The organism is Clostridium polyendosporum (assembly GCF_018332455.1).
GTDB classification, from domain to species: Bacteria; Bacillota; Clostridia; order Clostridiales; family Clostridiaceae; genus Clostridium_AY; species Clostridium_AY polyendosporum.
This window is the reverse complement of the sequence record NZ_BOPZ01000011.1, coordinates 1-57671: the sequence shown is the minus strand read 5'-3', so window position 1 is coordinate 57671 and position 57671 is coordinate 1. Positions and strand designations below refer to the sequence as shown.

Below are 57671 nucleotides of genomic sequence, written 5' to 3'. Positions count from 1 at the left end.
CATAAATAAAATTGATGATAATACCTTAGAAATTGATGCTAGTGACATAACAAGTGTGAATGCTTGTACTGAAGAAGTAAGACGAATGAGAGCTTCCTACTATTTTATTGGGGGACTTCTTGCAAGATTTAAAAGTGCTAGAGTTGAACTTCCAGGAGGGTGTCCTATAGGTGTAAGACCTATAGACCAACATATTAAGGGATTTGAAGCATTAGGTGCTGAAGTTACAATTGAACATGGGGCTGTTGCAGTTAAAGCAAATAAACTGATTGGCGCAAACATATTTTTTGATGTTGTAAGTGTTGGAGCTACTATAAATGTTATGCTTGCAGCTACTTTAGCTGAAGGAACAACAATTTTAGAAAATGTTGCAAAGGAACCTCATGTTGTTGATGTTGCTAACTTTTTAAACTCAATGGGAGCAGATATTAAGGGTGCAGGAACAGATATTATAAGAATTAAAGGTGTAAGTGCATTAAGGGGCTGTAATTATAGTGTAATTCCAGACCAAATAGAAGCTGGTACATTTATGATTGCAGCAGCGGCTACAAGAGGAGATGTCACTATAACTAATGTAATTCCAAAACATTTAGAATCTATTTCTGCAAAACTTATAGAGATGGGAGCTATTATTGAAGAGGGCGACGACTGTATAAGAGTTACTGTAGATAAGCCATTAAAAGGTGTGAATATAAAAACAGCTCCATATCCAGGATTTCCAACAGATATACAACAACCTATGTCTATATTATTAAGCAAAGTATCAGGAAGAAGCATTGTCACTGAAACTATATGGGAGAATAGACATAAGCATTTAGATGAGCTAAAGAAGATGGGAGCTTCAGTAAAAGTTGAGGGAAGAACTGCAATAATGGATGGTGTTGAAAAGCTTACTGGTGCCATAGTTAAAGCTACTGACCTAAGAGCTGGTGCAGCAATGGTAATAGCAGGACTGATAGCAGAGGGAAGAACTGAAATATGTGACATAGAACATATAGACAGAGGCTATCCTCATATTGAAAGAAAGTTTAGAGAACTCGGTGCAGATATTACAAGAATAAGAGTTGAATAGTATAATTGTTTAGCAGTAATAGGAGTATACTTTAACTCAAAAGTATATTCTTTGTTGATGTTAGCTACAAGCAATTACTTAAACTCAATGTATGGGGGAAATAATACATGATATTTTGCTCATTATACAGCGGAAGCAGTGGTAATAGTATATTTATAGCTTCGGAAGGAGCAAAAGTTTTAATAGATGCAGGATTACCAGGAAAAAAGATAGATGAAGCGCTTAAAGAAATAGGGCAAAATCCTTCAGAACTTGATGGAATATTTATTACTCATGAGCACTCTGATCATATTAAGGGGGTAGGCGTACTTTCTAGGAAGTACGATATCCCTATTTATGCGAATGAAGCTACCTGGAATGCTATGGATGTTTCTATAGGGAAGATAAAGGAATATAATATAAGAATTTTAGATAAGAGAAGTGTAATCACAGTAAATGATATGGAAGTAAAGTGTTTTAATATACCCCATGACGCTGTAGGGCCTATGGGATATACACTTAACTCAAATGGAAAAAGTGTAAGTGTAGCTACAGATATAGGAACTTTTACTCAAGAAATAAAAGATAGTATAAAGGATTCACAAGTAATACTTTTAGAATGTAATCATGATGTTCAAATGCTTAAGTTTGGACCTTATCCATATCCGTTAAAGAGAAGAATACTAAGTGAAATAGGACATTTATCTAATGAGGATTGTGGTAAGGCTGTAGTAGATATATTAAATAGTGGAGAACCAAAGCAAATAATTTTGGGCCATTTAAGTAATACTAATAATCATCCAGACTTAGCTTTTCAAACCGTTTTAAATGTGCTTAATGATAACAATGTAGTGTTAGGTAGAGATGTAACGGTGACTTTGGCAGATAGGCATAGACCTAGCAGTTATATTGAGTATTAAAGATTTATAACTAATAAGTACAATTATGAAGAATGTTTCTGTATTAAGACCTTTAGAAAGGGATGAGATAAGTGGCATTAGATAAAAATATGCTATGCTGTCAACAACATGTAGATGTGGCTATTGATGATTATATTAATGAGTATGAGACTTTTCCTAATATGGATAAGGTAGAAAGTGGAAAATGTGATTATTGTGAGAATAAGGCGGAATATGTTATAGGAAATTAGGTACAATGGTAAGTAAGTTATTTTTTATGAATTCAGAGAGTAATTTCAGGGTTGATAGTAAAATATCTACTAATCTATGTATTATGTTAATTTATAGGGCTATAACTTGAAAATACATAATGTAATTTAGTATAATTTTAATAGAATATTTAGAAAAGAGGAGAATGGATAATGAGTTTATATAGTCAATGGACAGATATGGTTGTCAATTATGTTAAAACAAAAGGAGAAGCGGCTTTCTGGGCAGAATATAGCAGCATCGAAGAGAGAATCTATACAAGCATATTAGCTGACCATGATACTGTTAGAAGAGCTTCAATAAATGATTTAGCTAAAGAGTTTGATACAACTGTAGAGTTTGTTATGGGATTTGTTGATGGTATTCATGACAGCTTAAAGAATTCATATGATTTAGAGAAAATAGAAGCTGATCAAGAATTAGTTTTTGATATAGACTTAGAGAATTTATACTTCAACATGTTAGATGCTAAAGCAGACTATTTATATGAACTTCCACAATGGGATGCTATATTCTCTGTAGAAAAGAGAAAGGAAATAGCAAAAGAATACAAAGAATCAAAGATAATTAGAAATGAAAACAAGGTTGGAAGAAATGATGCTTGCCCATGTGGTAGCGGCAAAAAATATAAAAAATGCTGTGGTAAGGATGCATAAAATTTTTCACATAGGTTCCTATGATATTACATAGGAACCTTTTTATTTTACTTATGTTATAATAAAATCAGGATTATTAAGGGAGGTAGAGGCTTGTGGACAAAAATTTAGAATTTGTTGTACAAAAAAAGATTGAAAGAGTAATTAATGCTTTATACAAAAATAACATGGACGGATATTTTGTAAAAAGCAGAGAAGAGCTTATAGAAAAGATAAAGGAACTTACTAATGAAGGAGAGACAGTAACTTGTGGAGGATCTATGACTTTATTTGAAACAGGAGTTATAGATTACTTAAGATGTGGAAGATATAATTTCCTAGATAGATATGTTGATGGACTTACACCAGAGCAACTTACAGAAATATATAGAAAAGCTTTCTTTGCAAATTCATACTTTGTAAGTACTAATGCTTTAACAGAAGATGGAGAGTTATATAATGTAGATGGTACCGGAAATAGAGTAGCTGCAATGCTTTATGGACCAGATAAGGTTATAGTAGTATGTGGAGTGAATAAAATAGTAAATAATGTGGAAGAAGCAATTGAAAGAAATAGAAGAGTAGCTGCACCTGTTAATGCAGTAAGAATAAATAGAAAAACTCCTTGCGCAAAGGTTGGATATTGTATGGATTGCAATAGCCCAGAAAGAATATGTAATGAATATGTATTAATAAGAAAGCAGAAGTCTAAAGGAAGAATACATGTTATAATATTAAATGAAGAATTAGGATATTAATAATAAAAGAGTTAGAAGGTAAATAAACTTCGATTATTTTAGAAGTAATAGTAATTAGTGAAATTCAGCTTAAGCTGAATTTCTTTCAGTTACAGGACGTACATATATTATGTAATATAAAAGGAGAATGTTATGAACATAACAATAATATCTGTAGGAAAGATAAAGGAAAAATATTTAAGAGATGCCATCGAGGAATACTCTAAAAGATTAAGAAGATATTGTAAATTAGATATAATAGAACTTTCAGATGAGAAGACACCAGATAATGCCTCTGAAAAGGAAGAAATTCAAATAAAAGAAAAGGAAGGGGAAGCAATATTAAAAGTAATTAAGGATAACATGTTTGTAGTAGCAATGGATTTAAAGGGAAAAATGTTATCTTCAGAAGAACTTTCTAGCTATATAAGTGATTTAGGGGTAAGGGGAGAGAGTAATATTGCTTTTGTAATAGGAGGTTCTTTAGGGATTTCTAATGAAGTTTTAAACAGGGCAAACTATAAGCTTTGTTTCTCAAAAATGACATTCCCGCATCAGCTTTTCAGAGTAATGCTATTAGAGCAGGTTTATAGGGCATATAGGATAATGAAAGGTGAACCGTATCATAAGTAAGATAGATTTTGAAAGATGAAGATTAGTGAGATGGAATATCTACAAAATATATTCCATCTTATTTGCTATTATTCTACGAAGCGAATTCTAAATTGATTGATGCCTACTCGGCTTTATTTTGTATTGAGAATGGCGTTAAGACAAGCATTGACATAAATTTAAAAGTAATGTTATGATTTACTTAAGGGGATAAGTGGTAAAAAGAACAGAAGAATAAAATTTGCACAAGCTCTTTATGAGAAATAGTGTAATAATTAATTTTAAATTAGTTATTTTTAACTTTTGTATAGATGCTATTAAAGAGTTATATACAAAGTAGAAACAGTTTTTAAATATACAAGTTTTTTAAAACGTTTACAAAGAGAGGCAGGTGAATACCCTGAAAATATATATCAGGGACATATGAAAAGTTTTATTGGTCTTAGAACCCTAAAAACTGCGGTAGGTGCTACAGTAGCTATTATTATTGCGCAGGTTTTAGGATTGGGGTATGCAGTATCAGCTGGTATTATAACTATTTTAAGTATCCAAAATACTAAAAAAACATCAATAATCATTGCATTACAAAGGTTTGGTTCAACGGTACTAGCCTTATTTGTTGCAGGAACTGTATTTACTTTAGTAGGTTACAATTCTATTGCTTTTGGATTATATTTAATTATTTTTATTCCATTAGCTATAAGATTTAAAGTAACTGATGGAATTGTGGTAAGTTCCGTTTTAGTTACGCATTTACTAGTGGAAAAATCTATTTCACCATATTGGATAAAGAATGAATTGTTTCTTATGATTATAGGTGCTGGTATAGGAATTTTATTAAATACATATATGCCTAAAATAGAAGGTAAAATAAAAGAAGATCAAAGAGACATTGAGGAAAAAATGAGAACAATTTTAATGCACATGGCTAAGGCTTTAAGAGAACAGTCAGTGTATATAGATGAAGAAAAAATTTTTCAGGACTTAGAAAATAATTTAAGGGAAGCTAGCGAGCGTGCATATAGAAATCTAAATAACTATATAATTTATGAAGCTAAGTATTATGTTCAGTACATGGAAATGAGAACTCTTCAACTTCAAATATTAAAATACATGAGGTCTTATTTTACAAGATTTTATATGACTTTTGATCAGACTGATTTAGTAGCAGCTTTTACTGAAAGGGTAGCTCTAGCTCTGCATGAATACAATAGTGCTGAAGGTTTATTAGAGGATTTAAAGGAAGTGTTTCAGGTTTGTAAAATTCAGAGCCTTCCAAAAACCAGAGAGGAATTCGAAAATAGAGCTATGCTGTTTCAGTTTTTGAAGGACTTAGAATATCTATTAGAGGTAAAAAGAACCTTTAAAAACAATTTAACAAGGGAGTTAAAAGAGAATTATGAAAGCTAGTAATTCTGAAATAAGATGATTTTTAAAGAATGTATTTACAATGAGTTGTAATTATGCATATGATGCATGGAAACAGATGGTAAATAAGGGATGCTATTCTTTATCTCCAGCTCCTCAAGCTGAAATTGATGTTATATCAACTATATATAATGAAGTCAATCAACCTAAAATTTAATAAAGACAAACAATTTCAATCCTTAATAAATTTAAAAAAGCTAAGGGTTAACAGACATTAGGACTGCTAACCTTTAACTACATTTAATTTTGTGAAATCAGAATAAATAACTTTAGCATTTAGTGCTTTTTGAAATTTTAATCTAGTCATGAAGTTATATGTCTATAAGAATGATTCATTATTTAATTGTATAGATTATACTTATGTATAGATTAAGGTTTCAGTACCACCTTTATACAGTTATCGGTTTTACCATCAAAAATATTATAAGCATGTTCTCCTTCATTAATAGGTAATCTGTGAGTAATTATATCTGTGGCATCAAATTTACCGTTTTTAATTAATTCTAAGATTGAATCAATGTAAGAGTGTGCAGGGCATTGACCCATTCTTAGTGTAACGTTTTTTGAGAAAAAATCACCTAGAGGAAATGCATTATATTTTGCTCCATAGACACCTACTAGTGCTACAGTACCACCTTTTCTAACCGCTTGAGTTGAAATTTCTATAGCAGATTTTGAACCACCTTGAATTTTTAACATGCTTTCAATTTTTTCTATGGTAGACATTTTTCCATCCATACCAACACAATCTATAACAGCATCTGCCCCACCGTTAGTGATTTCTTTTAAGTATTCTCCGGTATTATCATAATGTTGAAAGTTTACAGTTTCAACTTGATTGTAGGTTTTTGCATGATTTAATCTATAATCAATACAATCTACAGCTATAACTCGCTTTGCGCCTTTATATATAGCCCACTTTTGTGCTAATAGGCCTACAGGACCACATCCTAGAATTACAACAGTATCACCGGATTTTACACTGGCAATATCTACTCCCCAAAGAGAAGTAGGTAAGATATCAGTTAAAAATAGTACTTGTTCATCTGTCAATTCTTCTGGAATGACCTTTGGTCCTACATTACCATAGGGCACTCTTAAATATTGTGCTTGACCACCAGCATAACCACCGTAAGTATTACTATAACCAAATATGCCGCCTACCTCTCCATTGGGATTTGAATTATCACATTGACTCCATAGATCATGTTCACAATACCAGCAATGACCACACGAAACGGGAAAAGGAACAATAACTCTATCCCCTTTCTTTACATTAATTACTTGATTACCTCTTCCTCTACTATTCCCATGGTCTCATGGCCTAGTATAAAACCCTTTGGTAAGTTAGGGATAAAACCATGAATTAAATATAAATCAGATCCACAAATTGCAGTAGATGTTACCTTTACTATTATGTCATCATTATTTTCTATTTTAGGATCAGTAACATCTTTTACTTTTACATTTCTTATGCCTTCATAGACTATAGCTTTCATTATTTACCTCTTCTCATTCCATTTGTATAAATAGATTTATGGTTATATTATGTGATTTAGAAATACATTTATTAGGGGGTGGTATCAATGAAGTAAATAAACTGTATTAAAAAAAACAAACGATAAGGGGGCATAGAGGATAGCCTTAATTATATTCCCATGTAAGTCATAAGTTGCAAATAGGAAAAATAGTAATATAATGGTATATAAATAAATTATAGTAGGTGAATAATATGAAAAAGTTTGTAATTATAATTTTCTTTATGGTAATATTAATGTTCCCTAATACAGCACTTGCAGCAACATCTACAGCAAAAGACTACTTTCCAATGAAGCCTAATACTGTATTTGTTTATCAAGGATATGGTAATGAATTTTCAAGTTATATTAGATATACAGATTACACTAATTCTACAAGACAGCAACTTAGAATAAATAATGGTGGAACTGAAACTGTTAATGTGTATGAATATACATTTTATGGAGTTAGAATTAGGTATACAAACAATGAATGTTACTATCGTGAGAATTTCTTAAATAAAACAGCAAATAAAAGCGAATATTTAATTAAAAATCCAATAAAAAAGGGGACAACATGGACTTTAGCTGATGGAAGTAAAAGAAGTATAACCAATACAAATGCAACTATGAAAACTACTCTAAAGACTTATACAGGTGCTTTAGAAGTTACTACAACTAGAGGAACAAGTAAGACAAAGGATTATTATGTAAAGGGTGTAGGATTAGTTAAAAGTATTCATTATCTAGAAGGTGGCTATACAGTAATGTCATCTTTAAAGCAAATAAAGACTAATACACCATTAATTCAAATTATAAGATTTTACTATCCAGATAGTAATATTAATAAAGTATGGTATGTAGATAAGAAAATCAGTTTTTATACAAATGATATTACAAGGTCAAAGATAGTTAAAGAATTTAGAAATCCACCTAAGGGACTAGTTCCTTGTATTGGAGCAAATACCACAAGTAATTGGTTGTATTATAATACTATTAGTAAAATGGTCTATGTTGATTTTTCTGCTAACTTTGTTAAAGATTTAAATGCTGGCTCTACCTACGAAAGCCTTTGTTTAACTTCTATCGTAAATACTATAGGTGGATATTACAATATTAATAAAGTATATCTTACATTAGCAGGTAAACCATATGAATCTGGCCATATATTAAAGAAACCTGGAGAGCCATTTATAACCAACTTTAATGGAATAGGTAAGTGGCCTAATTAATAAATAAACATAGGTATAGTTTTATTAAAGGTATACCTATATAGATATACAACTTCATAATTTAAATTATAATTCCTGAAAAAGCATTGCATGTCGAGGCTATTTTCAGGAATTGTTTAAAGATTGAAGTTGTTTATCTTTAGAAGAGTTTTAATAGTTTGGTTTTATGTAAAATATTCAATAATAGAATTTTTAAAGTTAGTTTTTATAAGTTCAGAGATATACTCTTTAATCTCTGAACTTTTTTCTTTAGGATAAACATATTTAAATTTACCATATGGACCCCATTTTAATTGTCTAGCTTCTTCATTCATATCTAATTGTGTATCAGGAAATCTAGTAAGTATCAGTTCTTTAGCAGTAGATGTAAATCTATGCTGTATAAGTTCAAAGGAGATTTCATCATTATATCCTTCTAATTCTACTTTTAGTCTGTGAATTAGTTCCTTGTAGTCATCTTTCCAGCTATCATAAATCATAATAGGAGCAACAATAAATCCTATAGGGTATCCAGCAGTGGCAATTTTTTTAGCTGCAGATATTCTTTCCTCAAAGGTGGATGTATTATGTTCAAATTTATTAATTACATCCCTTGTGTTAATACTAAATCTAAACTTTGTATGTTTATTATGATTTATATTTAAAAAAGAGTCTACATTATCAAATTTAGTAATAACCCTAAGTCTGCCATTATTACTACTTCCAAAGAACTCTATACACTTTTTCAGGTTTCCTGTTAAATGTTCTAGAGCTACTGGATCGGTAATGCTTCCACATTCAAAGGAAGTAATATTGGGTAGGTTTATTTCTATATGCTGCTGAATAACACTAAGTATATCTTCAATATTTACAAATACCTTCATGAAGGGTTTTTCACCTTGAGTGGTTTGTAGATAACAATACTCACAGTGACCGGGGCATGAACTAGATAAAGAAAATTGGTAATCTGAAGATGGTTTACAACTCTTTAATTTTTTTTCTAGGTTAATAGTAATATAAACTGTTCTTTTAGCCTTAGCATAGTTTTGTTGAGGTGATTTACCTTCAATTACTACCTTTCTTGAATTTATTATAGGAATATTTAATTTATCTAAGTATTCTTTAACAGATTTACCTGCAGGGTATTTTAAGCTTCTAGGATCTATATAAGCGATATCTGGTATAAAAAGTTTCACTCTTAACCACCTCATTAATAGTATTTAAGCATAACGATATTAGATGTATGTACATATATCATAAATTTATAATTGAGTTTAGAGTTAAAAAAGACCAAAAAGGTCTTTCTTATCTATTTACAGTAATTGAAAGAAAACAAATATAAAAATACCTCTTAGATATTTTTATCCAGAGGTATTTTATATTATACTTTTAGTTTATTTAATTTAAACAAGCTACATGGTATTATGATTATGGCTGTAAGACAGTTAGAATATACATATCTAAAGTCCTGAGCAGGAATTGCTACTAATATGGAGAGGGTATTTAAAACTACTGGTGCTACCAGTATAAGTACTGAAGAACCATTTTTTAGTAGTGCCCCAAAACTAAAAATTAATATAAGAAAAAAAGATAAAGCTGGTCTCCAGAAGAACCATATATTACTTTTAGTCTCTGATATATCTAGTGCTTTGTTGCCTATGTAAGTTATATTATTATTAAATATTTTATTATTAACCCCCCAAGTATTTTTTACGACTTGTCTATTTACGGTAAAGGTATATCCTTTTTCATCTCTAGGTTCATTTATTTGCCATACAACAGAAGTTTGTTTAGCAAAAGCTTCTATAGCTGGGAGAGGGTTTTGTTTTATTACTTCCCACCAAAGCTTCAGAAAGATAGATGTATCTTTCTCTATATATTCTTTATGAAAGTTTTGATGAAACTTAAGTAGGTCTACGGAATATGGATGATAGTTAGCTTTTATTTCATCTAGGGTCATGATATTATTTATATATTTCTTCTGGCTTTCGGTAATTATCCCATTATTTTTTACTACTGCAGCTATTTGTTGTGTAGGTATTGCAAAGGCTTCATTTGATGACCCAGGCTCTACCTTCAGAAAGCTATATATAGGTCCTTTCACAAGAATGTATATAGCTAGAACAGGTATAATAATGGCTAATATTCTTAATATGTTTTTATAAAATATTATAAGGCATAGAATTGAAGCACATAAAAATACCAAGAATCCGTTATGTCTAAATAAAATAAAGGTACTACAAACTATTATAAAGCACGCTTTATTTATAGTAGGCATAAACCATTTACCATTAGTGATAAATATATTAGCTAAATATATAGTTATAAGCATAAGGGAAGAGTTATATATTAAGTCTTTGCTTATAAAAATGCTGCTAGCAGAGTTAGCTGGATTTAAGGCAAATAAAACTGAAATAATTAATAAAATTTTGCTGCTGAATCCAAATCTCTCTAATGCATAAAGTACATATCCAACGCTTAAAGCGAAAATTACTATTTGAGAAAGTGCTATTGCTTCAGGAACATCCCATAGTTTTGAAATAGCTTTCATAATTAGTGTATGGGGCACAGGGTGCCAATCAACATAATGGTTTGTATGAATTTGCTGCCACTGGTTAAAAAAATCATTTGTCATAAAACCGGGATAAAAAGCCACTAGGTAGAAAAGGCTACTTAAAGTTATTGGCGTTGAATAAAGTATAATTTTTAATGGAGAAATATCCTTATATTTAGGTATTATCTTAATATTAAATACAAAGGTAATAGTATAAATAATGACTAAAAATAGTGCTATAAATAAAATTAAGAATAGTGGTAAAGTCATAGTAAGTTTTCCTAGAATACTTGGTACTAATACAAGCGAAATTATGAGAGAAAAGAAAACAGAGATGAATTTTTCTGTTGAATTCATATTTGTAAGAAAAGAATTCATATGTAGCCTCCTTATTATAGTTGTGTTTAATTTTAATTTATGGTAATAATAACAAATGATGTATCTATATTGTAGATATGTATTTGGGTGTTACTCATAAGTTTTTGTATTTACATGTTATTATAAGTTAAATAGTATATATTGTAAATAAAGGCAATAATATAAGATTCTTATAAAAGTTATGTGGTATAATGTATATAGTAATTATTGCTATAAGGAAGGAGTAATGATATGAAGGTTGCAGTATTAATACCCTGCTACAATGAGGAAATAACTATTGGAAAAGTTATAGATGACTTTAAGAGAGTTATGCCAGAAGCAGACATTTATGTCTATGATAATAATTCAAAAGATAAAACGTCAGAAATAGCTTTAGAACATGGGGCTATAGTAAAAAAGGAATATCGTCAAGGTAAGGGAAATGTGGTACGTTCCATGTTTAGGGATATAGATGCTGATTATTATATAATGGTGGATGGAGATGATACATATCCAGCAGAGTTCGCACATAAGCTTTTAGATCCTCTTATAAGAGAAGAAGCGGATATGACCATAGGAGATAGATTATCCAACGGAACATATTATAATGAGAACAAGAGAAATTTTCATGACTTTGGAAATAACATGGTAAGATGGCTAATTAATAAGTTGTTTAAGAGTAATATAAAGGACATAATGACTGGTTATAGGGGGTTTAATAGGGAGTTTGTAAAAGCTATGCCGGTACTAAGTGCAAGATTTGAAATAGAAACAGAAATGAGTATTCATGCTCTTGATAAAAAGTTCCTTATTAAAGAAGTTGCTATAGATTATAGAGATAGACCAGAAGGCAGTGAATCAAAACTGAATACATTTAGTGATGGATTTAAAGTGTTAAAGACAATATTTATGTTGTTTAAGGATTATAAACCGTTGTTGTTTTTTAATATTTGGACAGTATTCTTTCTTGTTGTTGGACTTTTAGTTGGAGTTCCGGTTCTGGTGGAATTTGCTGATACTAGATATATAACAAAAGTACCATCTGCAATATTAGCAGTAGGTCTTGTATTACTATCTATGAATACATTTGCTTGTGGAGTGATTCTTGACACAGTAGTTAAGCAGCAGAGATTTAATTACGAGCTATACTTAAATGATTTAAGAGATAAATATAAAAAGTAATATTTATTAGACTGTATACAAGTTTATTAGACTGTATACAGTCTTTATTTTATATGAGATATAACTTAATGATTATCAATACTGGGTTTTATCTAATTTTTTCTCCCATTCTTGAAATGGCTTAATAAATAAATCAGAATATAAATGTATTACTTCCACTTGCTGTTTACTTGCAACTCCACTAATAACATCATAAATATATTTATCATCAAATCCTATTCTTGCAGCATCTTCTCTTGTGCATCCATAGTACAATTTTTTCATTTTTGCCCAATGAATTGCTGCAAAGCACATGGGACATGGTTCACAAGAAGAATAGATTTCACAGTCTGAAAGATCAAATCTACCTAAGGCATTGGCAGCCTTTCTTATGGCGACTATCTCAGCATGAGCTGTGGGATCATTTGTTTTTATTACTTCATTATGTGCAGTTGATATGATTTGGTTGTCTTTTACAATAACTGCTCCAAAAGGTCCCCCTTCATTATTTTCCATTGCTAAAAATGCTTCTTCTATAGCTGTTTTCATAAATTCATTCATTTTTATGTTCCGCCCTTTCTATTTTTATTAATAAACATATTCACTTTTTCTTAGCAAAGATAAATAATTTTAATTTTCAATAATTTTAGAAAAGATAAAACTGAATATACATCGAATGTGGTAACACTTAGACAATTTCACTTTCAGAAGTAGTATTAAATAGTTACGGTGTTCAATGCTTTTTTTTAAGTATTAAATTCAGTTATAGAGTTATATATATATATATTATGTCATTTTAAATAAACTAGTTATAGCTAATTAAATATATAATAATAAATTAAAGAAATTTGTATAGAGTGGAAGAAAAATTTAAAACTATTATAAGCAAGTTAATACTTAAGGCTAAGCTTATAGATACATAACTTCATAACTAAATTTATAATTCATGATATACAAGTTTATATTGATTTAAGAATTTTAGGAAAAGTATTGAATGTGGAGGCTATTTTCATCAATTGTTTAATGAGTGAAGTTGTTTATCTTTAGTAGTAATATAAGAGCTTAGCAGTTTTTTTATCTAATTTCTTGTATAATATAGAAGTGCATAAACTGTAAGTAATAATTGAAGGGATTGTTTATATGAATAAAATATTAGTATTAGCGGAGAAGCCTTCTGTTGGAAGGGATTTGGCCAGAGTTTTAGATTGTAATAAAAAAGGAAATGGATATTTAGAAGGTGAGAAATACATAGTAACTTGGGCATTAGGACATCTAGTTACACTAGCTGATCCTGAAGCTTATGATGAAAAATATAAGGCATGGAAGATTGAAGATTTACCAATGCTTCCTCCTTATTTAAAGCTTGTGGTTATAAAACAAAGTGGTAAGCAGTTTAATATAGTTAAAGAACAAATGAATAGAAATGACGTTAAGGAAATAATAATTGCAACAGATGCCGGTCGTGAAGGCGAACTTGTTGCTAGGTGGATAATAGAGAAAGCACGTGTAAAGAAGATAATTAAACGTCTCTGGATTTCTTCTGTTACAGATAAGGCTATTAAAGAGGGCTTTAACAAGTTAAAGGATGGTAAGGAATATGAAAATCTTTATGCTTCTGCTGTAGCTCGTGCAGAAGCTGATTGGGTTGTAGGAATTAATGCAACTCGTGCTTTAACATGTAAGTATAATGCTCAGCTTTCCTGTGGCAGAGTTCAGACCCCAACTCTTGCAATAATAGCTAGAAGAGAAGATGAGATAAAGAATTTTAAGCCTAAAGAGTTTTATGGTATTACTGCAATAGCTGATGGCTTAAAACTAGTTTGGCAGGATAATACAACTAAAGATTTTAAGGTCTTTGATAAGAGTAAATGTGACAAAGTACTTACATTAATAAAAAATAAAGATGCTGAGGTTTTTGAAGTAAATAAGGCTTATAAAAAGAGCTTTTCTCCTCAGCTTTATGATCTAACTGAACTTCAAAGGGATGCCAATAAGATGTTTGGATATTCAGCAAAAGAAACACTTTCAATAATGCAGAGACTATATGAAAGTTATAAGGTATTAACTTATCCAAGAACTGATTCTAGGTATGTATCTACAGATATAGTTGATACCTTAAAGGATAGGATTAAAGCCTGTGGAGTTGGCCCTTACTCAAAGGCAGCTTCTAAGCTTATGAGGAATCCAATAAAGTCAAATAAGAATTTTGTTGATAATAGCAAGGTTTCAGATCATCATGCTATTATTCCAACAGAACAATCAGTTTCCTTAAGCACATTAGGTGATAAGGAAAGAAAGATTTATGATTTAGTTGTTAAGAGATTCTTAGCAGTCTTATATCCACCTTTTGAATATGAGCAAACAACAATAAAAACTAAAATTGCAGATGAAGTTTTTATTGCTAAAGGTAAAATTGTTATATCTCAAGGTTGGAAGGAAGTCTATGAAAATAACTTCGATGATGAAGAATCAAAGGATGACATAGGAGAACAAACATTACCTAATATAAATGAAGGTGATGTTTTGAAGGTATCTGCTATTTCTCAAACCAAGGGGCAAACTAAACCACCAGCACCATTTAATGAAGCAACATTGTTATCAGCTATGGAAAATCCAATAAAGTATATGCAGGGTGAAAGTAAGGAACTGATAAAAACTATTGGAGAAACTGGTGGCCTTGGAACGGTAGCTACAAGAGCTGATATTATTGAAAAATTATTTAATACATTTCTAATAGAAAAGAAGGGTAAAGATATTTTTGTAACTTCTAAGGGAAGGCAGCTTCTTGATTTAGTACCTGAGGATTTAAAATCACCTACATTAACAGCTCAATGGGAGCAAAAGCTTAGTTCTATAGCTAAAGGGTCTCTTAATAAAAATACATTTATAAATGAAATGAAGAACTATGCTAAAGAAGTTGTTAATGATATAAAAGATAGTGAAGAGAAATTTAGACATGATAATCTTACTAGAAGTAAGTGTCCTGAGTGTGGTAAGTATATGCTTGAGGTTAATGGCAAAAAGGGCAAGATGCTTGTTTGTCAGGATAGAGAGTGCGGTTATAGAAAAGGTGTTGCTAAAATAACCAATGCTAGATGTCCTAATTGTCACAAGAAGCTAGAACTTCGTGGTGAAGGAGAGGGACAAATATTTGTATGCAGCTGTGGACATAAAGAAAAGCTTTCTACTTTTAATGAAAGAAAAAAGAAGGAAAGCAATAAACTTTCAAAGAAGGATGTAACAAGGTATCTTAAGGAACAAAAGAAGAAGAATGAAGAGCCAGTAAATTCCGCTCTTGCAGAAGCATTAGCGAAGTTAAAGTTAAAATAATCATATCTATTGAGGTATGTTTAATACTAACAACAAAGTTAATTAAGTAAAAGCTATATTTCTTATGTTTATTGATTGTAAGGAGAAGCTGGTATAAAGTAAAAAGGAGTGTCTCACTATCCTATAAGACACTCCTTTTATGCTACTTTTTAGTTTCGCCAACAATATGTTGTTTATATTTATTAGACTTTGGGGTATCAAAGTTATCAATGTTTTCTTCTATATAGTCTATAGCTTTATTAGATTTAACATTTTTTGTTCTTTTATTTTCGTTCATGTTAATCTCCTTTCCGGTAAAGCTTGATGGACATTAATAGTTTTTACAGATTCATATCATATATGTCTGGTAGTTTTATGAAGTAAAATAAAGAGTATGGTTATTTAAGTAATTAATGACTATATTTATTTTAATATTATGTTTTTAGAATAAACATATTTCACTGGTATCATTTTATGATTAAAATCTAATAAAGCTGAGCGGGAATTAAGCCTGCTCAGTTTTATTAGAGATAAATTTATTTTAATTTAAGTATAGGTCCATATATTCCATTTGTGTGACTGATTACTGCATTTTTAAAAAAGAAGGATATGCTCTTATCTGCTACTATTTTTATACCTTGATCTTCTACGACTTCATCATTTTCTCTTTGTTCATCAGCAATGATTGCTACACTTATTCCACCACAGCCAGGACCAGCATGCTTTATTCTTATAGCATCTTTACCTTGCTCAGTCATCATTGTTCTTAATATTTCAACAGTACTTGGATCTATTGTTACTTTCATAGCTAGTCTCCTTTACTTAGAAATTTAGAATATATCTATTATTATATAATAAAATGTGCATTTTTATATAAATTTAAGTAAATATAAATTCTAAATTTATTACTAGATTTATATTTTAAGATTAATCTGTATTTCTTTTAAAAAATAATTTACTTATTCTAGTGATAATAAGATAAAGATCTAAATAGATTTATAGAAGTAAAACTTTTATTTTTATATTAAAAAAAAATTATGTTTGTAACATTTGTTACCGATAAAAGTACACTAAAAAGGTATAATTTTAAATGTAAGATCAATTAAATCAAAAACAAGTTAGAAATAAATTTAGAAATAAATAATAATAAATTTTAGGGAGGAAAAAAATAATGAGTATGTTTTGTTATCAATGTCAGGAAGCAGCCGGATGCAAAGGCTGTACAGTAAAAGGTGTATGTGGTAAAACTGAAGATTTAGCAAAAGCGCAAGACTTATTAATATATATACTTAAGGGTATTTCAGTTTACAGTGTAGAAGGTAGAAAAGTTGGAGTTATCAATAAGAAAATTGATAAGTTTATAACAGAAGGTCTTTTTGCAACTATAACTAATGCTAACTTTGATAGAGGGGTATTCTTAAGTAGAATAAGAGAAGGTCTAGTATTAAGAGAAGAGCTTAAGAACGAAGTTGCTAAGGCAGGTGGAAATGTAGGAGCATCAAATGTAAATGAAAATTGGTTAAAGAAGATGCTTTCATTTGTTGGATTAAAAAGAGAAGAAGAGAGTAAACTTCCAGATGCAGCTACATGGGTAGGAAGTAATGTAGAAGAGTTTAATGCTAAGGCAGAAACAGTAGGTGTATTAGCTACTGAAAATGAAGATGTAAGATCTTTAAGAGAACTTATAATTTACGGAGTTAAAGGATTATCTGCTTATGTTAAGCATGCAAATCATTTAGGATATGATGATGATGCAATTTGTGGTTTCATGCATAAAGCATTAGCTTCAACATTAGATGATACATTAACAGCAGATGACCTTGTAGCATTAGCATTAGAAGCTGGTCAAGTTGGGGTTTCAGGCATGGCATTACTTGATAAGGCTAATACAGAGACTTATGGACATCCAGAAATCACAAAGGTTAATATCGGTGTAAGAAAGAACCCTGGTATATTAATAAGTGGCCACGATTTAAGAGACTTAGAAATGTTATTAAAGCAAACAGAAGGAACTGGAGTAGATGTTTATACACATAGTGAAATGCTTCCAGCTCACTACTACCCAGCATTTAAGAAGTACAAGAACTTTGCAGGTAACTACGGAAATGCTTGGTGGAAACAAACTGAAGAATTTGAAAAGTTTAATGGACCAATCCTTATGACAACAAATTGTTTAGTGCCGCCAAAGGATTCATATAAAAATAGAGTATATACAACTGGTGTTGTTGGATTTGAGGGCTTAAAGCATATTGAAAATGGTAAGAATGGAAAAGACAAAGATTTCTCAATAATCATAGAACATGCTAAAAAGTGTGCAGCTCCAACTGAAATTGAAAGAGGAGAAATTATCGGAGGATTCGCTCATGAGCAAGTATTTGCGCTTGCAGATAAGGTTGTTGATGCAGTTAAGAGTGGAGCAATCAAGAGATTCTTCGTAATGGCTGGTTGTGACGGAAGAGCTAAGAGCAGAAACTACTATACTGATTTTGCTCAAAAGCTTCCAAAGGATACAGTTATATTAACAGCAGGATGTGCTAAGTACAAATATAACAAACTTAACTTAGGTGACATAGGTGGAATTCCAAGAGTATTAGATGCTGGTCAATGTAATGACTCATATTCACTAGCGCTTATAGCTCTTAAGCTTAAAGAAGTATTCGGCTTAGCTGATATAAATAAACTTCCAATATCATACAATATTGCTTGGTATGAGCAAAAAGCAGTAATAGTATTACTATCACTACTTTACCTTGGTGTTAAGAACATTCACCTAGGACCAACTCTACCAGCATTCCTTTCACCAAACGTTGCTAAAGTTCTTGTTGAGAACTTCGGTATTGGTGGAATCACAAATGTTGAAGACGACATCAAAATGTTCTTAGGAGAATAATAATTATACTTTATAGATAAAATGACAATAAATAAAAGCCCCTGAGGACAATTATCCTCAGGGGCTTTTTAAAATAAATTCTTTAGTTATTATTAATATAATATAGTTTTTTGAATAAGCTAAAACACATTGATTGTATTATTTAGTAATTACCTCTAGAGAATCAAAGTATAATTGAATAGAGATTTTGTTCGAGGGGAGAATAATTTTATAAAAAGTGAGAGGGTGTTTTAGTTGTGGTTAATGAAAAAAAATTATATAAATTAATAATATTAAATTTAATACTTTTAGCTTGTTACTTTTTTATTAAGATCCCTTTTTTAGTTAGTTTCTTTTCTAGAATTATAAATATAATTGTTGTTCCAACTTTCTTAGGTATATTTTTCTTTTACTTATTAAAACCTTTAAATGATATTTTCTTAAGGAAAGGAATGAAGCTTTCGAGAGCGGCAGTATTAACACTTATTATTGCACTGATTATTTTATCAGGAGTTAGTACACTACTTGGAAAATATTTTATTAGGGAAATAAATGGACTTATATCAAGACTCTCAATACTTGCAGAAAATGGACAAATGCTAAGGTTTATAGATGGTTATGTAGGAAAATATGTAGATATACAATGGATATATAAAAGAGCTACAGGAGAAGTAAGTGGTTATATTTATTCTATGTTGAAGAATATAATGAGAGTTGTTAGTTATGCTATGAATTTATTTTCAGTGCTTCTTTTAATTATTGTTATAGTTTTCTATTTTCTTAAGGATGGGTTAAAATTTAAGGAAAGTTTCTTAAGATTAATACCTGAAAGATTCAAGGATAGGACAGCAAGAATATTAGTTGAAAGCAATAAAGCTCTTTCATCATATGTAACTGGGCAGGCAATAGTAGCATTATCTCTTGCAATAATGATATATGTTGGATATTTAATTATAGGTATGCCAAGTGCATTAGTTTTATCTTCAATTACCTTTATATTAGCTTTTATACCATTTATAGGGTTCTTTATATCAATGATAATTCCATACATTATCGCTATTAGTGCAGATGTTTCTATTGTTATAAAACTTACTATATTGTTCATGGTGGCACAAGCTCTTAAAGGGAGGGTTATTGTACCAGCCGTTATGTCAAAAGCTATGCATATACATCCTTTAACTGATATATTTTTAGTCATAGGAGCAGCAGCCTTGTTTGGACCTCTTGGAGCATTTATAGCAGTACCTATATACTCAGTAGTAAAGGTAATTTGGATTAATATGAGGATACTAACTTTAAGATAAAAGTGAATAGGTTTGATACCTATTCACTTTTACCCAGATTTCATTTTGTGAAATGACAGCAAATAAAAAAACAATCAGGAATTATTTTCCTGGTTGTTTTTCTGCCCACTTTTCTGCCCATCTTTGAATTTCATCCATTGCTGTTTTAAGATCTTTTCCCTTTTCAGTAAGTAGATATTCTATTCTGACGGGAATTTCAGGATATACCTTTCTTTGAATAATGCCTTCTTTTTCAAGTTCTTTAAATCTTTCTGTAAGCATTCTAGCACTCATGTTAGGTATCATTTCAGATATATCTGAAAACCTTTTTGGCCCACTAAGTAGGGCTCTTATTACAAGACCTGTCCATCTTTTTCCTAATAAAGAAAATGCCACTCCAAATTTAGGACATAAATTACATTTATCCATAACTAATCATCTCCCACGGATATTTTATCACACATACTTAATAAAGGTAAGTATATTATATTATTTAAGTAATATAGTGTAACTATATTACTTTATGTAACTAAATTTATATAGGTAGTGCTATAACTTATATGATATTGTATGTACCTATTGTATGTACCGTAATATAGAAATTAACCTTTGGGCTTAGAGAGAAAGTGATAAGCATAAGGCTCTTGGAAAATGTAATTGACTGTTTAGTTTTGAAGGGTTGTTCCAAAGATAATTTTACGTTTTTGGAACAACCTTTTTAGTATATATTTTTTTTATTATGTTTTAAGAGATTAAATCTACTTAAAGTTAAACTGATAAAGGCTTCTTATCTTTTATAAATATATGAATATCCTCATGAACTTTAAGTATAGAATCTACAAATTGATTATCTGGAAGTGCATAAGACTTTTTTAAAAGAGTTTTTATTTCATTCATGCCAAGTAAATATTCAATTTCTTTTCCTTTCTTGAATCCTTCTCTTAACGGTAATACCGCACCTGTTTCACTTATCTTACAGACAGCTTTTTCTTCATTATCTCCTAAAAAGCTAACAAGTTCTATTACGTCATTATAAGGTATCAATTTAGGATCAATATAAACTACTGCAGAAAAGGGTTCATTTTTAGCGTTTATATCCATTTTGTTCACCCAATAAAATTTAGAAAGAGTATTTTCAATTCTTGATTTTAAATCTCCACAATCAATAATTCGTTTTTCATCCATAAAAATACACTCCTTTCTTCTAAAGTATTTTTTGTAGTTTTAAGAAAGTATATACTAGAACAATTCTACAGAGTTCTATTAAAATTGTGTTAATAGGTTTATTTATTAGTAAAATACTTGTCTGAAAAGTATTATAAATGGAAAATAAAATTAGGGATAAATATTATTTTGGATAGAGATAATACTTATAGACTTTGATATTTTATTCTTATACCATAATTTATAATTGAACTTAAAATTGGAAGAAAAGCATTAAATATAAATACATAACATTCTTTTAATTTATGAGAAGTTAATTTGGGTTATCTGATAGAAAAATAAATAAAATTTATAATAACTTACAAAGTATTAAAAGGAAGAGAGGAGTGGCTTGTATGGATACAAGTATTAATTTCCCTAAAAATTTTCCACCTCAGCATCAAGACACCCATCCTGGATTAGAGGAAGCTATGAATCCAAAACCTGTATTTGAAAAGGAAGGATACAATTCTATTTCACAAAAATTAAATAACAAGGTTGCTATAATTACGGGGGGAGATAGTGGGATAGGAAGAGCTGTTGCGCTATCTTTTATAAAACAAGGAGCAAAAGTAGCTATAATATATCTAAATGAGAATAATGATGCACAAGAAACTAAAAGACTAATTGAACAAAAAGGTGGTCAATGCTTAATAATAAGTGGTGATATAGGTGATGAAAATTTTTGTATTAATACTGTAAATCAAGTTTTAAGTGCTTTTGGAGGTATAGATATTTTAGTTAATAATGCTGCAGAACAACATACCAGTCAAGGGCTAGAGAACATAACAGCTCAACAACTTGAGAAAACCTTTAAGACTAATGTATTTGGTGCGTTCTATATGGCAAAGGCTGTACTTCCTCACCTTAAGCAGGGAAGTTGTATAATAAATACAACCTCAGTAACTGCATACTTAGGTAATGAGCAACTTATTGATTATTCTGCAACTAAGGGAGCTTTAACAACCTTTACCCGTTCCTTGGCATTAAATGTTGTTAAGCGTGGGATAAGAGTTAATGCTGTTGCTCCAGGTCCAATCTGGACACCACTAATTCCTTCATCTTTTGATGCACAGAAGGTAAGTCAATTTGGTGTAGATACTCCTATGGCAAGGGCTGGGCAGCCAGTAGAGCTTGGTGAAACTTATGTATTTTTAGCATCACAGGATGCATCATATATAACAGGTCAAACTATCCATGTAAATGGAGGGGAAATAGTCAATGGATAAAAAGTATAAAGTAATTATTTAAGTGTAAAAGAGATGTGGTTTAACATAAATTCTATAAAGAAATAAAACTAATCAGGCACTGATCCTCGTCAATTATCTAGACTCCACTTTGTAAAATAGGAGCCAATAAAAGGGAAACATAAGTATGTTTCCCTTAAAGTACTGATATCTCTATATACAATAAAAATATCTATTTGGGGGAGTGTTTTTATACCAAAGTTATTTTTTATCATCTAATCTTCTTTGCATTTTATCTCTTTTTTTCAATATATCTGCTTCACTAAGCCCAGTTTCACTTACTATTTCAGATAGACCTCTATTCTTCTCAAGCATTGTTCTTGCAGTTTCCATTTGACTTTCATGCATTCCTTTTCTTACAGTCATCATGAACACTCCTTTCTACTTTATAACATATAAATTTATAATTAAACTTAGAATTTGAAGAAACATTGAAAGTAGAGGGTATTTGTTATAATTTCACAAAGTGAAACCTATGAGTTTATTAACTTTTACTTTGTCAAATTTATCAATAATTCATTTATGAATTTGTATATCTATAGTATCTTACAAAAAGATAGCTTTAAACTAGAATATAAAGCGATTTGGGGGAAATTATTACTTTTTAAATCAAAAGTTTTTAAGGTGGTTTATAATAAAAATATTAATAAGAATATTTAATAAATTTTAGGAGTGATAGTATGCAGTGGATTTTAAAACACTATAATGAATTAACAGTTGATGAGTTTTATGAAATTGCCAAATCAAGATTTGAGGTTTTTACAGAAGAGCAAAAGGTCTATGAGCAGGACTTTGATGATAGAGATAAGGACTGCTATCACCTTTTTTTGTGGGACAAAGAAAGAGTTGTAGCATACTGTAGAATAATAAAAAAAGGCGTAGCCTATGAAGAAGTTTCTATAGGAAGGGTGTTAGTTGTTAATGATTATAGGAGAAGAGGCTTAGCGGAAGATATGATAAAGAGAGCTATAGAATTTGTAGGTAAGGAAATGAAGGAAAAAGCTATAACCCTTTCCGCTCAGCAATATATAGTACCACTGTATAGAAGCGTAGGTTTTGAGAAGGTATCTGAAGTTTATATGGAAGCAGGGATACCTCATGTAAAGATGAAAAAAAAGTGGTAGAGTATAGGGGTGAGTTCTAAAACGTGAAGCATTATACATTAATAACAGGAGCAACATCAGGAATTGGTTATGAATTAACCATGCTTTTTGGAAAAGATAATCATAATTTAATATTAGTAGGACGGGATAAAGAAAGATTAAAAAAAATTCAACAAAGACTTAATGAAGATTTTAACATAGATGTTATAATACTAAAAAAAGATTTAACTTTCGAGGATGATGTAGAAGAAATCATTAGTTTTGTAGAAAAAAACAACTTAATTGTAGATAATTTAATTAATAATGCCGGAGTTGGAAGTTTTGGATACTTCCATGAAGTAGATTCTAAAAAAGATTTAGATATGATTAAGGTTAATATATATGCTTTAACTAGATTGACAAAGTATTTTCTTCAAAAGATGATAGATAGAAATAATGGGGGAATTTTAAATGTGGCATCTACTGCTGCGTTTCAACCAGGACCTATAATGTCTGTTTACTATGCTACAAAAGCCTATGTACTTTCTCTAACTGAAGCAATACAAGAAGAAGTAAGGGAAAAGGGAATTAAAGTTACAGCTTTATGCCCTGGACCAGTTGCGACAGAGTTCCAGAGAAGAGCTAATGTTAAAAAATCAGAATTGACAAAGGGTTATATGATGGATGCTAAGATTGTAGCAAGAATAGGATATAAAGGATTTATGAATGGTAAAACTCTTATTATACCTGGTTTTAAAAATAAGATTTTAATTCAATCTCTTAGAGTTCTTCCTAGAAAATTTGTAAGAAAAATAATTAAAAGAGTTAATAACGGTTAGGAATTACATGATAGCTTTTAGATAGATACATTTGTTAATTTGGATATAATTCTGTAAAAAACTATTAAGAGGTAAGTTAATATCTAAATTTATCTAAGTATAAACTGATATTTTTTTAGGGAAATAATACGAATAATGGTGATAAAGGATGAGGTAATATCTATGATAAAGAAATTTGAAAAATATGTTCTTATTACTGATATGGATGGAACACTTATAGATAGTAAAGGTAATATTTCTGAAGAAAATATTAATGCTATAAGATATTTTGTAGAACAGGGTGGAAAGTTTACTATTGCTACAGGTAGGATGGTAGAATCCGCTAGGAGGTACGTGAAAGATCTTCCTGTAGAGCTTCCGGTCATATTATATAATGGTACAAAGATTTTTGATTTTATTAAAGAAGAGACTATTAATGAGTACTTTCTTGAGGATGAGATAAAGGAACTTATAAAAGAAATAAAGAAAAATCAAAGTTCTTTAGGAATAGAGATATATGCTGAAGAGAATGTTTATATATTTAATTCATGTAGATTTACTGAAAGATTCTCTAAAAAGGGTTATGAAGTTTTTTATAAGATTCCTAATGAGCTTTGGGAACGGAAGTGGACTAAGATATTAATTTTAGGTGAAGAAGAGGAAATGGATGTACTTGAGGAGCATTTTGAGGATTGTTATGGTAAAACAAACCTTATAAGAAGTGGAGAAAATTATTTAGAGATAATACCCAAAGGAACATCAAAAGGACATGCGATGGAGCATCTTTGTAAAAGTTTTAATCTAGACATTTCTAAGGTAATAGCAGTTGGAGATAATATGAATGATTTAGAACTTTTACTAAAAGCATCATATGGTTTCTGTGTAGAAAATGGCAACAAAAAATTAATGAATCAAGTTAAGTATAAAACTAAATGTAATGATAATCATGCTATAGCTCATGTAATTGAGTGGTTGGAAAAAAATATAGTAAAAGTATAAAAACTACAAATACTAACCCATAATTTAAATTAGGGATCAAAAAGACTCTGCTTTTTGCCCCCTAATTTTAGTAATGAAAAGCATCTAATGTATGTCTATTTTCTTTTTATAGGCTCCAGTATGCTTCTTTGGTAAAGTTATGCTCAATACTCCATTATTAAAGGCTGCTTTTATGTTAAATTCGTCTATATTATCCACATAAAAGCTCCTTCTAAATTCGCCATACAATCTTTCTTGTCTTATGAAATTATCCGTAGTGTTTTCACTTTCAGATTTTCGTACGGCCTTAATAGTTAAGTAGTTATTAGCATAATCAATATCTATACTACCTTTCTCAACTCCAGGCAGGTCTGCTTCTACAAGATAACTGTTGTCTGTTTCTTTCATATCAACTCTGAAGTCCGAACCATTTCTTATGCTGTCTGCAAAGTTTACGTCGAAAAAATTTCCAAATAAATCATCAAAGCTATGTGTTAACAGCCCATTTGAGCGTTTATTATAAGGAACTATTCTAAACATCCCAGTCTCCTCCTTCTTCACAAATCTTTGATGTTTATTTAAGATAAACAAGCTCAATTACTAATAAGTTTGGCAAGAGCCTAGGCTTTCAGCACTTTTGTCCAAATATTAGATTATCTATGAACTTGTTTATCAAGGATATACAAGTTTTCTTAATGTATTTAATGCTTTTTTTGTGAAGCTTTAGTTTAGTATAAACTTGCATACCCATTGTAAAAGTTGATCAACATCTTACACTATATATTGTGTTCTATATAACACAATATAAACTAGGAATTTATATATTCTAAGGGATAATGCTGGATTATAAATCACTATTTACTTGTATAATTTATATTAAAAATTGTTTGTTTTTAAAGATAAACCACTTCAATACCTAAACAATTTAGTTATTAAGTTATATGTATTTAGTTATTGTACGCTTGTTATTAGAGTGGTATAATTTGTTGATACTATCAACAAATTGAGGTGTTAAGTATGAATGAAATAGAAGCTATTAGAAAAGAATTAAGATTAATGATACGGGAATTAGGGTTACTTAGCCATAACTGTCTTAACTCAGGTATGACATTAGCTCAAGTTCATGTACTAAGTTATCTTAAGAAAAATGGAATAACTCCTTTTAGTGAACTATTGCAGCAATTAGGAACTGATAAAGCATCCCTAAGTAGAATTCTCAATAATTTAGCATCTAAATATTATGTTAAAGTAGAACAGTCAAATATTGATAAAAGAATGAAGTGCGTTGACATTCAACCGCTAGGTATACAGGCTATGGAAACAGCAGATCTTGAAGCCAACAAATTTATTAGTGAGATTTTCAACTCTTACGATGAAGATATATTAAGTTCTCTTATTGAATCTCTGAGAGCATTTCATATGCTTGCTTTAAAAAAGAATCTTAATAAAAATGATTCACGAATAATACTGGAAAGAATTCCATTAAATTGTTTGCAAGATGCTATTAAACTAGCAACTGAAGTTTTTACTTATGAGCAAAACATTCCTGAAGAATTAATGCCTATAAAGGAAGACTTAATGCCGATTTGGTGGTGTGCAAGAGTTGGAGAAGAGATTATTGGGATAGCTGCTAGTTGGATTGAAGAAAATGAATGGCATTGGGGAAGATTTGCAGTTGATAGAAGGTTGCGTGGCTTAGGCATAGGCAAGAAAATAGCCATGTTTTCAATAAATGAAACTTTTAATCTCGGTGCTGAAAAAATCTTTATAGAAGCCAAAGATATAACTGTAAAAATGTTAGAACAATTTGGATGTGAAGTTGTAGGAAAAGCTGTAGAGTTTTATGGGGAACCAGTTACTCCAATCATAATAGAAAAATCTTCTTTTATAAATACATATAAGAATATATATGTGAAAAATTTTGTATAAAAAGGTATTCTAAATTTAATTTTATTAAAGAAAAAAGGCTATTGAGTATAACCTTTCATAGCCCTTGAATAATCATTTACTACCTTAACAATGTCCTTAGCTGATAGTATTGTAGACATAACTGCAATTCCATGAGCACCATTTTTCATTACTTCATTACAGTTGGAAGGAAGTATACCTCCTAATGCAATTACGGGAGTAGACACTAAGGTTGTAAGTTCTTTTATAAAAGAAGGACCCTTCGGAGCAAGTCCTTCTTTACAGGTAGTAGGGAAGATATGAGAGGCTAAAAGATAGCTGCATCCCTTTCTATGTGCTTGCACACCTTCTGCAAGGGAATGAACAGACACCCCAATTTGCCCTTTAAAATCTTCCTTAAGATCCATAAAAATCTTAAAAGGAAGCTGAACTCCAAAGGCCCCAACTTTATTTGCTACCTCAATATTACTATTAATGAGTATTTTGGTGGAGCTGGGGATAGCAGCTTCTATACTTAAGTATAGTTCTTCGAGTTCTTTAGAACTTAAGTCTTTTTCTCTTAGAATTATCCTCTCAACTCCTGCTTTAGAGGCAGATTCTATAACTTTTTCTAGTTTTTCATCTCCGCAAATACTTCTATTAGTAATAAGGTAAATCATATTAATCCTCTCTTAAAAGGTTGATATCTTCACCGTTTAATATCTTTTTCATAGTTCTCATAGAACACATCTTTCCACACATAGTACAGCTATCCATATGGTGAGGAGTTGATGATTCTCTATATTTTCTTGGTTTTACAGGGTCTATAGCAAGGTCAAACATTGTTTCCCAATCAATGTCAGCTCTTGCTTTGCTCATTGCTTTATCCCATTCTTTAGCGCCTTTGATTCCTTTTGCTATATCAGCTGCATGAGCGGCAATCTTTGCTGCTACGATTCCTTCCTTCATATCTTCAAGGTCTGGTAATCTTAAGTGCTCTGCAGGTGTAACGTAGCAAAGGAAATCCGCACCGTAAGTTGCAGCTATAGCTCCACCTATAGCTGAAGTTATATGGTCATATCCAGGAGCAACATCTGTAACTAAAGGTCCTAAAACGTAGAAAGGGGCACCATGACAAAGTTTCTTTTGAAGTAACATGTTTGCTTCAATTTCATTTAGAGCCATATGGCCTGGTCCTTCTATTATAACTTGCACGTTTCTTTCCCATGCTCTTTTTGTAAGTTCTCCAAGAGTTATAAGTTCTTTAATTTGTAATGGATCAGTAGCATCTGCTGTAGAACCAGGTCTACCAGCATCACCTAATGATATAGTCATATCGTACTTTTCACAAATATCTAAAAGTCTATCATAATGCTCAAAGAATGGATTCTCAGCATTGTTAAGCTCCATCCATGCAAATAGAAGAGAACCGCCTCTTGAAACAATATGAGTTACTCTTTTATTTCTCTTAAAAGTTTCTATAGCCTCTCTATTTAATCCAGCATGAACAGTTATAAAATCTATACCATCTTCTCCATGCTTTTCAACTACTTTAAAGAATTCATCAACAGTAATATCTTTTAGCTCTTTATCATAAAAGCCAACAGCATCATACATTGGCACAGTACCGATCATAGCCGGAGACATTTCTACAATTCTTCTTCTCATACCTTCTGTTTTTCCATAGTTTGAAAGATCCATAATAGCTTCTGCTTTCATATCTAAAGCAACTCTTACTTTTTCAAGTTCCTTGTCAATATCACAACAGTCTTTTGATATACCTAAGTTTACATTGATTTTAGTTCTAAGACCTTGACCAACACCCTCTGCGCTTAAAGACTGATGGTTCTTGTTTGCAGGTATAGCAATTTTACCTTCAGCAACAAGTTCTCTTAATGCTTCAACATCCATATTTTCCTTTTCTGCAACTACTGTCATTTCTTTTGTTATAATACCTTTTCTAGCAGCATCCATTTGAGTTGTATAATTCATGTCAAATCCTCCTTAAAATCTTACCCAGTCCTTAAATATTGGCTGGTAACCTTTATTATTAAGCATTTCTTTTATTTCTTCAACAGAACGATCATCAGATATTTCAAATTGAGTAGAACCAGCGTTATCTTCTTCCAGAGAATGTCCACCTACAGCAACAGAAACTCCAGCACTCAGTTTGGTAACACCAAGAGGAATAAGATTTTCACGAAGTGCTCCATTTTCTCTTGTAGAGAGGTTTATTCCTGAATTAGGAGAAAGTAATCTATAAGCTAAAATTACTTGCACAAGGTTTCTATCACTTACATCATGTATATCTTTGAACTCTCCTCCAAAAGGACGAATTCTAGGTGTGGAGTAAGTTATATCAACATCAGGGTATTTATCCCTTAGATATTTTCCATGCATCCCAGTAAAAAATGCCTCGCTTCTAAATTTATTAAGACCTAGAAGAGCACCTATAGATACAGTTCTCATACCAGCTTTTGCACCTCTTTCTGGTGCATCTAATCTGAACTTATAGTCCTTTTTTCCACCACTTATATGAACTTTATCATAAATTTCTTCGTCATATACTTCTTGATAGACAGTTAATCCGTCTACCCCTTCATTAATAAGAGTCTTATAGTCTTCCTCGCTTAGTGGATTTACCTCTATGCCAATAGAAGGGAAATGATCTCTTAGAATTCTTACAGAATTTATTAAGTAATCTGTGGGAGTGTGATATTCACTTTCTCCTGTTAAAATTAGAAGATGCTTAAAGCCCATTTCTGATATAGATTTTCCTTCTTCATATATTTCCTTATCTGTAAGTTTTTTTCTATGAATTTTATTTTTTATACCATAGCCACAGTAGATACAGTTATTTGAACAATAGTTTGAAAGGTACATAGGAGTATAAAGTAATATAGTTCTTCCAAAGTATTGTTCTGTAAGCTTATTTGCTCTTTGAGCCATTTCTTCTAAAGTATTCTCAGCAGCAGGAGAGAGAAGATTCAATAAATCTTCATATGTAGGATTATCTGAGTAAATACTTTTCCTAACATCTTCTAAGGTAACTTTTTTAAAGTATCCATCGAAATCAAAGTCTTTAAACTTTTTAATAAAGTTGTAAAAACTCATTTTACTCACCAGCCTTTAAAAATCCAGTTAAAGGAGATGATGCATTAGCTGCTTCAGATACAGCGCCAAGTTTTGAAACGTAAGCAAGTCTACCACCCTCTACAGCCATTCTGAAGGCCTTTGCCATTCCTACAGGATCTTTTGAAGAAGCAATAGCTGTATTTACAAGTACAGCAGCAGCACCCATTTCCATTGCTTCCATAGCATGAGAAGGTCTACCAATGCCAGCATCTACGATTATTGGAGCATTTATATCCTCAATCATTATTTTTATAAGCTCTTTAGTTTTTAGTCCTCTATTACTTCCAATAGGTGCACCTAAAGGCATAACTGCAGCTGCACCAGCCTCTACAAGTCTTTTTCCTGTATAAAGGTCAGGACTCATATAAGGAAGGACAACAAAGCCTTCCTTCGCCAGAATTTCAGTAGCCTTTAATGTTTCTTGATTATCTGGAAGAAGGTACTTGGAATCAGAAATTACTTCTATCTTTACCCAGTTTCCACATCCCATAGCTCTTGCAAGTCTTGCTATTCTCACAGCCTCTTCAGCAGTTCTTGCCCCAGAGGTATTTGGAAGAAGTATTGTATTTTTTGGTACATGTTCTAATATGTTCTCTTGTGGGTTATCAAAGTCTACTCTTCTAACAGCTAAAGTAATAACTTGTGAACCAGATTCTTTTAAAATTTCTGGTATTAATTTATTTGAACTATATTTTCCTGAACCAACAAAAATACGAGAGTTTAAGGTGATTCCTCCAATTTTAAATTCATCCATGTTTTTGCCCCCTTTTCATATTTGAAACTTTAATATTAAATACTAAAAATTATGGTTCTAATTCATTACATAAGATTCTTACTACTGTATTTGCCATATGATTAGCTACTATTCCCACTCTTGGTGCCATAAGTCCATTTCCTATCTTAGCTTCATTTTCTTCATCTCCACAAAGGAAGAACCTTCTGCTAACTCGTCTACTTTTAATTAGGTTTGAAGAAAAATATCCTGCCATACCAGAGCCGGCTACAAAAAACTTTTCTGGACACTTTATAAGTATTGTATTAGCGAGTATTGCCTTATTTTCGGCTTTATCAAAAGCCTCAACTACTACAGAAGTCTCCTTGAATATCTCTTCAATATTTTCTTCATTTAAGAACACTTTATGAGTTTCAATCTCTATAAATGGATTAATTTTACTTATAAGCTCTTTTAGTGCATCTACTTTATACATGCCTATATGTTCAACGAAGTATTGCTGCCTATTAAGATTTGAAGGTTCTACTACATCAAAGTCTACTAAAATAAGTTTTCCAACACCTACTCTAGCTAATGAGATAGCAATATTTGAACCTAATCCACCAACACCAGCAATTCCTACTATCGCTTTTTTCATAGCTTCAAATACTCCTGGAGTATGTCTTGCTATCATAAGACTTTCTAGTTCATCCTTTGAAGGAACTTCTCCTCTTTTTATTACGGTTACCCTATCTCCATCCTTAAGATTTACATCCTTTTGTGTAGGAAATCCATTGTAGATAACTAAGTCACCGTCAGGTTTATATTTTTCTTTAATCATAAATGCACTTTCATCTTCTTGTAAAAAAAGTTCCTTTTCATTAAAAAGTATTCTCATTTTTAACCTCCGCCTACAAAGCTTATAACTTCAAGAGAATCATTTTGCTTAAGAATAAAATTTCCGTATTGTTCTTTAGGTATAATTTCAAAGTTTACTTCGACCACAACTTTTTCTTCATTAAGATTAAATTCCTTAAGAACTTCTTTTATAGTGATGTCTTTAAATTGATATTCTTTACCATTGATTATCATGATGTATTCTCCTTTCTATTATTATTTTGGAATATTAATTTTTAATATTTATTAAATAATAGCATTGATAAGGCTAAGTAATATTAGTTATCGTTAATATAGAATTGTTTATATATGACTTATTAGATAAAAGAAAAAAGGCTTGCGTAGAGCAAGCCTTTTTATAGCAATATATAAATGTATATATATAGCGTTTTAAAGCTGGTTGCTTCCCTACGGTGGTTTTAACCACATCAGGTTCATAGGGTTAGAGCAGAATAGCTCCTCTCAGCCAAATGGCACCCCTAGCAAAAATTATTTAATTTTCCAATATGTTTATTATACAGCAATAATATCATAATTACAAATTTTATTGAAACTTATAAACTTTCTTAATAGCGCTTTTAACGTCCCAAGTACAACTTAAGCCAGCAGGAAAGGTTACAATCATTCCAGGTTTTAAGGTTACTCTTTCTTCATCAGTAGTCACCACTACTTCACCTTCAAAGATATAGCAGATTTCAGTATCATCATAATACCAAGGAAAGCTACTAATCTCACATTTCCATTCAGACCAGCTATCTATTCCATATTCCTTCTTTGCATCTTCAAGAGATATATTCTTAATCCAAATCTTGCTCATAAAAAGGCTCCTTTCACCTAGTGGTTATATATTTATTATACCTACTAAACGTAGGAATATTAATATAATCTTTACTGATTTTGATTTGAATCACATAATTATTTGAGATAAGTACCTATAATAAGGTTGTAGTAATGATTGATAAATAACTTTATTGGGGGTATTGAGATGAATAAAATAGATAATTTAGTAAAGATACTTGATAGATTAAATAAAGGGGAACCAACACAAGAGGTTAGAAAACAAGCTTTAGAGTTAGTGCAAGATATTTCTCCACTAGAACTTTCGATGGCTGAGCAAAAGCTTATAGAGAATGGATTACATCCAGAGGACTTAAGAAATCTATGTGATATACACATGGAGGTTTTAAAGGGAGAACTTGAAAAGTTAAAGTCGAGAGTAAAGTCTGGTCATGTTCTTGATACAATGATAAAAGAACATGAGGAAATATTAAAGTTCTTAACTAAACTAGAAGAGTTAAATGTTAGAATTCAGAAAATGAATAAATATGATGAAAGTGCAGAAGAATTTAATAAACTTATATATGTTATAGATAACATTATACAAGCTGAAAACCACCATCAGAGAGAAGAAAGAGTTTTATTTGCTGAGCTTGAAAAGAGAAACATTACAGGGCCTACTAGAATCATGAGAATGGAGCATGAGGACTTAAGATCTAGAAAACATTCAATTAAGGAACTTGCCTCAAAGGTAAAGAAAATGGATTTTAGTGATTTTAAAGAACAGTTAAATGATGCTGCAAAATATGTAGTGTTTAATTTAAGAGACCACATATTTAAGGAGAATCATATACTATATCCTACTGCTATAGATTCAATTACAGAAGGTGACCTATGGGATGAAATGAAGGTTAAATGTGATGAAATTGGATACTGTCCATTTACTCCATAAATATAATTATGAAAGGTATCCTTTAAGTTCTATAGTGTAATTTATATTAATTCATGTTTAGTCAAAATTTAATATCATTTTTGTAAAATAAAAATAATGTTATTAAGTAAACAAGGAGATTAATATGAAATTGAGTAAGGAGTTCTTTTCAGAAGATGCAATAGAAGTATCAAAGAAACTATTAGGTAAGATACTTGTCCGTAAAATCAATGGAACAAAACTTAAGGGAAGGATTGTTGAAACAGAAGCCTATATTGGTGCAATAGATAAAGCTAGTCATGCTTATGGGGGAAGAAAAACACCCAGGGTTCAACCACTTTATGGACCACCTGGAATAGCATATGTTTTTTCTATATATGGAATGTATAATTGTTTTAATGTTATAACTAAAGAAGAGGGAGATGCTCAAGGGGTGCTTATAAGGGCAGTAGAACCATTAGAAGGATTAGATGAAATGGCTAAAAGTAGGTTTAAAAAAGATATTGGAGAACTTACAAAAGCTCAATTGAAGTCTTTAACCAATGGCCCTGGTAAACTCTGCATAGCATTTTCTATTACAAAAGAAAATAATTGGGATGATATGACTTCTGATGAAGAGTTATATTTAGAAGAACCATCTTCGAAATATACACTTGAAACGATTGAAATGGTAGAGACTACAAGAATAGGAATAGATTATGCAGAGGAAGCAATTCATTTTCCCTGGAGATTTTATATTAAGGGAAACCATTGGGTATCAAAAAAGTAGCAATTGATTTTTTATAATAAATCTTTGACTATATTAAGAGATAGTAGGTACTAAAAAAGGTAGTTATTTATTATTATAAAGTTTTAGGTTATATATATTATTTTTAGGAACTAAACCTCCCATAAGGGAGGTTTAGTTAAATTTTTATTATTAAGTATTTTTAATAACAAATAAAGCTATCAATTCGTCTTAAATCTACTCCAAAGTAAACCCATCTCCAGCCCAACCATCTCCAGCCTGAAATTGAGCGTCTATCAATACGAGTAGGGTATGCCCAATAAGATCGACCATTCCTCTGCCATATATAAGTGAACTTATAAAGACATGGTCTTATAGAGCCGGGGCTAACAAATTGAGGTGAAGGACCTTGACCTGGATAACCTGGACTTGGATAACCTGGATAAGCTTGTGTTGTTAAAGTTTTTACATTTTTATCAGTTTTAGATGGTAGAAAAGAGGGTGGAGGAGCTACAGGTGGTATATTTGCTTGTGGAGGTGGTGGAAGTTGTCTTCCTTGAAATGCTCTATCTTCTGCTGGGTTCTCATAAATGGGTGCGTAGGTATAATTTAAGTCAACTTCATATTCACCTACTTCGTCTATATCTTCTCCGTCATTAAAAAATCTAAACTGACTATTGGGATAGAAAAAATTATCATTGTATTCTTCAAAAAATAGCATAAAAGATCTCCTATAAAATTTATCTCTTTATAAGAATATGAAGTTTATATTGTTTAAGTTACAATAAAAGTGATGAATATTATTATAAACAATAGTATTTATCCAATTAAACTTATAGAAAATACAAGTATTGTATATTTATACAGTTATCATGAAAATTAAATTTTCTTGGTAAGGAATAAAATTGATACTATTTTTAAAAGGTTAAGTTATGCATTAAATTTATTTATATCTTACTAAAGAAAAAACCAAAAAACATGCTTTTTATAGTTATTTTAATATATATGCATTGACAAAAGCTTAATGATAGATAATAATATAGGAGACTTCAATAGGACACATATAAAAAAGGATAAAATGTTAAGCCAGTTATTCATTTAAAGCTTCTCCAATAGACTCAGTAGAAAAGAAGCGAAGTAATTCTTAAAGTTATAGAGGTTGCTTAAGATATACTTTCTGTACTAAAAGATGCAATAGCTGTTTAGATTGAGGAATTAAGTGCTGACAACATGAAGAAAAGTGAATAACTATTTCTTAAGATTAGAAAAAACAGGCTGAACAAAACAGATAGGTAAAGGTATAATGTAATGTTGTAATGATTAAAGATTACCCATAAAAGGATAATCTTTAATCATTTTTTTTGGTTTTTAAAGAGTATATGAAAAAAATTAAAAAATTAAGGCTCTATGCCTGAAAATACATAGAGGTGTTTTATTTAGCAAAACCTTTATCTAAATATTTCAAGTATTAGTCTGTATTAATCACTTGACACATTTTACTGTATAAACTAGAATAGGATATAAGAAAACAACAAAATAATAGAAAATAAAAATACACTTTAAATTGGTCCCGTGAGGCCAGAAAGGGGTATGTACTATGGCGTATTTTTTTTGTCATGTGAAAAATTCTATAGCTTTGTTTAGTAAAAATTCTGTTGGTACATACGTAGGGCATTCAGGGGATTAATATAATTAATAGTTAATCTTCTAATGCCCTTTTATTTTGTAAAAAATTGCATTAATTGTAAGTAAAAAATATAATTTAAGAATTGACGTATAAATATACAGTGTGGTTTAATAATTATACATTGGAGTTTAATATTTATAGTTTTTACTTATCATATATATAATTACTAAAAAATCAGCAGGAACCTCTTGTTTAGTATAAAGTGTATTTTTTCTAAAGGAATTTAAGGAGGACTAAAATGAAAGCAAAGCTTATACTTGAAAATGGAATGATATTTGAAGGCAAGGCCTTTGGGTACTTAAAAGAAAGTGTTGGAGAAGTCGTATTTAATACAGGAATGACTGGATATCAAGAAGTAATGACAGATCCATCTTATTACGGACAGATTGTAACAATGACTTATCCTTTAATAGGTAACTACGGCGTGAACCTTGAAGATGGAGAATCAAATTCACCAAAGGTTAAGGGTTTTATTGTAAGAGAAAAGTGCGATCATCCAAGTAATTTTAGATGTGAATTAGAATTAGATACATATTTAAAGCAAAATAAGATTATAGGATTAGAAGGAATAGATACAAGAGCTTTAACTAAGATATTAAGAAATAATGGAGTGATGAGGGGTATCATTACTCTTGAAGATATTTTACATGAAGATGCAGATAAAAAGATAAGTTCTTTCTCAACTAAAGAAGCTGTTTTAGAGGTAACTACAAGAGAAAAATATGAAATTGCAGGAGAAGGAAAGCATGTAGCGATTATGGACTTTGGAATAAAGCAAAATATTATTAGAGGCTTTATGGAAAGAGGATGCAGAATTACAGTATTCCCAGCTACTGCTTCAGCGGAAGAAGTTTTAAGTGTAAATCCAGACTTAGTATTCTTATCAAATGGACCAGGAGATCCAGAACATTTAACTGGTTCAATAGAAAATATTAAGAAGATGGTAGGAGAGAAACCAATGGTTGGAATTTGCCTAGGTCATCAACTTTTAGCTTTAAGCCTTGGTGGAAAGACAAAGAAGCTTAAGTTTGGTCATAGAGGATGCAACCACCCTGTTAAGGACTTAGTAAATAATAGAGTGCACATCACTTCTCAAAATCATGGATATTATGTAGATGTGTTACCTGAAGATATGGTTGAAACTCATGTTAGTTTGAATGATGGAACAAATGAAGGAATGAGACATAAATCACTTTCAATATTCTCAGTTCAGTTCCATCCAGAAGCATGCCCAGGTCCTAAGGATAGTGAATATATATTTGATGAATTTATGAAATATGCACTATAAGATACATAAATAAAGTATGTACATAATTGACTTATTTTAAGCGTTGATTACAGTGAGATGCTTATAACAAAAAAAGAATTGAACGGTTGATGAAAGAAGCGGTTTAGGAGGTAGTAAATATGCCATTAAATAAAGATATAAAGAAGGTATTAGTAATAGGTTCAGGTCCAATCGTTATAGGGCAAGCAGCAGAATTTGACTATTCAGGAACGCAAGCATGTCAAGCTTTAAAAGAAGAAGGAATAGAAGTTGTACTTGTAAACTCAAATCCTGCTACGATAATGACTGACAAAGAAGTAGCGGATAAGATTTACATTGAACCTTTAACTGTAGAGTTCGTGGAAAAGGTTATAGCGAAAGAAAGACCAGATTCATTACTTACAGGTATGGGAGGACAGACAGGTTTAAATCTAGCTGTTGAACTTAATGATAAGGGAATTTTAGATAAGTATAACGTTAAAGTTATAGGAACTTCCATTGCATCAATTAAAGAGGGTGAAGACAGAGAATTATTTAGATCTATGATGCAAAGAATAAACCAACCTGTAATTGAAAGTGAAATTATTACAGATCTAGAAGCTGGAGTAGAATTTGCTAGAAAGATCGGATACCCTGTGATAGTAAGACCAGCTTATACCCTAGGAGGAACAGGTGGCGGAATAGCTAATGATGAACAACAACTTAGGGAAACTCTTGCTTCAGGACTTCAGTTAAGTACTATAGGTCAGGTACTTCTTGAAAAGAGTGTTAAGGGTTGGAAAGAGATTGAATACGAAGTAATGAGAGATAGTTACGGTAACTGCATAACAGTTTGTAACATGGAAAACATAGACCCTGTTGGTATACATACTGGTGATAGTATAGTTGTGGCGCCAAGCCAAACTCTTTCAGATAGAGAATATCAAATGCTTAGAAGTGCATCTTTGGAAATAATAAGTGCAGTTGGTATTGAGGGCGGATGTAACGTACAGCTTGCTTTAAATCCAGAATCCTTTGAATATGCAGTAATAGAAATAAACCCAAGAGTATCTCGTTCTTCAGCTCTTGCTTCAAAGGCAACAGGATATCCAATTGCAAAGGTTGCTGCTAAGATAGCTTTAGGTTATGGTTTAGACGAGATAAAGAATGCTGTAACTCAAAAGACTTATGCATGCTTTGAGCCATCATTAGATTACGTAGTAGTCAAGATTCCAAAATGGCCTTTTGATAAGTTCACTGGGGCAGATAGAGTGTTAGGAACAAAGATGATGGCCACTGGAGAAATAATGTCTATTGGGAGTAACTTTGAGTCAGCATTTTTAAAGGGAATACGTTCATTGGATATAGGAAAGTACTCTTTGGAGTTCCCTAAGTTTAGAGAACTTAGTATGAAAGAACTCAAGGAGAAGGTTGTAACACCAGATGATGAAAGAATATTTGCTTTAGCTGAAATGCTTAGAAGAGACTATAGGGTAGATAAGGTAGCTGAAATAACTGGAGTTGATACATTCTTCTTAGAAAAGTTTAAGTGGATTGTACAAGAAGAACAAAGACTTAGACTTTCTAAAATTGATGATCTTGATAAGGAATGGTTATATAAACTTAAGAAAAGAGGCTTCTCAGATAAAGGTATAGCAGATATGCTTAGAGTAAGTCCAGATGATATCTACAAGCTAAGAACTATATGGAACATTAATCCATCCTACAAGATGGTTGATACTTGTGGAGGAGAATTTGAAGCGCTTTCACCATACTACTATTCAACTTATGAAATGTATGATGAAGTAGAAGTTTCAGATAAGAAGAAGGTAATAGTAATAGGTTCAGGTCCTATAAGAATAGGGCAGGGAATTGAGTTCGATTATGCTTCTGTACACTGTGTAATAGCGTTAAGAAAGCTTGGTATAGAAACAATAATCGTAAATAATAACCCAGAAACAGTAAGTACGGATTTCAATATATCAGATAAGTTATATTTTGAGCCTCTTACTGAAGAAGATGTATTAAATATCATTGACAAGGAAAAACCATATGGAGTAATACTTCAATTTGGTGGTCAAACTTCCATAAAGCTTGCCGATTTCCTAAAGGAGAAAGGTATACCAACTCTAGGTACTACAGCAGATCAAATTGATATGGCAGAGGATAGAGAAAAATTTGATGCTCTTTTAGAAGAGCTTAATATAGCAAGACCAAAGGGTAAAGGTATATGGTCTTTAGAAGAAGGAGTACAAGAGGCTAGAAAATTAGGATTCCCAGTACTTGTAAGACCATCTTACGTACTTGGAGGACAGGGTATGGAAATTACTTATGATGAAGAAGAGCTTAAGTACTATTTAAGAAATGCATTTGAAAAGAATAAAAAGAATCCAATTCTTATAGATAAGTATCTAATGGGAAGAGAAATAGAAGTTGATGCTATATCTGATGGTCAAGATGTACTTATTCCAGGTGTTATGGAACATCTTGAAAGAGCCGGAGTTCACTCAGGAGATAGTATAACAATGTATCCAAGTCAAAATGTAAGTCAATATATAAGGGATAAGGTTCTTGATTATACTACGAAACTTGCCCTTGCTATAGGAATAAAGGGAATGATAAATATCCAGTTCATAGAGTTTGAAGGACAACTTTATGTTATAGAAGTTAATCCAAGAGCATCAAGAACTGTACCATATATAAGTAAAGTTAGTGGAGTTCCAATTGTTGATATAGCAACAAGAGTAATGCTTGGTGAAAAACTTAAAGATTTAGGTTATGGTGTAGGAATATATAAAGAGCCGGAACTTGTATCAGTTAAGGTTCCAGTATTCTCTACTCAAAAATTACCAAGGGTTGAAGTTTCATTAGGACCAGAAATGAAATCTACTGGAGAAGTTTTAGGAGTAGGAAGAACTATTGAGGAAGCACTTTACAAAGGTTTTATTGCAGCAAATGCGTATCCAGTAAGAAACAAAGGAACGATACTTGCAACTATAAAGAAACATGACAAAAAAGAGTTCTTACCAATAGCTAAAACACTTAGCGACATTGGATTTAAGTTCATGGCTACAAAAGGAACAGCAGATCTTTTAAAAGAAGCTGGAATAGATGCTCAAGAGGTTAGAAAGCTTAAAGAAGATCATCCAAATATAATAGACGTTATAAAGAATATAGAAGTTGATTTAGTAGTTAATACTCCAACGAAGGGTAATGATTCTAAGAGGGATGGTTTCCATATAAGAAGAGCTGCTATAGAAAGAAATATAGGTGTTATAACAGCATTAGATACTTTCAAGGCTATGGCAGAAGTTAAGAAGAGTGGAGTTGAAGAAACAGACTTAGAGGTTTATGACCTAGGTAAATCAATTTAAAGTATACCTATTTAGAATTATAATATTAGAGCATGAAATTTAACAGGATTTCATGCTCTATTTTATTTACTGGTATTTTAAGAAGTGAAATCTAGCTCAAGGTATAGATACATAACTTTATAGGTGAAATTTATAATTTACATATATAAGTTCATAATTGAATAAGAATTTTAGGAAAAGTATTGAATGTGAATATTTTTCCTAAAATTCGTTAATGATTGAACTTATATATCCTTAGCAAGAGCATTGTATATCGAAGTTATTTTCATGAATTATTTAAGAATTGAAGTTGTGTATCTTAAGTAACCTCGATGCCTGCACAGTTTTATTAGGATAGGTATATATTTAATGGTCTTATTGATTGGTTTAAGGGAATAATATTAATGGTTTATAAATATATATTTAGTAAGTAATCAAGAGAAGAAAGGAGGTCATTGGTATGAAAAAAAATGCTGGCATTTTTGTAAGGATAAGTTATAAGCTTGATGATAATAGTAAAACAATAATTAAGGATATGACAGCCAAATATAGAGAAATGAATATACCAAGGTATCTTCTATGTGGTGGAACACATAATAAAAATGGAGGGACATTTATTTTCCATGCTAACAATTTAAAAGAGGCAGAAATGATAATAAATAATAATCCCTTCGTAGGAACAGAATTCTATTCTTTTGAAATATTTAGCAAGAATTATATTGCTTTATAAATAATAGTATAAAAAAACCTGGTGTTAACACCAGGTTTTTAAGCTATTATATGTTGAATAACATTTCAGCATATGTTGGTAATGGCCAGAATTCTTTATCAACTATAGTTTCAAGTCTGTCAGCATCTGCTCTTAAGATATTCATCTTTTCGAATACATCAAATCTGTAGAAAGCAGCTTGTTCGTAAGAATCTCCATGAAGATTATCTGCTTTTTCAACTGACTCTTCAAGAGCTTGAATATTCTTCTTTAATGAAGCTGTTAATGATGAAACTTCAGTTAATAATTCAGCTTGTGCTGATACATCTGCAGTTATACCTGTTGCATTTATAGCGTTTATAGATCCTGCAAGACTTGTTGCGAATTTAATAACAGCAGGTAATATTTCACGTTTCGCCATTTCAAGTGTTGTTAAAGCTTCAATGTTTATAGTCTTAGAGTAATTTTCAAGTTGAATTTCATAACGAGATTCCATTTCTATTCTGCTTAAAACCCCGTGTTTTTCCATTACTTTAATATTCTTTTCATCAATTAAAGCTTTTATAGACTCTACAGTTGTTCTAAGGTTTGGAAGACCTCTCTTTTCAGCTTCAATTACCCAATCTTCTGAATAACCGTTACCATTAAATATAATTCTCTTATGGTTCTTAGCAACTTCAGTCAGAATCTTTTGTGTTTCAGCATCTACATCAGCAGCTTTTTCTAGTCTATCTGCAAATTGGCTTAAAACTTCAGCAACAATTGTATTTAAAACGAAGTTACAACCAGCAATAGAAGCTGAAGATGGAACCATTCTAAATTCAAATTTGTTTCCAGTGAATGCAAATGGTGAAGTTCTGTTTCTATCAGTTGCATCCTTTGGAAGAGCAGGAAGTGTAGTAACTCCTATAGTTAATTTGCTAGAGGACTTTGAAGATGTAGCATTACCTTTTTCTATTTGTTCTAATATATCTGTTAATTGATCTCCTAAGAATATTGATATTATCGCTGGAGGAGCTTCATTAGCACCTAGACGATGATCATTACCAGCATTAGCAGCTGATACTCTTAATAAGTCCGCATATTCATCTACTGCTTTTATAACAGAAGCAAGGAATACTAAGAACTGTTGGTTTTCGTGTGGAGATTTTCCTGGTTCAAGAAGATTTATTCCATCATCAGTAGCCATAGACCAGTTGTTATGCTTACCTGACCCATTTATACCGGCAAATGGTTTTTCGTGAAGTAAACAAACAAGATCATGTCTTAATGCAACCTTCTTCATGATTTCCATAGTAAGTTGGTTGTGATCAGTTGCTATATTTGTTGTGCTGAATATTGGAGCTAGCTCATGTTGAGCAGGAGCAACTTCATTGTGCTTAGTTTTAGCAGAAATTCCAAGTGCCCAAAGCTCTTCATCTATTTCTTTCATGTAGTTAGAAACTCTTTGTTTTATAGTTCCGAAGTAATGATCTTCAAGTTCTTGACCCTTTGGAGGCTTTGCACCAAATAATGTTCTTCCAGTGAATATAAGGTCCTTACGTTGATCATAAGTCTTTTTATCTACTAAGAAATATTCTTGTTCTGGACCTACAGTTGTAATAACCTTTTGTGAAGTAGTATTACCAAGCGCTCTTAAAACACGCATAGCTTGCTTTGATATAACTTCCATTGAACGTAGTAAAGGAGTTTTCTTATCAAGTGCTTCTCCTTTATAAGAACAGAATGCAGTTGGAATACATAGTGATCCGTCCTTTATAAAAGCTGGAGAAGTACAATCCCATGCAGTATAACCTCTAGCTTCAAAAGTAGCTCTAAGTCCGCCTGAAGGGAAAGATGATGCATCAGGTTCACCTTTAATTAATTCTTTTCCTGAGAATTCTAATATTACTTTTCCGTCTGGAGTTGGATTGATAAAGGAATCATGCTTTTCAGCAGTAATACCAGTCATTGGTTGGAACCAATGAGTAAAGTGAGTAGCTCCTTTTTCAATAGCCCAATCCTTCATTGCAGCTGCTACAACTTCTGCTACATCAGCTTGAAGAGCAGTTCCTTCTTCGATTGTCTTTTTTAAAGCTTTGTATGTAGCTTTTGGAAGACGTTCTCTCATAACAGAATCATTAAATACATTTGAACCAAAAATTTCGCTTAAATTGCTCATTTAATAGTCTCCTTTCATATTTAAGAAGTAAAATAAGATCCTTTTAGTTCTTATTTATTTTATTGTTTCACTTTATATGGATTAAATTAATTTATAATCCATAAAGGTTACTGTCTACAAGAATATTGATTTTATTCTTAGATTATGATATAAATTTTGGTTGATTACTATTTTACTTATTTTTGTTGTTATGGACAATAAGTTTTTAAGGAAAATTGCATTATTCACAATTGTTTTACAATTGTGATATACTGTTATTTCTTTTACTTATGTAACTAATTTTAATGAATTACGAATATTAATATAAAAATAGAAATCAATATTCGCACAATTATAATTATACAAAAATTTTATTATAATTATTACATACTGTCAATGAATTTGATATAAATAAGATTTATATGGTTTAATGTTTTGATATGTGATAAATGTAAACATTTAAAATTATTAAAAATCAAGATGTATGAACATATAAAAATTCGTATTTTTTAGAATTAGTATAGATAAAAATCTCTTATGATTTATTGTAAATTAATATGGACAAAAATGGTAAATGAAACAAGTTATTTTTCAATCCTTCATATTAAAGGTTTTTACTAATATATATCACATATATTATGCCCATTGAATGATATTTAACTATAATAATATTAAAAAATATGTTTTATTAACAGGTTTGTTAAATTTTTAACTAATTAAAAAGGCACCTTCGCCGATAAGAGCGAAGGCGCCTTTGCCTTACATATTAGTATATTTATTATATTGCTGTTCTATTATTTTTGTCAATAAAATTCTAAAGTAGAGAGTCTATAATCTATATTGGGACATAATTTTAGAAGAATAAGTAAGCTGAGCAGACATCGACCATATTAAATTTGTTTCACTAATCATTTTAAGAAGTATGCAAATCATTAAGGTTGAACTTGTTCATCTTTAGGTATAAAATATTTTTAGAGATAAGTTGGTTGGAGTGATAGGTATGTCAAAAAATGATTTAACTGAAAAACCTATTGGTTTTTTTGATTCAGGGGTTGGCGGGCTAAGTGTAATGAAAAAAGCCATGGAAATTCTTCCTAATGAAGATTACATATATTTTGGAGATTCAAAAAATGCTCCTTATGGAATAAAAACTGTTGAGGAAGTAAAAGAACTTTCTTTTAACGCTACAGAATTTTTACTTTCTAAGAGGGCAAAGGCAGTTGTGGTAGCATGTAATACCGCAACATCAGCAGCTATAGAAGACTTGAGAAAAGTATATAGTGAAATCCCTATTATTGGTATAGAACCAGCCTTAAAACCAGCAGTAGAGCTGAATAAAAAGGGGAAAATAGTAATAATGGCTACACCAATGACTTTAGCAGAAAAAAAGTTTAATAAGTTAATGAATAAATATAATGAAAATACAGATATATATCCGTTACCTTGTGCAGGTTTAGTAGAATTTATAGAAAAGGGTACTCTGTCAGGAGAAGAATTAAGTAATTTCTTAGAAGATAAATTTAGCCATTTGGAAAAGAAAGAAATTGCTTCTGTAGTTCTAGGATGTACTCATTATCCCTTTGTAAAAGATGAAATTAAAAAAGTATTAGGTGAGGATGTAAGTATAATTGATGGAAGTGAAGGAACTGCTAAAGAGTTGAAAAGAAGATTGCAAGAAAGAAACCTTTTAAGAAAAGGACGTAGAATTGGTACAGTGGAAATTTATAACTCTTTTGATAATGAAGAAATAATAGAGTTATGCTATAAACTTTTAAAATAGATTATAATTATAAAATAAAGGGGTTGAGAGAAGATGCTTTTATCATCTCTAAAGTCCTTTGTTTTGTATTAACATATAATAGAGTAAATATTTTAACAAATAAGTGTGTTAAAATATTGACAAAAGATTTTAAAATTGATATATTATAATTGAATACTAAATTTTCAGAATATTTAAAAAATTTCCATTAAACTAATATTATTCATATATTAAAGAGGGGTGTAAATTATGAATATTAATGTTAAGGAATTTTTAGGGGAAGAATTTGCAATCGAGGATGCTATTTTACTAAGAGATTATATTAAACAAAACTTAAGTGAAGAAATTGAGCTTGATTTTGAAGGCGTTGGAAGAATTTCAACAACATTTTTATATTGTCTTTTTACAGACTTAATATATAACAGCGGAAGAGATTACATTATTAATCATATTAATGTGAAAAATTTATCAAATTACAGAGATTATTCACGGGTAGTTATGGGAACTACTTTTATTTGATGTTAGTACTAAAAGATATGTTTGGAATTATTTCTTAAATATTAATAGACATAGATTAAATGAAGGATTGAGAATATTAAGCGTGTAATAAACATTAAATAGAACTCTAGGAACTAGAGGGATAGCTTAGTAAATTTCTTTCCAATAGGAGAGGTTATCTAAGAATCACGCCACTTTAGTGGTGTGAGGTTTGATTAAGTGTATAGGTAAAGTTTTTAATTACCTATATGCTTTTTATTTTTTAATATTTATGTGTTAAATAGCAGCAATTATATGTTATGAAAGTGTTTTAAGCCATGTAAATTATAGAAATACAATTTAAAATAATATATAATCTACTTATGCAGAATTTAACATAAATAAAGTGTAAATAATACTCAATGAAGATATGCATTTTTGAAAGGAGAAATAAAAATGAATCCAATAATTACAATAAAAATGGCACAAGGTGAAATAATTAAAGCAGAACTATACCCAGAGGTTGCACCAAATACAGTAAAGAATTTTGTTAGTTTAGTTAAAAAAGGTTTTTATGATGGACTTATATTCCATAGAGTAATACCAGGTTTTATGATCCAAGGTGGATGCCCTCAAGGCGTAGGCACTGGTGGACCAGGTTATAGCATTAAAGGTGAATTTTCAGCTAATGGTTTTAAGAATGATTTAAAACATACAAAGGGAGTGCTTTCAATGGCAAGAGCTATGAATCCAAACTCAGCAGGTAGCCAGTTCTTCATAATGGTTGAAAATGCACCACATTTGGATGGACAATATGCTTCCTTTGGAAAGGTTATAGAAGGTTTAGAGGTTGCTGATAAAATAGTTTCTACAAAAACAGACTTTAGAGATAAGCCATTAGAAGACCAAGTTATGCAGCAGGTTACTGTAGAAGGTGGAGATGATTTAGGAGAACCAGAAGTAATATAATTAAAATAAAGGATTGGGGGCCTAAATGTGTTAGAAAATCAAAAGTGTATTCTAGTGTATGGTTTAGGAGACTATGAACTAAAGGAGCTTCAAGTATCAAATCATAAGTTAATTAATATAACTGCAGAGATGGCAGGGATGAAGCTTAGGGATATACTTTCTGGATTAAGGTTTGAAACCGTAAATAAATTTCTTCCACAGGAGAAGGTAGTTATACTTAATAATTTTTCAGATGAAGAAATTTATCAAATGGTAAAGGTTATAAGAGTTATTGTGAAAAATGTTATTTTGGCTACAGTTACGCCTACATCTATAGAATGGAATTTTAGTGATCTATTACAGCATTTAATTGAGGAAAGAGAATGGTACAGGAAACAACAGAAAGGAAGAGTTTAGTTGAGTAGAGTAGGAGAAAAAATTAAGAGTGCAAGATTAAATAATGGTATGACACAAAAGGCATTGGCGAAAAAGCTTGGAGTTGCAGAAAAATTTATTAATGAAGTTGAGTGCGGAAGAAGAATTTTAAATGAAGCATTGATTGAAAGAATATCAAAAGTTCTAAAGGCTGATCTCAATGATGTAAGTATGGTTGCAACAGATGAAGAACTAAGTAAAGAGAAGGTAGTTTCAAGAACTGTTGAATTAAAAACAAAGGCTGCTAAACTACCTGAAACTGATGAAGTATGGAATCAAGCTTTTGGATCAGTACTTAAAAATGTACCAATTTATAATTATGATCTTTCAACAGTTAAAGGGTATAGACAGCTTCCTGTTCACTCAAATAAAATTGAAGGTCATGCACCTGATAAGGTTTTTTATCTTGTTATAGAAGATGATGATATGCTTGGTTTTAGAATATCTAAAGGTGATATTGCTTTCTGTCATTCAATAAAGGAAGCTGAAAATAATACAATTTGTTTAATAGAATATAATAGTGGAAGAGCGATAAGGCAGATTAAAAAGCTTGATAATACCAAGTTTTTATTAATAAGTAATAGGGGAACTGTAAGAACCGAGACAGTATATTCAAAGGATATTAAAGTTATAGCTAAGTTGAATAAGGTAGAAATATTGTTATAAAAAAATAACGACGAAAGTCGTTATTTTTTTCAGACTGCTGACAAAGTGTCAGCAGTCTTTGTTTTTACTGAATTATGAAGTAAAATTAAAAGTATATAATTTTATTTCATAGGAGTTATTCAAATGATACGAGAAAGAAAACGCCGCCAGCGTTCGTCCTGAGCCAGGATCAAACTCTCAATTTAAAAGTTTAATCTCTTGCTCTCAAAAGAATTGCTGTACTTAATTTCCTCTGTTTAATTTTCAAAGACCAATTTGTTTCTGCGCATCATCAACTGACCGCTTGATTATCTTATCAGTTTTTCATTTGTTTGTCAACAACTTTTTTATAACTTATAAAGTTGATTTAACATTCAATGAAATCTAATTTTAACTTGTCACATTCAAGCGACAAATCATATCTTATCATCAACTCTTTTGTCTGTCAACATTTTTCAATGTTTAGTTGATTCTTTCACTACATGTCTCGTAGCGACGAAACTTATAATATCATCTTAAGATAATTAAAATAATTTAATCTACTAACATTAAACTAAATTATAACAAAATAACTCTATATTTGTCTTTATATCTAGTTTTCTCTCATATTGATACACTAGGTACAATTGACACTGTGAAATGTCAATTTATCAATATAAAAAGCACACTGAAAATCAGTGTGCTTTTCTTATTCCTCTTCTTCAGCTATTTCAATTAGCTTATCTAAGCTATTATCCACAGATTGTGGATCTTTATCTGGATTATTTATAGTTTCAGAACCTTCTTCTAATTCTGCAGCTACACCAATTCCACTTCCTTCTTCATCTTCAGTGTTATCTTCACTAGCTGGAATCTTAGCAATTGCTACTACCTTTTCTTCCTCACTAGTTCTCATAAGAGTTACACCCATAGCTGCTCTACTTGTTACAGAAATATCTCTAACATTGATTCTTATAGCTACACCACTACTGTTTATAAGCATAAGTTCATCATCTTCTTTACATACTGTAGCACCAACTAGTTTACCAGTCTTTTCTGAAATCTTGTATGTAATTAAACCCATCCCACCTCTATTTTGAAGCTTATATTCTTTAAGAGGTGTTCTCTTACCAAATCCATGCTCACTTATAACAAGAAGCTTTTCATCATCTACAGCTATATCCATACATACAGCTATATCATCATCTCTAAGGTTCATAGCCTTAACTCCAGATGCAGTTCTACCCATAGGTCTTACATCCTTCTCATTAAACTTAATTGCATATCCATGTTGGGTAACTATTATTATATTTGCGTCTCCATAGGTTACCTTAACCTTTAGAAGTTCATCTCCTTCTCTAAGGTTTATAGCTATAAGACCATTTTTTCTTATATTTTGGAATTCACTTAAGAGGGTTTTCTTTACTAATCCCTGTTTTGTGGCCATAAATAAATATCCCTCTTGAGTCATATCCTTTATTGTAAGAACAGCATATATTCTTTCATCTGCTTCTAAAGGTAAAAGATTTACTAGATTAGTACCTTTTGCGGCTCTTCCAGCATCAGGAACTTCGTAGCCTCTAAGCTTAAATACCTTACCTCTATTAGTAAAGAATAATAAGTCTGCATGAGTAGAAGTTACAAACACATGCTCTACGAAATCATCTTCCTTGGTAGTCATTGCCTGTATTCCCTTACCCCCTCTTTTTTGCGCAGAATAAGTATCAGCTGATATTCTTTTGATATAACCTGCATGGGTAAGAGTTATAACAACTTCCTGTTCTTGAATAAGGTCCTCAATATCAATATCATCTTGATTCTTTGTAATGGCAGTTCTTCTTTCATCTGAATACTTTTGCCTGATTTGTAAAAGTTCATCTTTTATAACGCTAAGAAGTTTTTGTTCACTAGCTAATATCTCTTCTAGATAAGCAATTAATTTCATAAGCTCATTATACTCTTCTTCTATCTTCTCTCTTTCAAGACCTGTAAGTCTTCTAAGTCTCATATCAAGAATAGCTTGAGCTTGAACTTCACTTAACCCAAACCTCTCAATAAGGGTATTCTTAGCAATTTCTGTAGTCTTTGAATGCCTTATTATATTAATAACCTCATCTATATGGTCTAATGCAATTCTTAAACCGTCTAAGATATGAGCTCTTTCTTTAGCTTTATTAAGCTCAAAATTAGTTCTTCTTGTTATTACTTCCTTCTGAAAATTGATGTAATGAACTAAAATCTGCTTAAGATTTAATACTTGTGGTTCATTATCTACAAGAGCAAGCATTATAACACCAAAAGTATCCTGCATTTTTGTATGCTTATAAAGTGTATTAAGAACTACATTAGGATTAGCATCCTTCTTAAGTTCTATAACGATTCTCATACCTTCTCTATCTGATTCATCTCTAAGATCAGAAATACCAGTTATCTTCTTATCCTTAACAAGGTCAGCAATATTCTCTATAAGCTTAGCTTTATTAACTTGATATGGTATTTCAGTAACTATAATTCTATGTCTTCCCTTTTCTTCTTCAATCTCAGCTTTTGCTCTAACTACAACTCTTCCCTTACCTGTTTCATAAGCTTCTCTTATTCCTGATTTCCCCATGATTATACCTGCTGTTGGAAAATCAGGTCCTTTAATATGAGTCATAAGGTCTAAAATTGTAGTTTCTGGATCATCTATTAGCATAATAGTTCCGTCAATAACTTCACCAAGATTATGAGGAGGTATGTTTGTAGCCATACCAACAGCAATACCTGATGACCCATTAACTAGTAGATTAGGGAATCTTGATGGAAGTACAGAAGGTTCTTCTTCCTCACCGTCAAAGTTTGGAACAAAGTCTACTGTATTCTTGCTTATGTCCCTTAACATCTCTGAAGCAATTTTGTTCATCTTTGCTTCTGTATATCTCATTGCAGCTGCAGAATCTCCATCCACTGAACCGAAGTTTCCATGGCCATCTACAAGCATATACCTCATTGAGAAGTCTTGTGCCATTCTTACTAAAGCATCATATACTGAAGTATCACCATGTGGGTGATATTTACCCAAAACTTCTCCAACAATTCTCGCACATTTTCTATAACCCTTTTCAGGATAAAGACCTAATTCGTACATTGAAAAAAGAATTCTTCTGTGAACAGGCTTTAAACCGTCTCTTACATCAGGAAGAGCACGGCCTACGATAACGCTCATAGCGTAGTCTATATAGCATTTTCTCATTTCACTTCTTATATCAACAGGTACAACTTTTCCCTCATTAAAACTCATGTACTTCACCTCACATTATAATAAACAAGTTCATAATCAATTTAATATTTCATTAAAGGTATTGATACACAAAACTATTTTCTGAAATTAATTAATTACTAAACTTGTTTATCCATTAGTACTAAATATCTAAGTTGCTAACTTTCTTAGCATTTTGTTGTATAAACTCTCTTCTTGGTTCAACTTTATCTCCCATAAGGATTGTAAATATTTCATCCGCAGCCATAGCATCCTCAATGGATACTTTAAGGAGTATTCTTGTTTCTGGGTCCATTGTTGTTTCCCAAAGTTGACTAGCATTCATTTCTCCTAGACCTTTGTATCTTTGAATTATAATACTATTGTCTTTTCCTCCAAGATCACTAAGAATATTATCAAGCTCTTTATCTGAATATGCATAGTAATCCTTTTTGTTCTTAGATACTTTATAAAGAGGTGGCTGAGCAATATATACATGCCCTTTCTCTACTAACTCTCTCATGTATCTATAAAAGAAAGTAAGTATAAGAGTTCTTATATGTGCACCATCAACATCAGCATCTGTCATTATTATTATTCTATTATACCTAATCTTTTCAATATCAAATTCTTTTCCTATACCTGCACCAAAGGCTGTAACCATTGAGCGAATAGTTTCTGAACCTAATATCTTATCTAATCTCTGCTTTTCAACATTCATTATCTTACCACGAAGTGGAAGTATAGCTTGAAACCTTCTGTGTCTTCCCTGCTTAGCTGATCCCCCTGCAGAGTCTCCCTCAACTATATAGATTTCACACTCAAGTGGATCCTTTGAGGAACAGTCTGCGAGCTTTCCAGGTAGAGAAGATCTTTCAAGAACTGACTTTCTCGTAAGTTCTCTAGCTTTCCTTGCAGCGTCTCTAGCCCTCTGAGCAACAAGTGCCTTTTCTATTATTACTTTACCTACTGAAGGGTTTTCCTCCAGGAATATACTTATTCCTTCTCCAACAACTCCATCAACAATACCTCTAACCTCGCTATTTCCAAGCTTAGTCTTAGTTTGACCTTCAAATTGAGGTTCTGATATCTTCACTGACACTACTGCCGTAAGACCTTCTCTTATATCGTCACCAGAAAGATTTTTGTCATTTTCTTTTATATAACCAAATCTTTTAGAGTAATCGTTGAATATTCTTGTTAATGCTGTTTTAAACCCTGCTAAGTGAGTTCCTCCCTCAACAGTGTCAATATTGTTAGCGAATGAGAATATATTCTCGTTGTATCCATCATGATATTGAAGAGCAACTTCTACTGAAATTCCATCCTTTACTCCCTCAACATATATTGGTTCTGGATGTAGTGATTCTCTATTTCTATTTAAATAACTTACGAAGGATTTTATACCTCCTTCATAGAAATACGCTTCTTTTTTATCTTCTCTCTCATCAATAAGTTCTATATTTATTCCCTTGTTAAGAAACGCAAGTTCTCTGAGTCTTTGAGAGAGTGTTTCAAAATCGTAGACAATTTCCTCAAAAATTTGTGGATCAGGCTTAAAATACACCTTAGTACCATGACCATCACTGTCTCCAACTTGAATAAGATCACTAGTTACATTACCTCTTGAATATGTTTGTCTCCATATATGACCTTCTCTTGTAACTGTAACCTCACATATTTCTGAAAGAGCATTAACAACAGAAGCACCAACACCATGAAGTCCTCCTGAAACCTTATAACCTCCTCCACCAAACTTACCACCAGCATGAAGTACAGTCATTATAACCTCAACTGTTGATTTACCCATCTTAGGATGAATACCAACAGGCATACCTCTACCATTATCAACTACAGTAATTGAATTGTCTTGATGTATATATACCTCTATATTTTCACAATAACCTGCTAAAGCCTCATCAATACTATTATCAACTATTTCATAAACTAAATGATGAAGTCCTCTTGTACTAGTACTTCCAATATACATCCCAGGCCTTTTTCTTACCGCTTCAAGACCTTCTAAAACTTGAATTTGACTTTCATCATAAGCCTGCTTATTTTGTTCCAACATATAACTCCTCCTACTTTACAAAAATTAAATAAAAAAACTGCAAGTTAGATATTGGACATCTATGTTGTGTAGTCTATATCCGTCCTCTTTGTAAGGGTTGATGATGATATAGGTGAGAGATAAATTTTACTCTTTTTATCAACTTCAGCTATAACAAATGACTTTGGTTTATCATTAGTTATTCTCTCAACAAAACCATCCTCCTCAGCCATTCTTAAAAATTGAATGGTATCTGAACTATACATAGTTGTTTGCATATCAAAAATACCTATAATGTCTTTAATCGGAACTACTACATTTTCACCTAAATGTAAGAACACTAAAATTCCTCCTTTATGCTAGGATAACTCCCTCATTTACTTTAAAAAGCTTAGCATTTTTATCTAAATAATCAGTTAAATCTTCTATACCTGTACAAGTTATAATAGTCTGTATATCTTGTATTGAACTTAAAACATATCTTTTTCTATTAAAATCAAGTTCCGAGAGTACATCATCCAATAAAAGTACAGGATACTCCCCTATAAGAGCCTTAATAATCCTTAAAGAAGCAAACTTCATAGTTAAAACTGATGTACGTTGCTGCCCTTGAGAACCATAACTCTTTGCATCTATTCCATTAATAAAAATTGAAAAATCATCTCTATGAGGTCCTATGGAGGTTATTCTTTTCTCCATATCTTTAGCTCTATTCTTTTCTAGAGATTGCAGAAGAGCTTCTCTTATGTTACTAAATTCTTTAATAGTAGATATATAACTAAAGTCAATGTTTTCTTTACCAGACGTGATATCTTTATGTACAGCTTTTCCATGCTCATTCAGTTTGCTTATGTAGTTAAGCCTCTCCTTTATGATATACTCACCAAATTGAGCGAGTTGAATATCGTAAATATCCAACATTGATAAATCTAAGGTTCTTTTCTTAAGTACTATATTTCTTTCATTCAAAACTTTATTATACTGTACCAAGTTATAATAATATCTTTTATTTAACTGAGAAAGTTCCATATCAAGAAACTTTCTTCTAACACCAGGAGACTCTTTCACTATCCTCAAATCCTCTGGAGAAAACATAACCACATTAAAAGTACCAACTAATTCACCTATCTTATTAATCTTTATCGAGTTTATCTTTATAGCCTTTTTTCCGTCCTTTAAAATGGTTATATCTATGCGCTTATCTAACCTTTCCTTGCCAATATCTAAACTTATAAAGGTTTTATCACATTCCCAGTTTATCAGTTCTCTATCTTTGTTCGTTCTATGAGATCTTGCAAATCCACAATAATACATAGCTTCAAGAACATTTGTTTTTCCTTGGGCATTATCTCCCATAAAAACATTAACATGTTTTCCAAGCTCTATAGTAAGTTGTTTATAATTTCTATAGTTCAACAACATTAATCTTTTGATATGCATACAAACACCTATATTTTGATAAATACAAGTTTGGAAGGAAACTTAAATTTCTAGAAGTGAATCTCTAACAGTAAATTACTTCCAAAATCTGTTAAGCCCAAACTTATTCATCTTTAATTATATCACAATATCCACAAGTATAGTGGATTTCTATTGTGTTAAATTATTCTATATTGTTCATTGTTAAATTCCACAGTATCTCCCACTCTTAATTTCTTTCCTCTTTGAGTGCACACTTCGCCGTTAACAATTATCTCCTCATTCAAGATGTACATCTTGGCTTCCGCTCCAGTCATAACAGCTCCACACCATTTTAAAAATGCATCAAGTTTTATAAATTCAGTATTTATTTCAATTTCAACCATAACTTTGTTATTTTTTTAACTATACACCATTCCCTTTGTGCAAATTAAACAAAAGGAATGGTAATTAAGTTAAACATCCTCCTTCTTTAAGCTATTTTACCAGCCTAACCGGCAACACTAAGTATTTACAGTTAGAGCTTTCTTTATTTTTTATAACACATGGAGATATACTGCTAGTAAGCTCCATAACAACTTCATCTTGATCCATATTTTTTAATACATCTAAAAGATATTTAGAGTTAAATGCAATTTGAACTTGCTCTCCTTGCAGATTTATAGAAACCTCTTCCCTTACTTTTCCCAATTGAGAATTAGAAGTTATAATCATGTTATCTTCTTCAATATCTAACTTGATTAAGTTGCTATTTCCCTCTTTGGCCATAAGAGATGCTCTTTCAATACCATTCTGAAGCTCTTGTTTGTTAACAGTTATAAGTAACTTATATTCTTGAGGAAGCAATGAATTGTACTTTATAAATTCACCTTCTAGTAACCTTGATATTACTTTAGTTTGCCCAAGATTAAATAAAATATGGTTAGGTGTAAAAGTTATATTTACTTTATCTTCGTTATCATCTAGTATTTTTGCTACTTCATTTAAAGTTTTTCCAGGTATAACTGCACTTATAGCATTAGTTGTTTCAACAAGCTCACTTCTTAAAGCAAGTCTATAACCATCAAGTGCTACAAGATTCAAGTAGCTATCCTTTACCTCAAATAATATTCCCTGAAGTATTGGTCTTGTTTCATCTTGAGCTATAGCAAAGGAAGTTCCTTTAATCATATTTTTTAGTAAAGATTGAGGAACTGTAAGTATCATATTTTCATTGATATTTGGTAAGCTCGGAAATTCATCTGCATTCATGTATATTAGATTAAAAACTGATTTCTCACAAGTTATTTGTATTCCATTGTTTTCTAAAGTTTCAATTCTAACTTCACTATTGGGTAGCTTTCTAATGATTTCACCAAAAATTTTAGCATCAACTACTATCTTTCCTGCTTCTAAAACATCTGCTTCCATCTTTGTTTCGATACTTACATCCTTATCAGATCCTATTAAAGTTACAGTGTTTTGGGTTGCTTCTATGTAGATACCCTCCAGAATAGGCATTGTAGTTTTTCCTGTAATAGCCTTTTGACCAATTGAGATTGAATCTTGAAGTTTTGTTTTATCACATAAAAAAATCAAAGTAAAAACCTCCTTAAGTTATGCACAGTTAATCACATTTAATTGAGTCTATAAATAAAGATAAAATAATAATTAAAATTAATAGTAATAGTAGTAGGGGCTGTGAGTTTGTGGATAACTACTCGTATCCCTGTAAATAAGCCAAAAAATAAGAAAAAAATATTGTGGATAAGTGATGTGACTTTTTAGGGACTTATCCACAGTTATTAACAGGTTATTTTCAATTTTTTACTTATCCACATGTTATTATAAAGTTATTATGTACAATTGTGAATTATTTTTGTGTTAGTTTTTTTGTTATATCATTTATTGTGTTTTGTAGTCCTTCATCGGATTTTAAGCTTTCTGATATTTTTTCATAAGCATGTATAACGGTAGTGTGATCTCTTCCGCCAAATTCTTCGCCTATTTTAGGAAGTGACATATCAGTAAGTTTTCGTGAAAGGTACATAGCTATTTGCCTTGGATAAGCCACATTCCGTGTTCTTCTTTGAGATTTTAAATCTTCTACTCGAAGATTGAAGTAGTTTGCTATAGATTCTTGAATAGTTTCAATGGTAATATGAGCACTCTTATTTGAGATTATATCCTTTAGAGCTTCTGAGGCTAAATCAACAGTTATTTCTCTATTGGTTAACGATGAATATGCAACTATTCTTATAAGAGCACCCTCAAGTTCTCTTATATTTGATTTGATTTTAGTTGCTATATAAACCATAACCTCATTTGCTACATTAAGTTTTTCAACATCAGCTTTTTTCTTAAGTATAGCCATTCTGGTCTCAAAGTCTGGTGCCTGGATATCAGCAATTAAACCCCATTCAAACCTGGATCTTAACCTGTCTTCTAAAGTAGGAATTTCTTTAGGAGGCCTATCTGATGAAAGAATAATCTGTTTATTAGCTTCATGTAGAGTATTAAAAGTGTGGAAAAATTCTTCCTGTGTTCGCTCTTTACCTGCTATAAATTGAATATCATCTATAAGAAGAACATCAACATTTCTATACTTATTTCTAAACTCTTCATTCTTATCATCTTTTATTGCATTTATCAGTTCATTAGTAAATTTTTCAGAGGACACATAGACAACCTTTGCTTTAGGGTTGTTTTGAAGTATGTAGTGTCCTATGGCATGCATTAAATGTGTTTTTCCAAGTCCAACTCCTCCATAAATAAATAGTGGATTATAGGCTTTTGCTGGAGATTCTGCAACTGCTAAGGATGCTGCATGAGCAAATCTGTTGCTGTTACCAATAACGAAAGAATCAAAGGTATACTTTGGATTCAGGGTAGCAGACATTTCATCATTTACAGTTACGGAGCTCTTTCGTTCCTCTCCCTTAGGTGCATCGTCTTCTTGCTGGAGCTCTGATTGGATTAGGAATTCTATATCATATTTTTTTGATGAAGCTAGTTTTATTGCTTGAATTAAAAGGGTCTTATAGCGTTTTTCTAGTATATCCTTTGTAAAATCATTAGGAACGCTAATTTTAATAATGTCTTCATTCATGGAAAGTGGTTCGCAACTTTTTATCCATGTATTAAAGCTTACTTCAGACATTTCACCCTTCATTATGCTTAGGGTTTTTTCCCATATCTGATTTAATTGGACATCCATTTCCTATCCTCCAGTCAAAATATTTATAAAAAATAATTTACATTATATGTATAATAACAACTTATACACAAAGTTATAAACACTATATAAAGATGATTGA

Annotated in this window: 53 protein-coding genes, 1 pseudogene and 1 riboswitch (1 of these 55 running past the window's edge); of the genes and pseudogenes, 28 read left to right on the top strand and 26 right to left on the bottom strand. The window is 31.1% G+C overall.

The features are described 5' to 3' along the window. The 8 genes from CPJCM30710_RS07980 to CPJCM30710_RS18060 all read left to right on the top strand — a co-directional run. A protein-coding gene (locus CPJCM30710_RS07980) for a UDP-N-acetylglucosamine 1-carboxyvinyltransferase (protein WP_212903647.1) crosses the window boundary here: on the top strand, positions 1 to 1072 show its 3' portion. Its footprint begins 191 nt before the window's first position; the window shows 1072 of its 1263 coding nt (coding positions 192-1263); its start codon lies off the left edge, out of view; its stop codon occupies positions 1070 to 1072. Positions 1073 to 1179: 107 nt separating this feature from the next. After that, a complete protein-coding gene (locus tag CPJCM30710_RS07975) occupies positions 1180 to 1971 on the top strand; it encodes an MBL fold metallo-hydrolase (protein ID WP_212903646.1) in 792 nt (263 codons plus the stop codon). 71 nt (positions 1972 to 2042) lie between these two features. After that, positions 2043 to 2201, top strand: a complete 159-nt coding sequence (locus CPJCM30710_RS07970; RefSeq protein WP_246503494.1) for a CxxH/CxxC protein — start codon at positions 2043 to 2045, stop codon at positions 2199 to 2201. A 171-nt stretch (positions 2202 to 2372) separates the two neighbouring features. Then, on the top strand, positions 2373 to 2876 hold the full coding sequence (locus tag CPJCM30710_RS07965) for an SEC-C metal-binding domain-containing protein (protein ID WP_212903645.1): 504 nt from the start codon (positions 2373 to 2375) through the stop codon (positions 2874 to 2876). 95 nt (positions 2877 to 2971) lie between these two features. Then, entirely contained in the window at positions 2972 to 3613 is a 642-nt protein-coding gene (locus CPJCM30710_RS07960) for a lactate utilization protein (protein WP_212903644.1), read from the top strand. A 132-nt stretch (positions 3614 to 3745) separates the two neighbouring features. Then, the gene (gene rlmH, locus CPJCM30710_RS07955) at positions 3746 to 4225 is read left to right on the top strand and encodes a 23S rRNA (pseudouridine(1915)-N(3))-methyltransferase RlmH (RefSeq protein WP_212903643.1); all 480 of its coding nucleotides are present in this window, start codon (positions 3746 to 3748) and stop codon (positions 4223 to 4225) included. A gap of 402 nt (positions 4226 to 4627) precedes the next feature. Next, positions 4628 to 5614 (top strand): aromatic acid exporter family protein, encoded by a 987-nt coding sequence (locus tag CPJCM30710_RS07950; protein ID WP_212903642.1) that lies wholly within the window; start codon positions 4628 to 4630, stop codon positions 5612 to 5614. Positions 5615 to 5654: 40 nt separating this feature from the next. Then, positions 5655 to 5789 (top strand): hypothetical protein, encoded by a 135-nt coding sequence (locus CPJCM30710_RS18060; RefSeq protein ID WP_281413964.1) that lies wholly within the window; start codon positions 5655 to 5657, stop codon positions 5787 to 5789. A gap of 212 nt (positions 5790 to 6001) precedes the next feature. Here the strand turns inward: CPJCM30710_RS18060 and CPJCM30710_RS07945 are convergent. Beyond that, a pseudogene (locus tag CPJCM30710_RS07945) lies at positions 6002 to 7131 on the bottom strand (zinc-dependent alcohol dehydrogenase). Between the two features lie 233 nt (positions 7132 to 7364). On the opposite strand from CPJCM30710_RS07945, the gene CPJCM30710_RS07940 reads away from it, so the two are divergent. Then, positions 7365 to 8381: a GerMN domain-containing protein gene (locus CPJCM30710_RS07940; protein WP_212903641.1), complete on the top strand. Its 1017-nt coding sequence runs from the start codon at positions 7365 to 7367 to the stop codon at positions 8379 to 8381. 164 nt (positions 8382 to 8545) lie between these two features. Here the strand turns inward: CPJCM30710_RS07940 and splB are convergent, their stop codons facing one another. Both splB and CPJCM30710_RS07930 read right to left on the bottom strand, forming a co-directional pair. After that, on the bottom strand, positions 8546 to 9556 hold the full coding sequence (gene splB, locus CPJCM30710_RS07935; RefSeq protein ID WP_212903640.1) for a spore photoproduct lyase: 1011 nt from the start codon (positions 9554 to 9556) through the stop codon (positions 8546 to 8548). A 185-nt stretch (positions 9557 to 9741) separates the two neighbouring features. Next, a complete protein-coding gene (locus tag CPJCM30710_RS07930; protein WP_212903639.1) occupies positions 9742 to 11292 on the bottom strand; it encodes a DUF6020 family protein in 1551 nt (516 codons plus the stop codon). 231 nt (positions 11293 to 11523) lie between these two features. Between CPJCM30710_RS07930 and CPJCM30710_RS07925 the strand changes: the two genes are divergently transcribed. Then, complete coding sequence (locus CPJCM30710_RS07925) at positions 11524 to 12453, top strand: glycosyltransferase family 2 protein (RefSeq protein WP_212903638.1); 930 nt, start codon at positions 11524 to 11526, stop codon at positions 12451 to 12453. A gap of 75 nt (positions 12454 to 12528) precedes the next feature. On the opposite strand, the gene CPJCM30710_RS07920 is transcribed toward CPJCM30710_RS07925, so the two are convergent. Further along, the gene (locus CPJCM30710_RS07920; RefSeq protein ID WP_212903637.1) at positions 12529 to 12993 is read right to left on the bottom strand and encodes a nucleoside deaminase; all 465 of its coding nucleotides are present in this window, start codon (positions 12991 to 12993) and stop codon (positions 12529 to 12531) included. A 579-nt stretch (positions 12994 to 13572) separates the two neighbouring features. Here CPJCM30710_RS07920 and CPJCM30710_RS07915 point away from each other — a divergent pair. After that, complete coding sequence (locus tag CPJCM30710_RS07915) at positions 13573 to 15762, top strand: DNA topoisomerase III (RefSeq protein ID WP_212903636.1); 2190 nt, start codon at positions 13573 to 13575, stop codon at positions 15760 to 15762. Between the two features lie 142 nt (positions 15763 to 15904). Here the strand turns inward: CPJCM30710_RS07915 and CPJCM30710_RS18055 are convergent, their stop codons facing one another. Then, positions 15905 to 16039 carry a hypothetical protein gene (locus CPJCM30710_RS18055; RefSeq protein WP_281413963.1) on the bottom strand — a complete coding sequence of 45 codons (135 nt, stop codon included), beginning with the start codon at positions 16037 to 16039 and terminating at the stop codon, positions 15905 to 15907. Positions 16040 to 16277: 238 nt separating this feature from the next. Continuing rightward, positions 16278 to 16547: an iron-sulfur cluster biosynthesis family protein gene (locus CPJCM30710_RS07910; RefSeq protein ID WP_212903635.1), complete on the bottom strand. Its 270-nt coding sequence runs from the start codon at positions 16545 to 16547 to the stop codon at positions 16278 to 16280. Positions 16548 to 16912: 365 nt separating this feature from the next. On the opposite strand from CPJCM30710_RS07910, the gene hcp reads away from it, so the two are divergent. Further along, positions 16913 to 18631, top strand: a complete 1719-nt coding sequence (hcp, locus tag CPJCM30710_RS07905) for a hydroxylamine reductase (protein ID WP_212903634.1) — start codon at positions 16913 to 16915, stop codon at positions 18629 to 18631. A 236-nt stretch (positions 18632 to 18867) separates the two neighbouring features. Further along, positions 18868 to 19914, top strand: a complete 1047-nt coding sequence (locus CPJCM30710_RS07900; protein WP_212903633.1) for an AI-2E family transporter — start codon at positions 18868 to 18870, stop codon at positions 19912 to 19914. 81 nt (positions 19915 to 19995) lie between these two features. Here the strand turns inward: CPJCM30710_RS07900 and CPJCM30710_RS07895 are convergent, their stop codons facing one another. Beyond that, positions 19996 to 20322 carry a winged helix-turn-helix transcriptional regulator gene (locus CPJCM30710_RS07895; RefSeq protein WP_212903632.1) on the bottom strand — a complete coding sequence of 109 codons (327 nt, stop codon included), beginning with the start codon at positions 20320 to 20322 and terminating at the stop codon, positions 19996 to 19998. 339 nt (positions 20323 to 20661) lie between these two features. Further along, the gene (locus CPJCM30710_RS07890) at positions 20662 to 21078 is read right to left on the bottom strand and encodes a hypothetical protein (protein ID WP_212903631.1); all 417 of its coding nucleotides are present in this window, start codon (positions 21076 to 21078) and stop codon (positions 20662 to 20664) included. 374 nt (positions 21079 to 21452) lie between these two features. On the opposite strand from CPJCM30710_RS07890, the gene CPJCM30710_RS07885 reads away from it, so the two are divergent. Then, entirely contained in the window at positions 21453 to 22325 is an 873-nt protein-coding gene (locus CPJCM30710_RS07885) for an SDR family oxidoreductase (protein WP_212903630.1), read from the top strand. Between the two features lie 219 nt (positions 22326 to 22544). Here CPJCM30710_RS07885 and CPJCM30710_RS07880 read toward each other — a convergent pair whose 3' ends face one another. Then, on the bottom strand, positions 22545 to 22709 hold the full coding sequence (locus CPJCM30710_RS07880; protein WP_212903702.1) for a hypothetical protein: 165 nt from the start codon (positions 22707 to 22709) through the stop codon (positions 22545 to 22547). Between the two features lie 314 nt (positions 22710 to 23023). Between CPJCM30710_RS07880 and CPJCM30710_RS07875 the strand changes: the two genes are divergently transcribed. The 3 genes from CPJCM30710_RS07875 (at position 23024) to CPJCM30710_RS07865 (ending at position 25242) form a co-directional block, all read left to right on the top strand. After that, on the top strand, positions 23024 to 23467 hold the full coding sequence (locus CPJCM30710_RS07875) for a GNAT family N-acetyltransferase (protein ID WP_212903629.1): 444 nt from the start codon (positions 23024 to 23026) through the stop codon (positions 23465 to 23467). 23 nt (positions 23468 to 23490) lie between these two features. After that, positions 23491 to 24264 carry an SDR family NAD(P)-dependent oxidoreductase gene (locus CPJCM30710_RS07870; protein ID WP_212903628.1) on the top strand — a complete coding sequence of 258 codons (774 nt, stop codon included), beginning with the start codon at positions 23491 to 23493 and terminating at the stop codon, positions 24262 to 24264. A gap of 162 nt (positions 24265 to 24426) precedes the next feature. Further along, the gene (locus CPJCM30710_RS07865) at positions 24427 to 25242 is read left to right on the top strand and encodes an HAD family hydrolase (protein WP_212903627.1); all 816 of its coding nucleotides are present in this window, start codon (positions 24427 to 24429) and stop codon (positions 25240 to 25242) included. 84 nt (positions 25243 to 25326) lie between these two features. Here the strand turns inward: CPJCM30710_RS07865 and CPJCM30710_RS07860 are convergent, their stop codons facing one another. Beyond that, positions 25327 to 25761, bottom strand: coding sequence for an Hsp20/alpha crystallin family protein (locus tag CPJCM30710_RS07860; RefSeq protein ID WP_212903626.1), 435 nt, complete (start codon positions 25759 to 25761; stop codon positions 25327 to 25329). A 477-nt stretch (positions 25762 to 26238) separates the two neighbouring features. Here CPJCM30710_RS07860 and CPJCM30710_RS07855 point away from each other — a divergent pair, with 477 nt between their 5' ends. Continuing rightward, on the top strand, positions 26239 to 27150 hold the full coding sequence (locus tag CPJCM30710_RS07855) for a bifunctional helix-turn-helix transcriptional regulator/GNAT family N-acetyltransferase (RefSeq protein WP_212903625.1): 912 nt from the start codon (positions 26239 to 26241) through the stop codon (positions 27148 to 27150). Positions 27151 to 27188: 38 nt separating this feature from the next. Here the strand turns inward: CPJCM30710_RS07855 and CPJCM30710_RS07850 are convergent, their stop codons facing one another. The 7 genes from CPJCM30710_RS07850 to CPJCM30710_RS07820 form a co-directional block, all read right to left on the bottom strand. Next, positions 27189 to 27788 carry a thiamine phosphate synthase gene (locus tag CPJCM30710_RS07850; RefSeq protein ID WP_212903624.1) on the bottom strand — a complete coding sequence of 200 codons (600 nt, stop codon included), beginning with the start codon at positions 27786 to 27788 and terminating at the stop codon, positions 27189 to 27191. 1 nt (position 27789) lies between these two features. Then, the gene (gene thiC, locus CPJCM30710_RS07845; protein WP_212903623.1) at positions 27790 to 29100 is read right to left on the bottom strand and encodes a phosphomethylpyrimidine synthase ThiC; all 1311 of its coding nucleotides are present in this window, start codon (positions 29098 to 29100) and stop codon (positions 27790 to 27792) included. Between the two features lie 12 nt (positions 29101 to 29112). Beyond that, the gene (gene thiH, locus CPJCM30710_RS07840; protein WP_212903622.1) at positions 29113 to 30222 is read right to left on the bottom strand and encodes a 2-iminoacetate synthase ThiH; all 1110 of its coding nucleotides are present in this window, start codon (positions 30220 to 30222) and stop codon (positions 29113 to 29115) included. A 1-nt stretch (position 30223) separates the two neighbouring features. Continuing rightward, positions 30224 to 30997, bottom strand: coding sequence for a thiazole synthase (locus CPJCM30710_RS07835; protein WP_212903621.1), 774 nt, complete (start codon positions 30995 to 30997; stop codon positions 30224 to 30226). 49 nt (positions 30998 to 31046) lie between these two features. Further along, positions 31047 to 31853 (bottom strand): sulfur carrier protein ThiS adenylyltransferase ThiF, encoded by an 807-nt coding sequence (gene thiF / locus CPJCM30710_RS07830; protein ID WP_212903620.1) that lies wholly within the window; start codon positions 31851 to 31853, stop codon positions 31047 to 31049. A 2-nt stretch (positions 31854 to 31855) separates the two neighbouring features. After that, the gene (gene thiS, locus CPJCM30710_RS07825; protein ID WP_212903619.1) at positions 31856 to 32047 is read right to left on the bottom strand and encodes a sulfur carrier protein ThiS; all 192 of its coding nucleotides are present in this window, start codon (positions 32045 to 32047) and stop codon (positions 31856 to 31858) included. 193 nt (positions 32048 to 32240) lie between these two features. Beyond that, positions 32241 to 32343: riboswitch (TPP riboswitch) on the bottom strand. 53 nt (positions 32344 to 32396) lie between these two features. Then, the gene (locus tag CPJCM30710_RS07820) at positions 32397 to 32669 is read right to left on the bottom strand and encodes a cupin domain-containing protein (RefSeq protein WP_212903618.1); all 273 of its coding nucleotides are present in this window, start codon (positions 32667 to 32669) and stop codon (positions 32397 to 32399) included. A 162-nt stretch (positions 32670 to 32831) separates the two neighbouring features. Here CPJCM30710_RS07820 and CPJCM30710_RS07815 point away from each other — a divergent pair, with 162 nt between their 5' ends. Then, on the top strand, positions 32832 to 33581 hold the full coding sequence (locus tag CPJCM30710_RS07815) for a DUF438 domain-containing protein (protein WP_212903697.1): 750 nt from the start codon (positions 32832 to 32834) through the stop codon (positions 33579 to 33581). A gap of 124 nt (positions 33582 to 33705) precedes the next feature. After that, complete coding sequence (locus tag CPJCM30710_RS07810; RefSeq protein ID WP_212903617.1) at positions 33706 to 34329, top strand: DNA-3-methyladenine glycosylase; 624 nt, start codon at positions 33706 to 33708, stop codon at positions 34327 to 34329. Between the two features lie 160 nt (positions 34330 to 34489). Here the strand turns inward: CPJCM30710_RS07810 and CPJCM30710_RS07805 are convergent, their stop codons facing one another. Continuing rightward, the gene (locus tag CPJCM30710_RS07805) at positions 34490 to 35008 is read right to left on the bottom strand and encodes a hypothetical protein (RefSeq protein WP_212903616.1); all 519 of its coding nucleotides are present in this window, start codon (positions 35006 to 35008) and stop codon (positions 34490 to 34492) included. Positions 35009 to 36212: 1204 nt separating this feature from the next. On the opposite strand from CPJCM30710_RS07805, the gene carA reads away from it, so the two are divergent. The 3 genes from carA (at position 36213) to CPJCM30710_RS07790 (ending at position 41303) form a co-directional block, all read left to right on the top strand. Next, positions 36213 to 37262 carry a glutamine-hydrolyzing carbamoyl-phosphate synthase small subunit gene (carA, locus tag CPJCM30710_RS07800; protein ID WP_212903615.1) on the top strand — a complete coding sequence of 350 codons (1050 nt, stop codon included), beginning with the start codon at positions 36213 to 36215 and terminating at the stop codon, positions 37260 to 37262. A 119-nt stretch (positions 37263 to 37381) separates the two neighbouring features. Further along, positions 37382 to 40594: a carbamoyl-phosphate synthase large subunit gene (gene carB / locus CPJCM30710_RS07795; protein WP_212903614.1), complete on the top strand. Its 3213-nt coding sequence runs from the start codon at positions 37382 to 37384 to the stop codon at positions 40592 to 40594. Between the two features lie 439 nt (positions 40595 to 41033). After that, entirely contained in the window at positions 41034 to 41303 is a 270-nt protein-coding gene (locus tag CPJCM30710_RS07790; protein WP_212903613.1) for a hypothetical protein, read from the top strand. 46 nt (positions 41304 to 41349) lie between these two features. Here the strand turns inward: CPJCM30710_RS07790 and CPJCM30710_RS07785 are convergent, their stop codons facing one another. Then, complete coding sequence (locus tag CPJCM30710_RS07785) at positions 41350 to 43443, bottom strand: glutamine synthetase III family protein (RefSeq protein WP_212903612.1); 2094 nt, start codon at positions 43441 to 43443, stop codon at positions 41350 to 41352. A 979-nt stretch (positions 43444 to 44422) separates the two neighbouring features. Here CPJCM30710_RS07785 and murI point away from each other — a divergent pair. The 5 genes from murI to CPJCM30710_RS07760 all read left to right on the top strand — a co-directional run bounded on the left by murI (position 44423) and on the right by CPJCM30710_RS07760 (position 47707). Next, the gene (gene murI / locus CPJCM30710_RS07780; RefSeq protein WP_212903611.1) at positions 44423 to 45202 is read left to right on the top strand and encodes a glutamate racemase; all 780 of its coding nucleotides are present in this window, start codon (positions 44423 to 44425) and stop codon (positions 45200 to 45202) included. 228 nt (positions 45203 to 45430) lie between these two features. Beyond that, positions 45431 to 45700, top strand: a complete 270-nt coding sequence (locus CPJCM30710_RS07775) for an STAS-like domain-containing protein (protein ID WP_212903610.1) — start codon at positions 45431 to 45433, stop codon at positions 45698 to 45700. Positions 45701 to 46114: 414 nt separating this feature from the next. Continuing rightward, positions 46115 to 46627 carry a peptidylprolyl isomerase gene (locus CPJCM30710_RS07770; RefSeq protein ID WP_212903609.1) on the top strand — a complete coding sequence of 171 codons (513 nt, stop codon included), beginning with the start codon at positions 46115 to 46117 and terminating at the stop codon, positions 46625 to 46627. A gap of 27 nt (positions 46628 to 46654) precedes the next feature. Continuing rightward, entirely contained in the window at positions 46655 to 47023 is a 369-nt protein-coding gene (locus CPJCM30710_RS07765; RefSeq protein ID WP_212903608.1) for a DUF3783 domain-containing protein, read from the top strand. After that, entirely contained in the window at positions 47024 to 47707 is a 684-nt protein-coding gene (locus CPJCM30710_RS07760; protein ID WP_212903607.1) for an XRE family transcriptional regulator, read from the top strand. A 667-nt stretch (positions 47708 to 48374) separates the two neighbouring features. Here the strand turns inward: CPJCM30710_RS07760 and gyrA are convergent. The 7 genes from gyrA to dnaA all read right to left on the bottom strand — a co-directional run bounded on the left by gyrA (position 48375) and on the right by dnaA (position 57571). Then, complete coding sequence (gene gyrA, locus CPJCM30710_RS07755; RefSeq protein ID WP_212903606.1) at positions 48375 to 50945, bottom strand: DNA gyrase subunit A; 2571 nt, start codon at positions 50943 to 50945, stop codon at positions 48375 to 48377. A gap of 121 nt (positions 50946 to 51066) precedes the next feature. Beyond that, complete coding sequence (gene gyrB, locus CPJCM30710_RS07750) at positions 51067 to 52977, bottom strand: DNA topoisomerase (ATP-hydrolyzing) subunit B (RefSeq protein WP_281413962.1); 1911 nt, start codon at positions 52975 to 52977, stop codon at positions 51067 to 51069. A 59-nt stretch (positions 52978 to 53036) separates the two neighbouring features. Further along, positions 53037 to 53297 (bottom strand): extracellular matrix regulator RemB, encoded by a 261-nt coding sequence (remB, locus tag CPJCM30710_RS07745; RefSeq protein ID WP_212903605.1) that lies wholly within the window; start codon positions 53295 to 53297, stop codon positions 53037 to 53039. A gap of 13 nt (positions 53298 to 53310) precedes the next feature. Continuing rightward, positions 53311 to 54396, bottom strand: a complete 1086-nt coding sequence (recF, locus tag CPJCM30710_RS07740) for a DNA replication/repair protein RecF (protein WP_212903604.1) — start codon at positions 54394 to 54396, stop codon at positions 53311 to 53313. Positions 54397 to 54554: 158 nt separating this feature from the next. After that, positions 54555 to 54761: a S4 domain-containing protein YaaA gene (gene yaaA, locus CPJCM30710_RS07735; RefSeq protein ID WP_212903603.1), complete on the bottom strand. Its 207-nt coding sequence runs from the start codon at positions 54759 to 54761 to the stop codon at positions 54555 to 54557. A gap of 91 nt (positions 54762 to 54852) precedes the next feature. Further along, positions 54853 to 55953, bottom strand: coding sequence for a DNA polymerase III subunit beta (dnaN, locus tag CPJCM30710_RS07730; RefSeq protein ID WP_212903602.1), 1101 nt, complete (start codon positions 55951 to 55953; stop codon positions 54853 to 54855). 274 nt (positions 55954 to 56227) lie between these two features. Beyond that, a complete protein-coding gene (gene dnaA, locus CPJCM30710_RS07725) occupies positions 56228 to 57571 on the bottom strand; it encodes a chromosomal replication initiator protein DnaA (RefSeq protein WP_212903601.1) in 1344 nt (447 codons plus the stop codon). Between the last annotated feature and the right edge of the window lie 100 nt (positions 57572 to 57671).

Coding starts and splice junctions, on each gene's coding strand:
- CPJCM30710_RS07975 (WP_212903646.1), top strand. CDS start 1,180: ATGATATTTTGCTCATTATACAGCGGAAGCAGTGGTAATAGTATATTT.
- CPJCM30710_RS07965 (WP_212903645.1), top strand. CDS start 2,373: ATGAGTTTATATAGTCAATGGACAGATATGGTTGTCAATTATGTTAAA.
- rlmH (WP_212903643.1), top strand. CDS start 3,746: ATGAACATAACAATAATATCTGTAGGAAAGATAAAGGAAAAATATTTA.
- CPJCM30710_RS07950 (WP_212903642.1), top strand. CDS start 4,628: ATGAAAAGTTTTATTGGTCTTAGAACCCTAAAAACTGCGGTAGGTGCT.
- CPJCM30710_RS18060 (WP_281413964.1), top strand. CDS start 5,655: ATGAGTTGTAATTATGCATATGATGCATGGAAACAGATGGTAAATAAG.
- CPJCM30710_RS07940 (WP_212903641.1), top strand. CDS start 7,365: ATGAAAAAGTTTGTAATTATAATTTTCTTTATGGTAATATTAATGTTC.
- CPJCM30710_RS07930 (WP_212903639.1), bottom strand. CDS start 11,292: ATGAATTCTTTTCTTACAAATATGAATTCAACAGAAAAATTCATCTCT.
- CPJCM30710_RS07925 (WP_212903638.1), top strand. CDS start 11,524: ATGAAGGTTGCAGTATTAATACCCTGCTACAATGAGGAAATAACTATT.
- CPJCM30710_RS07920 (WP_212903637.1), bottom strand. CDS start 12,993: ATGAATGAATTTATGAAAACAGCTATAGAAGAAGCATTTTTAGCAATG.
- CPJCM30710_RS07915 (WP_212903636.1), top strand. CDS start 13,573: ATGAATAAAATATTAGTATTAGCGGAGAAGCCTTCTGTTGGAAGGGAT.
- CPJCM30710_RS18055 (WP_281413963.1), bottom strand. CDS start 16,039: ATGAACGAAAATAAAAGAACAAAAAATGTTAAATCTAATAAAGCTATA.
- CPJCM30710_RS07910 (WP_212903635.1), bottom strand. CDS start 16,547: ATGAAAGTAACAATAGATCCAAGTACTGTTGAAATATTAAGAACAATG.
- hcp (WP_212903634.1), top strand. CDS start 16,913: ATGAGTATGTTTTGTTATCAATGTCAGGAAGCAGCCGGATGCAAAGGC.
- CPJCM30710_RS07895 (WP_212903632.1), bottom strand. CDS start 20,322: ATGGATAAATGTAATTTATGTCCTAAATTTGGAGTGGCATTTTCTTTA.
- CPJCM30710_RS07890 (WP_212903631.1), bottom strand. CDS start 21,078: ATGGATGAAAAACGAATTATTGATTGTGGAGATTTAAAATCAAGAATT.
- CPJCM30710_RS07885 (WP_212903630.1), top strand. CDS start 21,453: ATGGATACAAGTATTAATTTCCCTAAAAATTTTCCACCTCAGCATCAA.
- CPJCM30710_RS07880 (WP_212903702.1), bottom strand. CDS start 22,709: ATGACTGTAAGAAAAGGAATGCATGAAAGTCAAATGGAAACTGCAAGA.
- CPJCM30710_RS07875 (WP_212903629.1), top strand. CDS start 23,024: ATGCAGTGGATTTTAAAACACTATAATGAATTAACAGTTGATGAGTTT.
- CPJCM30710_RS07865 (WP_212903627.1), top strand. CDS start 24,427: ATGATAAAGAAATTTGAAAAATATGTTCTTATTACTGATATGGATGGA.
- CPJCM30710_RS07860 (WP_212903626.1), bottom strand. CDS start 25,761: ATGTTTAGAATAGTTCCTTATAATAAACGCTCAAATGGGCTGTTAACA.
- CPJCM30710_RS07855 (WP_212903625.1), top strand. CDS start 26,239: ATGAATGAAATAGAAGCTATTAGAAAAGAATTAAGATTAATGATACGG.
- CPJCM30710_RS07850 (WP_212903624.1), bottom strand. CDS start 27,788: ATGATTTACCTTATTACTAATAGAAGTATTTGCGGAGATGAAAAACTA.
- thiC (WP_212903623.1), bottom strand. CDS start 29,100: ATGAATTATACAACTCAAATGGATGCTGCTAGAAAAGGTATTATAACA.
- thiH (WP_212903622.1), bottom strand. CDS start 30,222: ATGAGTTTTTACAACTTTATTAAAAAGTTTAAAGACTTTGATTTCGAT.
- CPJCM30710_RS07835 (WP_212903621.1), bottom strand. CDS start 30,997: ATGGATGAATTTAAAATTGGAGGAATCACCTTAAACTCTCGTATTTTT.
- thiF (WP_212903620.1), bottom strand. CDS start 31,853: ATGAGAATACTTTTTAATGAAAAGGAACTTTTTTTACAAGAAGATGAA.
- thiS (WP_212903619.1), bottom strand. CDS start 32,047: ATGATAATCAATGGTAAAGAATATCAATTTAAAGACATCACTATAAAA.
- CPJCM30710_RS07820 (WP_212903618.1), bottom strand. CDS start 32,669: ATGAGCAAGATTTGGATTAAGAATATATCTCTTGAAGATGCAAAGAAG.
- CPJCM30710_RS07810 (WP_212903617.1), top strand. CDS start 33,706: ATGAAATTGAGTAAGGAGTTCTTTTCAGAAGATGCAATAGAAGTATCA.
- CPJCM30710_RS07805 (WP_212903616.1), bottom strand. CDS start 35,008: ATGCTATTTTTTGAAGAATACAATGATAATTTTTTCTATCCCAATAGT.
- carA (WP_212903615.1), top strand. CDS start 36,213: ATGAAAGCAAAGCTTATACTTGAAAATGGAATGATATTTGAAGGCAAG.
- carB (WP_212903614.1), top strand. CDS start 37,382: ATGCCATTAAATAAAGATATAAAGAAGGTATTAGTAATAGGTTCAGGT.
- CPJCM30710_RS07790 (WP_212903613.1), top strand. CDS start 41,034: ATGAAAAAAAATGCTGGCATTTTTGTAAGGATAAGTTATAAGCTTGAT.
- CPJCM30710_RS07785 (WP_212903612.1), bottom strand. CDS start 43,443: ATGAGCAATTTAAGCGAAATTTTTGGTTCAAATGTATTTAATGATTCT.
- murI (WP_212903611.1), top strand. CDS start 44,423: ATGTCAAAAAATGATTTAACTGAAAAACCTATTGGTTTTTTTGATTCA.
- CPJCM30710_RS07775 (WP_212903610.1), top strand. CDS start 45,431: ATGAATATTAATGTTAAGGAATTTTTAGGGGAAGAATTTGCAATCGAG.
- CPJCM30710_RS07770 (WP_212903609.1), top strand. CDS start 46,115: ATGAATCCAATAATTACAATAAAAATGGCACAAGGTGAAATAATTAAA.
- gyrA (WP_212903606.1), bottom strand. CDS start 50,945: ATGAGTTTTAATGAGGGAAAAGTTGTACCTGTTGATATAAGAAGTGAA.
- gyrB (WP_281413962.1), bottom strand. CDS start 52,977: ATGTTGGAACAAAATAAGCAGGCTTATGATGAAAGTCAAATTCAAGTT.
- recF (WP_212903604.1), bottom strand. CDS start 54,396: ATGCATATCAAAAGATTAATGTTGTTGAACTATAGAAATTATAAACAA.
- yaaA (WP_212903603.1), bottom strand. CDS start 54,761: ATGGTTGAAATTGAAATAAATACTGAATTTATAAAACTTGATGCATTT.
- dnaA (WP_212903601.1), bottom strand. CDS start 57,571: ATGGATGTCCAATTAAATCAGATATGGGAAAAAACCCTAAGCATAATG.